Here is a 55213-nt window from a genome sequence, read left to right as displayed (position 1 = left end):
ATCTGTGTGGTCACGATCGAGACGAAGTGTTAGCGCATTTTTTTCAGAAAGCTCATTTACACCATCCCTTAACTTTTTCGATACCTGACAATCTTTTTGAATTAGAGTATCAAACAGAAACATTAAAACATAAGATTCAACACATACAAAAAAATGCTGAAAAAGCAATCCTAGCTCTTTTTAGTAGAGGAAAACCACGCATTTCTTATCTTATATTAGTGATTAATATTATTATTTTTATACTGTTGGAGTATAGGGGAGGATCGATAAACCCTGAAACGCTCATTCAATTTGGTGCCAAGTATAATATAGCTATGATGGAAGGCGAATGGTGGCGTATTATTACGTCGATGTTTTTACATATTGGAATATTTCATTTGGTCTTGAATATGCTTGCTTTATACTTTATCGGTACACTGGTAGAAAGAATTTATGGAAATGTTCGATTTGTTATTATTTATTTCCTTGCTGGGATTGCTGGTGGAATGGCAAGTTTTGCTCTAAATCCAAGTATTGCCGCCGGGGCCTCTGGGGCATTATTTGGTTTGTTTGGAGCACTGCTTTACTTTGGTTTAAAAAAACCAAAAGTTTTCTTCAAGACAATGGGAACAAATGTCATCTTTATTGTTATTATAAATATAATTTTTGGTTTTAGTGTGCCACAGGTCGATAATGGTGCCCACATCGGCGGGTTAATTGGAGGATTTATTGCTTCAGGTATCGTCATGTTGCCAAAAACAAAAGCGTTTATGCAACAGCTTATCGCCGTTGTAGTCTATGTTTTTTATGTGTTTGGTCTTTTGGCATTCGGATTAACGAATGAGGATGTACAGTATGACGAAACGTTACAAATTCAGCACATTCAGCAATTGTTAGAAGAGGAACAATATCAGGAAGTTACGGAGATAGTGAGCAGCACCTTGCCATATGCTGAAGAATTAGAGGCAGAGTTACACTTTTATCGTGCCTTTGCTAACATTTATTTAGAGTCATTTGATAAAGCAAAAAGCGACTTAGAAATCGCAGTGCAACATAGAACTGATTTTGAAGAAGCGTGGTACAATTTAGCTTTACTGTACCAACAGGAAAATGAATATGATAAAGCATTACAAGCTGCTGAGAAATTGTTAGATTTGAACAATGAAAAAAGTAGTTATCAAACATTATACCAAGAATTGAAAGAGGCTGAGACAAAAGAGTAATTGGATAGGAAAAATCCGAACAATAAAGTCTTAGTACACATACTGCTTTCGGCAAAACACTTCGCTTTCCGGTGGGCAGTCTTTAGCTAACTGTGTGAAGAAAAACACTTCACACAGTTAGCGGAGGTTCGCGTGAGTTCCCCAATAGTCTGCGTATTTTGCCTACGCTTAGTTTAGATTGTTTGGATTCTCGTTCTACTTATTTAATTATGTCTCAGTCTCTTAGTCCTGTACAGATAATTGTTGATATAGTGTTTCGAGTTGATTCGTTTCGTCAATAAAAAGTACAATTAAGTGATCATTGTTTTTATCGATTAAAACAAGAGGCATGATTTGTTGTTTGCTTTCGGATTGATTAGCAATAGGCAAAATATAATTTTTATATAATCCTTCCCAAAGCTGTCCAATAATTCGATCTGTTTGTTCTTGTGTTAACCCACTAATAGGTTGTTCTTGAAATTGAATAATACTTGTTAAGGGGTATAAATGATAATTATCTATTTTAATTTTGGCTGTATCTATCCATTCTTTCCAGGCAAAATGTAATTGTTGGGATGTAGTATTATCAATGGTTTCTTTCCACTCCTGTTGCATGTGTGAATCAGGTTCTTTAAATGATTCCAATGCTGTATGAGGCGAGTCGATTACATATAAATGATCATCAGACATTTGTTGAATACTTTTAATTTCATCATTTGGGTAATGTATTTCTCCATGATGGAAACTGATCGCTTGAAAATGACTGCTATCACTTTCTTCGAAAACTTCTTCTAACTCAATATCTTTCGCAGATTCCTTCCATAAACCTTTGATTCCTTTCAGGCGCCCATCCATATACAATATTGAAATATCTTGTCTAAGGTATATTTCTTTGTCTAAACTGCTATTCGCCGTCCACTTTACCATGTATTGGTCATTCCCTGTTTCTGTCAACAGTTTTAAATTTGTATTAATAGCTGAAAATGAAATAGAGGAATCAGGTGGAAAATACTTAATGGTTTCTTCGGTTGAACGTTGCGATAATAATAAAAGTATCATAGCCAACATCATTAGTAAGCACGTAATGATATGTACTTTTCTCGATTTTATCATAATATCCCTCTTTTATGGATTTCAGCTTGTCCAAAATCATCCCGCATTAAACCAATCATATAGAGAAGACTAAAGATAAAATGTGATTGATGGAGAAAGAGGGAATGACTATGGAACAAGAGAAACGTTTGTATCATAACTATGATGAAAATGTTCAATATATACATGATTATTTAGAGATAGACAAAAGCTTTGACCTCATTCATCTGGATGTGGAATACGCAGGGAAAAAGATGGCATTATTTTTAATTGATGGTTTAGTGAAAGATGAAATTTTACACCGCATAATGTGGTTTTTAGCAGATCTAGAAGAAGGGGATTTGGATGAGGATACACTGGACAAATTAATTAAACGGTATATTCCATATGTAGAAGTTGATATAGAGAAAGACTTAAATAAAGCAGCAGACATGGTGCTGGCTGGTCCAACTGCATTAGTAGTGGAAGGACTAGATCGGATCATATTGATTGATGCAAGAACATATCCAGTCAGAGGGCCTGAAGAACCTGACTTAGAAAGGGTGGTTAGAGGTTCCAGAGATGGTTACGTGGAAACAATTGTTTTCAACACAGCATTAACAAGAAGAAAAGTAAGAGATCGATCATTGAGAATGGAATATACGTCAATTGGCCGCAGATCAAAAACTGATATTTGTATTTGTTATTTAGAGGATATTGCTGATCCACGAAGGGTAGAAAAGTTAAAGCAACATCTTGATAGGATCGATACCGATGGTCTGCCAATGGCCGAGAAGACGATTGAAGAGTATTTGAGTGGTAAAAAGTGGAATCCATACCCGACCATCAGATATACGGAAAGACCAGATACTGCTTCTGAACATTTATATGAAGGACATATTTTAATTATCATCGATGGTTCGCCAAGTGTCATGATCACACCAGCGACTTTTTGGCATCATTTACAACATGCTGAAGAATATCGGCAGAAACCGTTTATTGGCGTGTATTTACGTATGGCACGTTTTATTGCAGTTTTCGCATCGATTTTTTTATTACCATTCTATTATTTGTTATCAACTGAAATGGGATTACTTCCTGAAGAATTAGCATTTGTTGGGCCTAAAGAAGTAGGTTTAATACCGTTAATTGTTCAATTTTTAGTGGCGGAAGTAGGGATAGATGTATTGCGTATGGCCGCTATACATACACCATCAGCTCTTGCTACAGCACTAGGCTTGGTGTCTGCTATTATAATTGGTCAGATAGCAGTCGAGGTAGGTTGGTTTTCAAATGAAGTAGTATTATATCTTGCAGCGGTCGTCATGGGTACTTTTGCAACACCTAGTTATGAATTAAGTTTGGCTAACCGTGTCACAAGGATTATTTTACTCATCATTACTGCGATTTTTGGTTTGAAAGGATTTGTTATTGGGGTAACATGCTATATATTATATCTGGCAAACTTGAAGACATTCTATATTGGTTATTTCTGGCCGTTTATGCCCTTTGATGCAAAAGCTTTTCTTCATGTATTGATTCGTCAGCCGGTACCAAATGATCACAAACGACCATCTTTCTTAAATCCGCAAGATCCGGATCGGCAATAATGGGATACGCTGATAAGTGGAGGTTTTGCCTCCACTTATCAAAGGGTTGTTAGCCTCTGTTAACTCCCGCTTAACTTCTTTTTGTTATTTAAAGCTTAGTTACCGACACTTAGCACCGTCATAGAAAGTTTTTTATTCCTTTTTAGATTTGTCTTTGTTATAATGTTTTAGGTGATATCAAATGGATAGTATCTATGATTTAAGAAAATTATTATTAAAATTTGGAACGATCATCTATATAGGTGATCGTTTAGCTGACTTAGAACTTATGGAAGAAGAAATGAATGAACTGTATCAAGTGAAGGTGATCACAAAAGAGCAGTTTCTGCAAGCAAAAATCATCATTACAAAAGAAAAAGAAAAAATAAAATAAAGGGTGGAAAAAATGGAGAAGGATTTACTCATTGGCATTGATATTGGAGGGACAACCGTAAAAAATGCGATTATTTCCAATCAGGGCGAAATGATTGCGAAATGGGAAATACCAACAGGCTTGGCTAACCAAGGAGAAAATGTCCCAACGGATATTTGGTTATCTATCGAAAATAAACTTTCCGAATTAAATTTAACAAAAGAACGTTGTGCGGGATTGGGGGTAGGTGCTCCTGGCTTCATTGAGCCAGAAACGGGTAAAGTAGCTATAGCAGTTAATATTGGCTGGAAAAATTTTTATTTAAAAGATATTCTGGAAGAATTATCTGGCTTAAACGTGTATGTCGACAATGATGCTAATATTGCGGCATTAGGTGAGAACTGGAAAGGTTCAGGTAACCAAGTAGAAAACATGTTAGCAGTGACATTAGGTACTGGCGTCGGGGGAGGTATCATTGCAAACGGACAGATTGTAAGTGGTGCAAATGGTACTGGTGGTGAAATTGGACATATAACTGTTGAAAAAGATGGTGCAGCATGTAATTGTGGGAGAAATGGCTGTCTGGAAACAGTAACTTCTGCAACAGGAATTGTCAGACAAGCCGAAGAGTTAATTGCTGAAGGTAAGGCTAACGCATTAAAAAGACGGAAAGATAATTGCGGAGAAATCACCACTAAAGATGTATTCGAGACAGCTGCTGAAGGTGATAAGGATAGTAAGGCATTATTAGCACATGTGCTCGATGTACTTGGATTTACACTAGCTACTGTCGCCATTACTGTAAATCCTGCGAAAATTGTTATTGGTGGTGGGGTTTCAAAGGCAGGAAACGCATTGTTGGAACCTCTAAAAGAATCTTTTGAAAAATACACCTTACCACGAACTAACGAAGCTTGTGAATTTGTTATCGCTCAATTAGGTAATGATGCAGGTGTTTATGGTGGTGCATACTTAGTGTTACAAAACAGTTAACAATTATAAAATTCTATGAATATTGTAAATTGATTGTAACTTTTTTTAAGATTTATGAAACTTCTATGTGATGTTTATCGTCTATAATAGAGAAAGAGAAAAATAGAATTTAGGGTTGAATCATTTTGAGGAGGATAATCAAATGTTTAATAAAAAGCTGCAAATGCCTTTATATATAATCGCAGCATTATTATTTGGATTGAAAACTTATATCGTTTATCGATTTGTATTTGCTATATCGTTAGAAAATATGATGCAAGAGCTAATTTTGTTTATTAATCCTTTTGTAATTGCTTTTTTTATCTTTGTATTAAGTATTTTATTTAATCAAAGAAGACAATTGAAATATATTAAATATAGTATACTTTTAGGATCTTTAATACTGTATTTTAATATTGTTTTTTACCGTAACTTTTCAGACTTTATAACCATACCTTTATTGTTCCAAGGAAGTAATGCAGCTGACCTTGGTAGTAGTGTACTTGGTTTATTAAAACTCTGGGATGTAGCCTTATTCTTTGATGTTATTTTCGTTTGGGTTCTGGCGAAGAGATACGGTTCAAAATTAACGACCTCGTTTACCAAGCGATATAAGAGGATTGCTTTTGCATTATCCATTCTATTCTTAATTGGTAACTATGCATTAGCTGAAGCTGAACGTCCCCAATTGTTACAAAGAACGTTTGACCGTGAATATTTAGTCAAAAATATCGGGATATTTCCTTATCATGTTTATGATGCTGTATTGCATTCCAAATCAAAAGCACAACGTGTATTTGCAGACGGTAATGAATTAACGGAAATTTCCGATTATATTAAGGAAGAAACAACTACAGACGGTAATGAAGAATTACATGGTATCGCTGAAGATAAAAATGTAATCTTTATTTCATTGGAGTCTTTGCAAAGTTTTGTCATAAATAACACGCTTCACGGTGAAGAAGTAACACCATTCTTGAATAGTTTGATCGATGAAAGTTACTATTTTGAAAATTTCTATCACCAAACTGAACAAGGAAAAACATCAGATTCTGAATTTATTATTGAAAACTCATTATACCCTTCGCCAAGAGGCGCTGTATACTTTACGCATGCTCAGAACGATTATCATTCATTACCTGAAATACTTGATGAAAATGGATATAATTCAGCTGTTTTTCATGCCAATAATAAAAGTTTCTGGAATCGTGATGTGATGTATGACAATATTGGTTATGATCATTTTTATGACGAAAATGCATATGAAGTCACAGATGAAAACTCTGTCGGGTGGGGTTTAAAAGATAAGGACTTCTTTAAACAATCGATAAAATATATGGAGCAGATGGAAGAACCATATTATTCTAAATTTATCACGTTAACGAACCACTATCCGTTCGATTTAGATGAAGAAGATGCAACGATCGACCCTTATGATTCTAATTCGAATACGCTAAATAAATACTTCCAGACAGTAAGATATATGGATGAAGCAGTAGAAGAGTATTTTGATTACTTGAAAGAAGCAGGGTTATATGAAGATTCTATTATTATTTTAATGGGTGATCATTACGGTATTAGTGATTTTCATAAGAAAGCCATGATTCAATATTTAGATAAAGATGAATATACAGATTATCTTCATGTTCAATTACAGCGAGTTCCATTCTATGTTCACATTCCTGGGCAAGATGGAGAAGTTATGTCTAAGATTGCCGGCCAAATTGATGTAAAACCTACTATAATGAATCTACTAGGTATTGATGATGGTAGTGATTTATCATTTGGTACAGATCTATTTGACGAAGAGCGAAAAGATTTTATTGCACTTCGTGACGGTAGTTTTATTACAGAAGAATATGTTTATACAAAAGACCAATGCTATGATCGAGAGTCTGGTGAATTGATTGACAGCACCAATCAATTAGCTGGTGAAGGTGAAGACTCTGTTTGCCAGCCATATGTAGAGCAGGTAGAAAATGAATTAAACTACTCAGATGAAATCATATTCGGAGACCTATTACGTTTCTACGAATTCGAAAATGAGAATGAGTAAGTAAAAAAAGGGATGAACTGATAACAGTTCATCCCTTTATATTTTAAGATCTGATTCATAATTGATACAAACTGCGAAGTAATGAAAGGAGGAAAAGTGAGCTTTCTCCCATTCTGCTTAATGATGAGTGCTCACATACGCTCCGGCAGAATACTGCGCTTTCCGCAGCGACGATTATGCACTCATCTAAATTCAGAACGGAGGAGAACAAATCCATGTCTAAGTTACTGCGCAGTATATGGATTACGTGCAGTTAGCCCCCTATTTAATACACAAAAAAACGCCTAAATATAGGCGTTTTTAGCTTTGGAATAATGGTCGAATTAATTCCCAGTATAGAGTGGCGATCGAGAAGAATCCGAAAACTAAGGCAGAAATAGCTGCAAAAGCTGCTCCGAACATATTTTGGGATTTTAATTCACGAAAAACTGCAATGACACATAAAATCGTTACCACAAGAATAATAAATGCTAATTCCATTTTCATCCCCCTTACTCACAGTCAATCCATTTTCATTATGAACTATTAACGTTATAATATGTATACAAATCTAATCCATACTTATTTTAAAACAAAAAGGATGATTTGTCTATTAAAACATAAAGGAAAAGGAGTGATACATAACATGAGAGTGGAACAGATGGCTTTAGGTCCATTATCAACTAATTGTTATATTGTCGCATATAGTAAACAAGCCATTATCATCGATCCAGCTGGCGATGGAGACAGGATTCTTGATAAAATTGCAGAAATGAAAGTGGAGCCATTAGCTGTTTTGTTAACCCATGCACATTTCGATCATATTGGTGCTTTAGAACAGGTAAGGACTCATTATCAAATACCTGTGTATATGCATGAATTAGAAAGTGATTGGCTAGAAGATCCAAACTTAAATGGTTCTGGACTCTTTGGTGTCGAGCAAGTAAAGGCAAATAAAGCTGATCATTTTCTAGAAATGAAGGTGTACCAATTTGGCAGTATATCCATAGAAGTTCGCCATACACCTGGTCATTCACCAGGAGGGGTATCGTTCGTTTTCCATGATGAACAATTCGTTATTGGGGGAGACAGTTTGTTTGCGGGAGCAATAGGACGTACAGATTTACCAGGTGGTAGTTTCGAACAATTAGAAGAGAGTATTAGACAGCAATTTTATACTTTACCAGGTGCATATATCGTATATCCTGGCCATGGACCTAAAACGCAAATTCAAAAAGAAAAAGATACGAATCCATTTGTGCAATCTTAGTCAAAACGCTCTGATCTACAAAGATCAGAGCGTTTATCGCTTTAATGGCCAAATCCAGGAACAAGAATGAAGTTGGTATAGAAAGTAAACCCGATAAAGAAAACAGTACAATAAGCAGCGAATAAGTACATATACATTCTTTCAGACAATTTAAGGTATCCGACACCAAGGAAAAAGATCGTTTGCGCAAGGAATAGATATGCCATTGTTTCCATATGACCAACATAAAACATAACTGTAAATATACCTGTCCAAAAAGCAAGCATACGGAAAACTCGATCCATTGTTCCCCCTCCTTTTTAAATCACTATGTATCAACCATATTATATACGAGTATAACAAAAATGTAAATTATTCTAAGCAGTTGAATCAAAATTATTTGTAATTGTTCATAATATGTTTGAAATTAGGAATTTTTATACATTTAATTAGGGATGGCAATATTTACATGTCTGTAACCACCGGTGTCCGTGGTCATTTTAAATTGATAAATAGTACTACTCTGACCATTTTGAGTTACTATAACGTCTATTGTACCGTCAGGAAATGTATAGGAATAAGGAGGAGTTTCTTTCTCTTGGAGCACAGATGCGTATGCTTTTTGATAGAGCCATTCTAATTTATACTGTTCGTCATTTAATTGGTGAATTCTTTTCTGACTTTGAAGTTGGTTTATCTGATGAAATGTGAGCAGTAATAATAATAAAATGACAAAGTTGGTTAAAGGAAAAATATATCCTTTCTCATTGTTGTGTTTTTTTAAGTAGTATCTTTTCAATTTGTTCACCACTATCTGTAGAAAGTTCTATAGTAATATCATCTTTTCTTTCAGTTAATCTAAAGTCTTTTATGTCACGTAATATTTCCTCATGTCCACGACTATTTACTTGTCTACGTATTTTCTGATGGTGAAAGGAGATAGTGACTATGTCACCATTGGTTTGCATAAAATAAAGCTGATTATTGTTTGTTATAATCTGATGGGCTGTTTGGGCCTCTACTTCGATTATATGGTGAAAATGGTAAACCATAGGCAATTGTTCTTTATCTTCTTGTTTCCACATCAGTAATAGTTGACTGTACCATGACATTAATATAAACAAAAATAATAGTGTCAATAAAGATTCGATCAATATATATCCTTTTTCATTGCGGTATTGCATATTGACATTTTTTTGTTTCCTGTTGTTTAACATTATTCCAGCTGACACATCCTTCTATCAGTGAATCTGAATAAGTAATGGTTAAGGTTAAAGGTGAACTAATAACATTCCTGAATATTTCAGTACCTTGGTTTGAATTTCCTAATATAGCTTCATGCATTTTGTTTGAGAGAAAATAGGTAGCTTTATCCTCTTCTCTGATCATTTTTTTCTCGATCATAAGCTGATGTTGAATGGGGATTAACGTAAGACATGCAGTGAAAAATATCATAATGGCAAGCAGACTTTCCAACATGTAGAAGCCGGCTTGTTTATTTTTAGGCTGCATCATAACATCTACCTTTGCCAAATGGACATGTAATAACATACGTTCGAAACCTTGTTTTAATTTTCATAGTGCCAGGCTTTTTCAAATTTCCTTTATATGAAAATTGAACCGGGAATTCGAGCGTATTCGGTTCTACAATCCATGCTTCAGGATAATCGCGGACGAACAATTTAGAACCGAATCCACCTTGCCGAATAAGATATCGATGGTTTTCTCGTTCAAAGTGAAGGTAAAAGTTATCATCCTGAGTAAGAGCGAGTTGTTGTAAATAAAGGATGTCCTGATGAAATTGTTTGATAAATTGCTTGTACTGAAGTGTATCATACGTTTTTAGAGCATAATTGCCACTTATAATCAGGATAATGGTACTTAAAGCTAAGGTAATCAACAGTTCTACTAACGTGAATCCTTTTTGATTAAGAAGCATTATTATCCTCTATTTCTAATCCATCTTTGGCCTCGTTGTAAACGATGATTTGATTGCCATTGTCACAAGTTAACGACTCTACATACTCTCCTTCTAGAGCACTAAGATTATCCGGTCTGCTTCCTTCATCAAGTTCATATGCGATCAGTTGATTTTCAACCATTTTTGTTGTTGCTATGATGATCAACCTCAATATAAATAAAAAGGAGGATTGTAGTGAGCATTGATAAATGGGTAATATTTACACATCCCCAAGATCACTTTTTATTTGATTTAAATCAAGTTAGTAAAATTGAGCAACAATTAAAGCAAGAAAACGTTCCTTATCGTACAATTTATTATCTCGCAAATAAGCCAACTAAATATGTCTCTGGGAAAGGCTTAGTGTCAATGACAAAGAAAGAAGAGCAGGAAATCATCAGCAGTATTAAGGAGGATAAAGATAGATGCTCAGCAAGCTAAAGTACTGGTTCGATTGCCGATTTAAAGGCAAACATCGTTATGATTTTTACAATAACAGATGTATTGTCTGCAATAAACATAGTGAGGAGGACAAGAAGAGTGCGAACTAAATTACATCCAATTTATCACGATCAAATGATTTTAAAAATGGTAAAAGCTACTCAAGAGATTGATGAAGCACGTAAACTGGGTATTGATGATGATTGCGAGTACATTGGGTATCGAGAGGGTGTTTATGATAGTTATCATCGTATTTTAACATTGCTAAATTATTCAGCATCAGACATTGACGCAATGGAGTAAGTTATGGAAGAGAGTCTATCAAAACTAAAATTAAAACAGTAATTATATATTAAAAGTAGAATATCATTAGTATAAAATAATAAAAATGGAGGAATTACAATGAAAAATTTTGAAGAGTACAAGAAGGATTTACTAGAATTATTGGAAGGGTACAATCAATTTCATCAAGATATGGCAGCATACTTATTAGACACAGAGGAAGATGTTGACTATTTCCAAAGAGAGTTTTTTGCAAATATTGAAGACAATCCTCTTGAAGCTATCTACAAATTGAGAATCAAAAAGAGGGAGGATAACAAAATGGAATTAAGCGAGTTTTTGACTAAGTGTAGAAAGGATAAAAAAATGGCTCTTGAGCACTTGTCTCAAGAACCATTGAATCATGTTGATGTAGAGAGACTTAAAGAATCAGATATAAGCCTCTCAGAACTATACAGCATGTCTATGCAACATAAAAAGTACACTTTGCTATCTTTAATAAGAGATTGGAATATTGTCAAGGACAGTCGTCTTATGAAGAAACCTATCACGATAGAGGAGAAGCTTATGATTTAACAAGTTGCAGGTCAAGCGATATTTGAGATTGGTAAAAGATTGAAACATGTAAAAGAGAACGATCTTGTTCACGGTGAGTTCGGTAAATGGTTGGAATCTATTGAAATGAATCATAGCACCGCAAATAAAATGATGAAACTTTATCCAGAATTAGGCTCAAAATCGGATTCGTATCCGAAATTAAGTTTTAATTCCCTCATTCAAATAGCAACCATGCCAGAACAAGAACGAGAACAGCAACATACCATTCCATCTACGGGTGAAACAAAAACAGTTGATGAAATGACAATAAAAATTCAACACCCCTTAACCATTGATACAACAGGGTTTTGGGGTGTTGATCTATAATTAATTAAAGAAATTTTCAAGTTTACTAGCAGAATTAGTCAAATAACATTATAATACATAGTGTAAGCTTGCTATTTTTGCGTCTATAAATTGAACTCTATTATATTTAACTGTCAATCTATATATAATAATACCACAAATCGTATAACTGTCAATAAAAAATTGAAAAAAGTTTTAAATTAACTTGCACGAAAGTGGGAAAGTGGGTTTAATCAATAAAAAGGAGGATGATTTTATTTTGCAACACACTTATAAAAATAAATGAAAGGATGATGGTTATTGGAAGTAAATGATCGAGAATTATGGATGTTAAAACGGAAAAGGAAGAAGATCACTCACCAAATGTTGGCTGAAGTATTGGACTGTACACAGGCACACATATCTCTATATGAAAACAGAAAAACAAACATGAGTGTAGAAAAAGAAAGATTATACCAAAACTACATATTAAATTATTAACAGACTTTGCTGTTCGTTTTGCTGTTCGTTATATGAGTTTTGTTGTGTGTTATTGAGTAAGGTTATTGAAATGCAGTTGACAATTAAAGGAGGTGACAAATAATAGAACGGTATTACATTAACTTAGATCCAACCAACTACAAAGGGATAGAGGTGTTAAATGGACAAAATAAGCGAATATTAAGCGTTTCCAGTGGTGATTTTAGTCTTGACTATGACTTAATCCTTCAAGCTACTAGAACACTTAGAAAACGTTTTAAAGCGTCTGTATTGATAATGGGCAACGTGTACGATTATTTAGCGAAAATTAATAATAAGGAGAATGATAAAAAGTGAATAATATTCAAGCAAAAGAAAATCTATTTATCTGTTATAGTCCGTATCTTAGAGAGCATCTCGAGTCAAATGGGATTGAGCCATTAATAGAGGGATTGCATCCGAAAACTAAAGGAATTTTCAAGGTGTATTGGCAAACACCAGAGTTAAGCAAAGCAATTAAACAATATAAACAAATGAGCAAAAAACTAAAAGAGGATGATGTGAATGGAAAGAGTAAGCAATTACGTGACAACAGATAAAGTTAACAGTTGGAAGAAAGGGGATTTAGTAGCAATCAAAGCACAAATGGGTGCTGGGAAATCGCATTTTATTAAAAATATTCTGTATGCCATTGCTAAAAGAGATAAAAAGAAAATTCTATTTTTAATACATAGGTCAAGATGTAAAGAACAATTTGAAATAGAATTAGAAAATGATAATAAAATCGATATCATAACGTTGAGGACATATCAATCAATTGAAAATATTGCAATGAAAGGCAATCAGTTTGATTTTAATAAGTATGACTATATTGTCTTAGACGAATTTCATTACTTTTTATCGGATGCAGCATTCAATAATACTACAGACATATCGTTAAATCAGATACTAAATTTAACTCGTCAAATAAAAATATGTATGAGTGCCACAGGTGATTATATGACTGAATACTTAGAACAGATAAAAGATTTATCACCTAAAAAATACGCAGTGCCATTCGATTTTAGTTACATAAATTTGCTCCACTTTTTTTATAAAGAACATACGATGGAAGAATATATAAAATTGGCAATCAAAAACAATAAGAAGTCAATATTTTTTATTAATAATACAGAAAGAGCCTATGACTTACATAGAAGATATAAAGATCATTCCTTGTTCGTTTGTTCTGAGTCAAATAAATATTACAAATACGTGATTAAGAAAAAAGTTGAAAGCTTGCTTGAGCATAATAGATTTGAAGATTTAATACTTATCACGACATCTGTTTTAGATTCAGGGGTAAATATAGAGGATGGAAATTTACATAATATTGTAATAAGTGAATTTGATGACGTAGGAACACTTATGCAATGTGTAGGAAGGAAAAGATTACAACACAAAGAGGATTATATCAATTTATTTATACACGCAATGAGCAACAAACAATTGGGTAATAAAAAGGGGAGATACCAATCTAAGTTGAAGATTCCAGAGGAACTTAAAAAACATAATGCTAATACATTTTCATCAAAGTATGGTCGTTCTAATTACCATTCTGATATGTTGTACGATGAGCCTATAGAGGACAAAGCAGACATTGTAAGAAAAAAGATAAACGATCTAATGTACTACAAAACAAAAATTAACATTACGGAAATCGATAAAATGTTAAAGCTGGGCGAGTTTGGTTATTGTGAATACATATCTAATATTTTCGAGAAAGAATATAATATTTTGGAAGTTGACAAATCAAAAGATAGATTATCAGCTTATTTGGATAGTGTCGTAGGTGAGAGATTATTTAAGGAAGGTCAAGAGTCGTTAAAGAAGGAATTTAAAAAGAATGATCTAAAATCTAGAACACTTGGAATTAATACTTTAAATGGATGGTTAGTTGATAAAGAAATACCTTACATAATTATTCCTAAACGAACTAATAAAAAAAGATATTGGGTTGTAGAAGAAATTGATAGATGAAAAAAGTGACAAATCATGCAATAAGTCCTATATGACTTCATGCTTTTTTTGTCACCGATTCTATAAATTTATCTATTAAGTGTAAGAGTAATTCAAATTAGGTCAAAAGCTACTCACGCAGGAAGAAAACCACTTCCTTTGTGGCTTATGGAATCAAAAAAACGATTCCAACGCTTAATTGTTTTATTACTCTATAAAAATGAAAAATAACTAATTTAGCCACTTTTGCTTCTTTGTGTGGCAATGGCAAAAACGGTTTTTGTTTTTGACACTTGTACAAAGAAGAAGTTTAATATTATCCATTTTTATCATAAATTACATATTTAAAGTCAAAAGTTATCAAATAAAAAGGGGAAATGTAAAAAGTGAACAAATCTATATACATATTAAATTTACAGGCAAGTGACATATTCAATCATCAATATAAAGGGAAATGGTTGAAAAAGGATTACAATGGGATGCTACAATATTCGCTTGAAACGATAAAATTGATAGAAGAGGGAATGAAAACTAAAACAATTGAGAAATACAAAAAAGATAATCAAATTATTTCGGATGATGTGATAAATGTTAAGTTTGATTTTGGTGTGAATGCGATAGAAGATGATATTAAAAAGATCCAAAAATCTATTAACGATCACAATAAAGATCTAGAAGATCTGTTGAACGAAGATAAGCCAAATCAACAAGAAATAAAAAACAAACAGAAGCGGATTAACAACTTAAAATCTTATCGTAAGAGTTTAAAGAAACAACAAAAAAATAATCCCAATAATCCACGCTTTCAAAAAATGACAAGGCAACAATTAAGAAGTTTTATGTATACTAATGAAATTAAGTTGTTTGGCAAAACGTATAAGGTCTATAAACGATCAGCGTCTAAATCAAGAAAAGGGAACGTATTGTTTATCAATAAAAAATTATACAAGAACATGAAAAAATGGTCACGATTAGGGTTAGATTTTTCAGAGGATAAAGAAATAGAGTTTGCTTCATTGTTAGCGTATGAATCATTGGTGTTGAGCAGTCTTTTGCCAAATAAGCCATTAATCGACATACCAACTAAATCAATATTACTCATTGATGATGTAAAAAGTGTATTTAAAGAGAAAGTAAATGCAGTAGAAAAAAATAAAGATGGATTGTTGGAAGTTAATGAGCGATTAGAAACGATTGAAAATGATTTGTTCGATGGTCAATCATTGATAAATGCTAGTTATATTGATGGATTAGATCAAGAAAAAGGTAGTTATTTGTTGCGGAATCATTTCTACAAAAGTAATGCAATTAATACGAATATTCAACAGTTTTTAAAAGACTATGCAAAAAAACATAAAATTGATTTTGATAATTGGTACATAGAAGATATGTTTGGGAATCCAATAAAGGCTAGTAACATATATTACATAACAACGCCTAACAGTCTGAAAATATTAAAGTTTAGTAATGTAATCGGAACTCCAAAGGAAATGTATAATTATTGGTTAGAACATATTGGCAGTTTTGGCATTTGTAAAGAGGAAAAGGGAAGTAAGCTGGGTACTAATGATGAAGGAGAAATATTACAACAAACAAGCTATCAATTTTTGAACACATTTGATCTGTCAACGCAAAAATTAAAAGAATTAGCTAAATACGAATTAGACTACTTAGATAAAATAAAAAATGATGATGAAACCTTTATTAATCATCTTGAGAAGAATGCCAATGAAGTTAATGCCAATCAAATGTATGTAGACTTGTATAGAAGAAATAAGAAGATAGTACATACTAAGATGTTTCGAGATATGCGAGCAGCGACAATAAGAAATTATAAGAAGCATGTAAAACATGGACATATTAGATTGATTGGTGATTACAATACGATGGTTGGGAATCCATTTGAAATGTTATTACATAGTGTGAAGGCATTACCTGTTAATGATAATGGTGTATTAGATGAAAATTACATGTCTGTTTTAAAAGATAATCAAGTACATACAACAATGTTCGAGGATGATATAGAGTTGGTGTCATGGCGCAATCCTCATACATCCCAATCAAATATTAATATTATACATAATAAGCGAGAATCATTGATTGATAGGTATTTTAATTTAACGGATAATATTGTTGTGGTTAATGCAATTAAATATCCAACATTATCAATATACTCAGGTGCAGATTTTGACTCTGATTCCATTTGTATTGTTAAATCAGATATCTTAAAAAATAATGCTAAAGAATTTAGAAAGAAATATCCTGTTCCGATTAATAAAGTTGAAAGTGATAAAAATACATATTACCCAACTAATGCGAACATGGCAGATATTGATAATAAACTAGCAAATGATTTGATTGGTGAAACCGTTAATTTTGGTCAAAAGATGCTATCTTATTATTGGCATAGAAAACATAATGGTGCTACCGATAAAGAGTTAAAACAGATACAAGATCAAGTATATATAGCTGGTGTATTAAGTGAAATATCGATTGATAAAGCCAAAAAATTATACAATATAAATGAAACGAAAGTATTGAATTCTGGTAGGAAGAAAGTTAAAACACCTAAACATTTTCCATTATTCTTTGAATATGTGAAGCAAGGTGGATCTCAAAAGTTTAAATATGCTTTTTATGACACCACAATGGATAGATTAATAGAGTTAATCAATGATGGCAAAAATGCAATAGCAAGACATAATATTGATGTCTCAGAGTTAGTTGAAGAATACGATAGAGAAAAAACCAATAGAGAGCAGAGAATTAAGATGGTTAGTGTGGCGGAAAAGAAAAAAGATGCAATTGCTAATGTATATGCAAAAGGGTTAGATAAGGAAGAACAGTTCTTAGCATTGAAAGATATTGATGAAAAATACGATAGAAAAATTAAGAATTTAAAAATAAAACCTGAAACGATGATAGGAACGATTGAAATAGTTTTTGGAAAATATAAGGGATTAGCAGGAATGATATTTAACATACTTTACAATAAAAATCAAGAGTTATTCCTAAATTCTTTTAAAGAAATTTAACGATATAGAAATTAAAGGTCGAAAAAGGTCAGTAACAACAAGTGTTTTCACCTTTGACCAATTCTGACCAAATGGAGAGAGTAGGAAAAAGTATTCTTTTCACCAATATATTCTGTTTTGGTAGGCATTTTGCCAGCCTTATTTTTTTTATTAATTAATGAATTTTGTTCATTTTTTATATTCTCTTTTTTTCCTAAATAATGCGGTTGGCTATCTGGCTGATCGCATTAAATTAAATTTATTTAAAAGTAATAGAAAGTGAGGAGGTTGTATGCACCTTGATAAAAAAGATAAGATATGGATTTTAATGAGACAAAAAGGCATAAAATCTAAAGATATTGCCAGTAACCTAAACATATCAACTGCTTTGGTGTCTCTTTGGTTAAATGATAAGGCCAATATTAAAAAAGAAAAAGCTGAAGCAATAATAAATTTTGTGGATAGTTATCCTAGTAAAATGGGTTAATTATATATATTTATTTCAATAGAGTACATTTAAAGTCGTATATTTGGCTAGTCATGGTCAATGGGTGCTTGAGAGCGACTATAAATAAATCAGTGCCACCTCCTATAGGTATCCTGAATACCAAATTGTAATTCGGCTAAACTAGTCTAATTTAACTAGTTGGGTCATTTTTAATTTCTTCCGGGCATGAGTCTTGATGATTCATGCCTCCTCCTAAATTTATTAAAAAGGTGATTAATATGAAGAAAAGAAAAAATAATTTTGAAAATATGTTGCAAGATGCATTAAAAGATGGGAATAGTCGAAATAAAACAGTGAAAAACAGAAATAAAACAAAACTCGAAGGGAGAATTCCTTTACATGAGCGAGAAAATAGAAGAAATAAAAGAGAAAATTGAGCAAAATACCATCAATTTTCTATCTGAAGATGATTTAAAGAATATTAATACGATTGTCAAAAGAGATAGCCAGCATCTATATAAGAGATTAGCTGGACATACACACAAGCTTGAAGATTTAATCTTGAAGCAGCAAGAAGATATTGATGATTTAAAAATATTCGTTAAACACATTATAAACAAGGATTAAAAGGAGATTGATAGAATGTATATTGAAATTGAAAATATTAAAATCGCAGACTCAATTGGTGTTTTAGAAAAACTTACACTAAAAGGATTAAAGTCAATTTACCGAACTCGTTTAGCAACAAAATTAAGTGAAAAATTAAAGCGAGTTGCTGAAGAGCAAGAAGAGTTGAGAAAACAGTATTGCCACTTAGACAAAGAAGGTAATCCTAAAGTTAAAGAAGATGGGAAGCTTGATGTTAAAGATAAGGAAGAATTTGATAAAGTGATGAACGAATTCTTTAAAGAGAAAATAGTTATTGACGATGGAGATTCACAAGTTATGTTGAAATCAGTCAAAAAATCATTAGAAGAGTCAGAAAACGAATGGTCGTCTAGGGAAGCCTATGCTTTTGCTTATTTATACGAAGCTTTTAAAGACGATGACAATGCAGCTGAAACAGAAAAGGATGATGAGTAATAAATGAAAAATCTTTTAACAATTGGTCTGTTTGGATGGTTATTAAAATTGGTGTTTGCAGAAGCAGTAGTATTAGGAATTGTTTGGTTGTTAAATGCAATCTTTGCTATTTCGATTAGCTATGCTCTTGTTGGTAGCGTGGTTGGAGTATTTTATATTATTGGTCTAATTTATTCATTGTTAGTGATTAATAGCGGTAAGAAAATGTTTAAAGACTTTGAAAAAGGAATCGATTCAATTAATGAACAATTTGATAAATGGTAGGGGGAGAGGATTGATAGATTGAAAATCTATAAATTTATTAATGGTGGTCTAGTTAAAGTTGTAAAAGCAGAATCGTTAGAAAAAGCAGTTAATCAATTTTTACATGAGATGAGCGAAGAAAAAGAGATTCAAGAGAAATATCTGAATATGTCTATTGATCGTGTTTTAGATATTATATCAAAATCGAACTTTCAAGATACGCTTTTTGAATTGATTAGGAAAAATGATAAAGATAATTTTGTTGAAATGATGTTCATGTTAGATGATTACCAAACAAATTGGATGATTAAAGAAAATGGAGAAATAATTAAAGGATAGTGAAGGAGAATGATTGAAGAATTTAAAAAAGTAATGGATAAATTATAAAAATAACCATCCATTAGTTGGATGGCTTAGGATGAATAAAATTAAATAGCACAAACTTGGTTATAAACACTGTAAACCAACTAAATAATGCAATGCTGACTAGGATGGATGAAGATATACTTTCTACAGAAAAATAAAGAAGAAACATCGCAATCATTGAAAAATCAAGCGTATTTAGTCTCATTGCTTTCACCGCCTTTTATTTTTATTATAAATTATTTTATGGACAAATCAAATATTATGAATGGAGAGATAAATATAGAAAATTTCAAAGACATATTAGAATGGATTGATAAAAATAAGAAATTTGAAAATGAATCAGCTAAAAAACAATACATACAAGCATTAATGCTGGATAAAGCCGAATAAGGCTTTTTTATTTTTGGATCTGTATGCAAATTGGTCAAGCAAACACACAAACAGTGTTGATATATTACAGGTTCGAGTCCTGTCAGATCCACTATAATTTAAAATAGTGTTGCTTCCTAAAATGATATGGTATAATTTTACTATATTTATTTTGGGGAGATTTATATGAAGATGTTAAAAAAGGTATTGAAAGAAGCTCATGAAGCCGCTCCGAAAGTAGTAGAAAAAGCATTACAGAATAGAATAGATATTCCAGAGGCGGTAACATTAGCTTTTTTTGAGGATATGCTTAAAAAAATAGAATCATTTGTTTTTTTGATTGAAAACGATCAAGACACCTCTATTGATATAGTTACAAGAAGTGTGTTCGAGAATTATATTTATTTAAGGTTGTTATTGTCCAAAGATAACAAAATTCTTTCTAGGTCTTATATGCTTCGAAAAAAATATAAAGAAATTAAGCTTTACGAAAATATCATTTCATCTAATAAAACAGGAAGAAAAATAAGAGCATTCTTACCAAAGCTAGATGTAGAAAAAATGAAACAAATTGCTAAATATGGAACACCTGAACATGAAATTGAAAAGTTAAAAAAAGAATTTTCGGATGTTTTAGAAAAAAGACAATTAAAGCATAATTGGTATGATATTTACGGTAATACTAAGAATATTGAACAACTTTGCTTTAAATTAGAGATGCATGCTGAATATGAATTAATATATACGTCTTTATCAAAGGAAGTTCATTCAATGGATATTATGAAAAGATGGAGAATAGAAGGACAAAATGCTTACCTTTTAAACACTACTGAGAGTGATCAGTTTAATTCTCAAGTTGTGAGTATGTTTCTATTAGAGACAATTAGAAATCTTTATGAATTCTACAATTTGAGAGATGATCTTAAGAAATTCAATACATTAATCAAAATAAATTATCAAATATCTAATAAAAACTTTTTTTAAACAGCCTAAACAAGGGCTGTTTTTTATTATGGTTTAAATTTAATAGAAAACTGCTTTTTGGTAGTGATAGAATGTCACGATCAAATATTTAAAAGATAGTTAGGTGATAGTTTTGAAGTACATAACTGAAGATTTAAAAGATAGTTTCTTTTGCGAATCTTATGTTACGAGTGATGGAGAGAGTGTCTATTCAGGTATTCTACACATAGGCAAAGATGAGAACGGTAAATTTTGGACAGGAATTGATATGTCAGATCCCGAATACGATTATTTTATGGATACAAGTGGATCGGTTAGCGAAGAAGCAATTATAAGGAAATTAAACGAAAGAGATTGGATAATCATTCCCGATGTCGAAGGCTTTATTTCATCTAATGATTTGTATCATGATGATGATGATTGATATTAAAATGCTTAAAAAGGAGAATAAAAATGGGAATTAAAATTAAAATTTTCATGGACAATGGTAAAGAATATATAATTGAGTCAAAAACTTTAAGTAAATTCGAGGCAAGAATATACAACGAAATGGCTCTAGGCGCAAGAGTATTAGCAAACGGAATGAGGCATTTTGAGTTAATAGATGGAAAAGAAGCTTGGATTAATCCTTCTCACATTTCATCTTTTGAGATTGTAGAAGAAACAGTTAGAAAGAATGCTGATTTAGAAAACATTAGAAATTCTCCATACTACAACCCTGATATGGAATTGCTAAAATTTTAGAGAATTTATTTTCTCTTTATTTTTTGAAATGGCTAGTAGCTTTAATTGGTGTGCAATTCATCAACTTTTCACTGAAAATAATTGAAGGAATTTAACCCTTTTTGTAGAATTAGTAAAGATGAACTACTTTAAAAGGGTGATTAGAGTTGAAGCGAATCAATGAAATTGTAATATTTGATGGTAGTTTAATTGACATTCAAAGAATTAATGAGACATTTAATGGACTTGCAACGCTGCTAAAGAATGATGATTTGATGTTCTTCTTTTTAGTAGCACATATTGGCGACAGTAAGGATAATCCAGTTAACCAATCACAATATTTTAGAAGGTTGAAGAAGTATTTTCCATATATTAAAGGTGAAATAAAGTTGAAGCCAAATGACATTAATTTTATTGATGATGATAGAGCACAAGTATTTGTTAGAAGTACAGACGGCAAAAATAAGTTGATTCGTTTTGAATTGAAGAAATATACATACAGATTTAATGTTAGTGAGTGGTTTATTATTTTGGATAAGACTATTTATGATTATAGATAGGAATATTTATCCTTAAATGGTAGAATTGTAGTAATTATAAAGTTTGGGAGTGTTAAAAAATGAGTAAGAATTTGCTTAATTATCTAACTGACTTTATTCAGTCTAATAGATTAAAGATAAAAATTGAATTAGATTCAAATTTTAAAGGACTAGCAAAATATGACACGACAGATAATAAAATTGTAGTTAATAAAGATTATGCTACAACAGAAAAAGCAAAAGTTTATAAATTACCGGTTAATTTATATGCATTGTTAATTGTATGTCATGAGATAGGGCATTTTTTAGATGAAGAAAGACAGTCAATTCAAAAAGAGATAGGTACTTTATTAGAAAAGATTAATCATGGAAAATATTCGGTTGATGTTGAAAATAAGATACTAGATTTGAATAACACTTTAGAAAATAATGCATGGAAATATGGAAAGCCTTATGTTCCAGATGATTTAATTGCTACCTATGATTTGATTAATGTTAAAAATAAAGAAGTCACTAATATTAATATGTTGAGAAAAGTTTTACGTTTTAAATACAATGACAAAGAAATAGAATTAACTAAAAAAATAAAAGAGTTAAGCGATGACAATAAAAAGCTAAGAAATAAAAACATAGAATTAATGACAGAAAATTATAATTTAAAATTTGGTAAAGAATTGGATATATAATTTTGGCATTTAGTAAATAGTGAATTTTATTTATCTATTTTTTACTACATAGCGTGTTATGATGTTACTAGAACATTGTAATTGAGGTGGTATAGATGGAGCAAATTTGGCAGTATTTAACTGAAAAAGAATTAAGGGCAATAGATGTAATAGTTATTTCTGTCATAAGCACAGTGCTTGCTACGATTGTAATCGGATCATCAAAAGTTATTTTTAATCATGCTAAAAACTTATTTTGTAAGATACGTAGTGCATATGAAAATTATTACAGAAAACATATAAAGCATGAGATGAGCCTTAACGAATTAATTTTAGCACTGGAAAAAGAAGTTAATGGTGAGAAATTGACCAAGTATGAAAGAAAAGGTCTAGATAAATATAACTCCAAGGATTCTACATTTGATGATGTAAGTTCCCAAGATAGACTAAATTTCCTTAAAAAAAAGAAAAAATATTTAGGGAAGAAATCAGAGAAAAGTTACAATGTCAGAAAATGATTAATTTATATACATTAACACTACTTAATTGTAGTGTTTTTATTTATATATTTTAAGATATTGAACAAAGTAAGAATATTTTAGAGGTGGTTAGATGAAATTGATGTTTCCCAAGCTAAAAGTCAATTGGATAAGTAACAAATTTAATTTGAAGATGATGCAGAAATTATTGGTTAGGATATGATAGGGTATCCAGTTAATATATAAATTTGAGAATGCTTTAGTCTCAATTTTTTATGGTTAATTGCTTTTATTAGTGTGCAATTCATTAACTTTTCACCTTAATAGCGCTAAAACTTAATATTGTTATTATGAAAAGCTTCAATAACTTTCCGAAAATAGGCATTGATTAAGTTTAAATAGCTTTCATTGAATTCTTTTTCTATTGATTTAATATAGAAATCTTCAGTTTGTGAAATATTGTCAAGAAAGATGCCATCGAGAGAATTAAGTTTAGAATTCTTTATACCAGATCCCTCATTATGAACAAAATAATTTCTTAAATTATTATACAGAAGAAATACATCAAAAGTCTTTTTAGAAACGGAAAGATTAATGTTGCATACTTTGGTAATATAAAAATGATACTTGTAAATCCCTTTATGTCGAATATCATCTAATTTAATTAATGATGCTTCCTTGTTTTCTAAAGCTTTAGCCAAATGTGATAATTCAGATTCCATAAAAGAATACAAGGTAATAAACAATGACTTTCTTAAGATAAATGGAAAAGTTTCGATCAAATCATGATAGTCATCGAAGAATTTATACTCAAATAATTCCTGTCGCATTTGTGGATCATCTAAATCTTTAGCTTGTTCCTTATATATAGTTTGGATTGTGTTCTTTCTTGATTTTATAGACTCTTCCATTACTTCAATGTAATTAGAATAATTGGACATTTCTATATCGAAATGGAATTCGTAAGCACTTTTAAAAAATTTCATATCTAATCACCCTTACTAAGTCGTTGACTGATTATAATTCATTTATATGCTTTATAGGCATTGATTCAGTTGTTCTCATGTCATAAGCCACTACTGATATAAGACCGCAATCTATAGGTAGAATCTGGCTAAAATCATGAAATAGGTAGCTATTGTAGTCATCAATTGTTTTACAATTAGGTTTAGCTGCCATTTTCATGATGAATTTGATTGTAACTTTATTACCTTGTTTTGATTGATTATGAGTTAATATAGAATGACGAACCAATCTTGTATCTAATCGTTCATTAATATCTTTCAATGTTAACTTATTGTTAGTGAATGCAATTTCAGCTACTCCAGTTACTTGAATCATAATTTATCACCCCTGTACTAAGAGAAAAGTTAGTATTATAATAAGACTATTATATCATAATTTTCCAGTAGGAGTGTGATTAGATTTGAGTGACAAAAAAATAATTAAGATACCAATCTCTTATGATCAGAGAAAAATCAATGAGTATGGAGACGGCTACGTTCCTTGCTTGGTTTCCGAAAGGTGGTTACAATTTCCTGAGACTGCAAACAATGAAAATAACATAATTGTTGATGTAATGACCCAAACTGAAGGAAACAAGCCTAGAAAGTTATGTGAATTGATATTGAGTAGAAATGATCTGTTGAGAGCAATCGATTCAGTTGAAATTGAGTAATGATCACATTCGGTATATGTTGATACCTTATAGATTATGGAGGTTTTTGCAAATGTTTTTAGAATTGACAATAGACAACGTGAAATTTGAACCAATTCTTATTAAAATTGACCAAATCATTAGCATAGAAAGGGATTATGATGGTGAAGAGCAGATTAGGGTTATTGAAACTACTAAAGGGACATACAGAGTTAAAGAGTCTTATGCAAAAATAAAAGAATTATTAATGGAGCAAGGTATCGATACTCCTGTTAATTTATGATAATTATATTATTGTTAAGGAAAATTTTACATGGTACTATTGTAGTAATCATTTGTGAAGGTGGTTGCTAGAGTGAACCCAAACAAAGAAGTTTTAAAATTAATAGAGCAACAGAGACGAATTCTAAAACAATATTCAGATATGTTAAAACCAACTATACAAGCTCTAGAATTGTTAAACATTCCAAAGATAGAAGTTCCTGAAGTCGAAATTCCTAAAATAAACATACCTAAAATAGATTTTCCTACTTTTCCTAAGATAGAATTTCCTGAAATTATAATTGATTATGAAAATATAGAAAAATTAGCAAATAACAACTCTTTAAGAGGATGGACTTTATCAGGCGAAATAGATACAAGTTTTTACTTGAATGAAGAATTGTTAGATAGAGATCAAGATTATATTGATGAATATTTTTTAAATTATTTTGAGTCAGATTCTCAAAAAAACCTACTTATAATGAAAAACTCGATAACAAATAGCATAGATGATAAATGGAAAAGTGTAGTCGAAGATTGTTTTTTATTATATAAAACTGATAAGTATAAGATAACTATACCAATGTTAATTACAATAATAGAAGGTGAAATTTCTAAAATCGCTGAAAGCAACAAGGTCGGGTACTATCTATTGAAAGATTGGGAAGAAATAATAAATCCAGAGGATAAGCTGATGTTCATTGTAACTTATACGCTTCACCAGTTTTTAGCAGGTGAAATCTTTGCCAGTAAAAATTTTAATGACGAGAGAGGAACTAATATTAATAGAAATTGGGTGTTGCATGGTCGAGATAATCCTTCACTTTGGACAAGAACAGATGTTTTGAAACTGATGAATATAATATCTACATTGCAATTTGTTCAGGATAAATGAAAGTTTGCGAATAGAATTGAGGTGTATAGTAATGGATATACGAATATGGAGTGTAATAATATCAGCAGGTGTTGCACTATTTATTGCAGTGTTGAACCATTTTATTGTTACACCTTGGAAAGAGAGAAGAAGAAGGTTGAGAGAACAGTATTCAAACTTGTATGCTCCAGCTTATGCTTTAATATGTGCAAGTATAAAAATTGCTAAAAGAAAGTCTCTACTTCATAAGAGTTTGTCTTTAGGTAGCAAATCATTAAATGGATATCAGTCACTATCAAACATGGAACAATTCATACATGAAAGATCAGGTTATGCTAATGATAATTTAATTAATGCTTGGGTGAACTATTCATCACAATTAGAAGAACCCAAAAAAGAATACACAGAAGATTTAGTTATTTCGATTGTTAAAGGGTACAATCAATTAAAAAAGCAATTAGGTATGAAGCATGATAAAGAAGAACTCAAGACAGGAATACCAGACTGTATAAAAGAATATCGTGAGTTTATGGATAACGATTAAGCACTACTTAATAGTAGTGTTTTTATTTATATATTTTATAATACTGTACAGGGGTATAGTATATTGAATTTCAAAAGGGGTGGGGGGTGTTCAAGATTGACACAAGAAAGATTACGAATATTAAAGTATATATACGATTTAGCGAGTGCTAATGATGATATTCAATATAGTGTTGATGAGTCAGAATTAAATACAACTCAGTTTGATTTAAAATATTTACATAATAAAGGGTTTGTTGTTAGATCAGGTGATGGTTGGATGATTACGGCTGAGGGTATAGATGTTGTGGAAAATGGTAGGGTGTTTTGAGTTAAATACTATATAGTAAATAATCCGTACATATTTAAACTTTGCTCATAATTTTGGAGGTGAGATTTATGTTAACTGAAAAGCAATTAAAGTTGATAGAAAAAGTAGTAGAAGGAAATTCAACGATTAAGGAATGTTACGAATCAGTTCAAGTACCTAAAACTACATATTATTACTGGATGAATCATAATAAAGAGTTTCAAAAAGCAATGGATCAAGCTTTAGAAGATAAGGTTAAAGAATCTAAACATAATATTAGAAAGAACGTTAACACATACATCGATGCTTTAACTGATATTGTTAGAAGTGGCAAGAACGAGAATGCCAAAGTAAATGCAGTTTCTAAAATATTAAATTATGCGGAATTAGATCCACAATTCAAACAAGAGTTAACTATCAAGAATAATGATGAAGATAAGAACACTCTGCTAAAAAAATGGAAAGAAAAGCAACAAGAGAATAAAGAAGAGGAATAATATATTTTTTGGTCTATCGGTGTCATAACTTAAAAGTATTGACCATGTGACTCATATGTGATAATATCGGTATATGCAACGGTGTCATAAATTAGTGTCATAAGTATATGCTGATATTATATGAGGTGTAAAAATGAAATATGGATACGCTAGGGTATCAACTAAAGGGCAAGATTTAAATGGTCAAATTGAGCAATTAGAGAATGAAGGTTGCGAAGTGATATATAAAGAAAAAATTACTGGCACTAATAAAAAAAGACCTGAATTTAATAAATTGCTTGATGAGTTAACGAAGGGTGACACTCTTGTCATTACTAAATTAGATCGTTTTGCACGTTCAGCAAATGATGCAACTACCATTATTGAAGAATTATTTAACAGGGGTATCCGTATTCATGTTTTAAACATGGGTATAGTAGAAGACACCCCCACAGGGAGACTAATTTTTAATATAATGGTATCATTTGCCCAATTTGAGAGGGATATGATAGTGGAACGAACACAAGAAGGAAAGGCGATAGCTAAACAACGTGATGATTACCGAGAGGGCAGACCACCTAAGTATAGTAAGAAACGAATTAAAGAAGCTTTAAAGATGTTAGATGAAGGCGTGTCATACACTGATGTAGTGAGTATTACTAGTATCAGTAAGAGTACTTTGATTAGAGCAAAAAGAAAACAAAAAGCAAAAAAATTAAATTGAAATAAAATTAAAACAATTAGAAAGATAATCAATTATTGATTGTCTTTTTTTATTGGAATGAATACGAAACGTTTGTTCTGTTTTGTATGATAGAAATATGATGATACCCCCCATTTATATGGTAGGGGCTATAGGGGTGGGCAAAGCGGTTCAACAATTATTATACTGTGTCAATAATTCCGAAATGTAAGGAGGTGGAATATGACAGGAAATGAATTTGATTTAATGCTTGAATATCTTCAAAAACATTTTAATGATGACGAAATTGAAGAAATATTACAAACATATGAGCCAACTGGTGAAAATGGAATTAGGAAAATGTTAGCTGAAATAGATATTACATACTTTGGATTAACTTACTTGTCTGATCACTTTGATAAAAACTTTTGTCGCTTCCACATAGATTTGATAAGAAATGTTAAAGAATTAACACTAGAATATTCAGCATCTAATCCAGAAGAAATAAGAAGGCTAAGAAGTGCTAAAGAAGGTCAAAAACTTCTCACAATAGCACCTAGAGGGCATGGGAAGAGTCGAATCATCAACTTGTTGTTAAATACTTGGAATTTAGTTTACAAAAAGTCGCCATTTATTGTATGTATTAGTGCAAATGATGCTTTGGCACAAACATTTCTTGAATTGGTTAAAGATGCTTTAGATAATGAAAAAATTAAAGAGGATTTTGGCAATTTAAAAGGTAAGACTTGGAATGCCTCACAAATCATCTTAAACAATAATACAACTTTGGTTGCAAAAGGTATCAAGTCTAAGTTAAGAGGTTTAGCTTTTGAAAGTTGGAGACCGACAACGGTAATTATGGATGACATTGAAGATGATCGTCAATCTAAATCAGAATTAAGCACAGAAGAAATTAAAGGCATATTTAGAAGCACCATTATGTCAATGGGTGATACTTATACCGATTATATATTCTTAGGAACTATTATTGGTGAAGATACGCTTATCAATGAATTATATAAATATGGTACAGGGTGGAAGAAACTTTTTTATAAATCAGTCTATTCTTTTTCTGATTCTCCACTTTGGAAAGAATGGGAAGATATCTACAATGATTTATCAAATCCTAATAGCGTAGAAGATGCAAGAGAATTTTTTGAAAAGAATAAAAAGGAAATGTTGAAAGGTACAGAAGTATTGTGGGAAGAAAAGAATGATTATTATTTCTTGATGCGAAAGAAAATTGATGATGGTAATAGTTCTTTTTACAGTGAGCAACAAAATGATCCCAGAAGTTCTTCAGATTATGCTTTTCAAAATATTACATATTGGGATAGTTTACCTGAAACAAATGAAATGGATTTATTTATGTTTATTGATCCATCAATGGGTAAAAGTAAAGACTTCTCAGCAATCACAATATTAGGTCAGCATAAGAAAACTAATTATAAATATGTGGTTGATGGACAATTGCATAAAGTGAAACCTAATCAATTAATAGATATTATTATAGATTTGTGTAAAGAATATCCAATCCATACTTTGGGCTTTGAGAGTACATTATTCCAAGAATACATTGCCGATGATTTAATAAAGCAATTGAAAGAAGAAGAGTTATATCATGTGTTACCTAAAAAAGTGAAACCTCGTACCAATAAACATAATAGAATCATGAATTTAGAACCGTTTGTGACTAGGAGTGAAATATTATTTAATCCTAGTTGTGTTCAATATAACAATCAAGTGACTGATTACAATATCAATGCAAAAAATGATGATGCAATTGATTCGCTTCAAGCTGCATTTGAATTAGTACATAAAAAGAAGCATAAAAGAAGAGTGGCAAACAAGCCTATAGGATTGTAGAAAGGGGGTCAATAATGCATATTGATTTTAAATCAGAAAGACACACAAAATATAGAGAATATGAAGATATGTTTCAAAACTATGAAGATGATTGGCAGAAAATTAGGAAGCTTAGCAATAGTTTTGAGCATCCTTATTTGCCAATTGCATTACCAAGGGAAGTTTCTACTTTATACAGTGATTTGGCATTTGGGAATCCAATCAATACAACAGTTAAAGATAATGATGAAGCAAGCAATGCAATAGATGAAATTATAGAAGATAATGAATTAGATTTACAATTGTCGGAAGCGTCTTTATCACAATCATATAAAGGTGGTATTGTAGCAAAAAACTATTTGGATAAGGGTAAATCACGTATTACTTTTATTGAACCTGATTATTATTTTCCGGTAGTTAGTCCTACAGACAAAAGAAAAATATTGTATGAAGTTGTCGCCATTCCATTTGATCAAAGTGGTAAGCCATATATTTATACTGAGAAATATGAAGATAGAAATGGTGTTTATTGGTGTGTAAGTCAAACGTTTCATTATAAAAATGGCAAGATAGGTAAGGAAATTAACGAAGCTGAAGAAGTTAATACCAAACTAACTCAATCACCATTAACATACATTCCATTTACACGTACCAATGGTAGTTTTTGGGGTGAAAGTATTTATACAGGTTTGACACCAAACTTTGACGAATTGAATCATAGAGTTACTCAAATTTCAAACGTTCTTGATATCCATTCAGATCCTGCAATGTGGGCTGTAAGTGGATTATTTGATGAGGATGGGAATATAAAAAGAAAAGGTAATAAAGTGTATGAGGTAGACGAAGATTCAAACGGTGTAAAAGAGCCGATGGGTTATATTACATGGAATGCACAACTAGAAGCAAATTTTCAATTTATAGAAGATATTGTTTTTAAATCATTATCGTATGTATCACCCTTAGCACCTGCCTTGTATGGCATGGATTCAACTTCACAAGCAAGTGGTAGAGCAATTCTATTAAAGTCATGGAGAAGTCAATGTAAAATCACTCGAAGTTATCAATATTGGCGACCAGCGTTAAAAAAGATTCTTCATGTTGCTCAACAATTACAGGTAATTAGTGGAGAGAAAAATTACACTCCTGCCATTCCAAAGATTGAATTAGTGCTAAATTTACCGATTGATTTTTATGAAACAACTCAAAATGAAGCTGCTAAAGTTGATGCAGGATTATCTTCTAAAAAGTCAGCAATTGCCAGATTAAACCCTTCTATGAACAATAAACAAGTAGAAGAAGAGTTTCAAGAAATCATTGAAGAACAAAATCAAGCTAATCAACAAACTTTCATGACTGATATGTTAGGAATGAATACTAATACTAACAAAGCTGAGGATGTAACAGAAGATGAGTCTTAACGAGTTAGATCAATCAGCAGGAAAACTAGTAGAAAATTATCAAAAAGCATATCGATACATATTGAGAAGATTAGAATATCAAATCAATAATGGTTTATCTGAGAGTCAATCACGTTCTATTCTAAGAGAAATCCAATTAGAGTTGAGTAAGCTAGATGAACAAGCCTATAAATGGTCATATGAAGTATTACCTGAATACTATTATTTAGCTTTAGATAATATGGATAAAGAAGTTGCTTTGTTGAATGGTGTCAATGTTATTGGTGGTAGTGTGGCAGTAATGCACAAAAGAGCACTCGAGGTTGCATCTAATTCGTTGTATGATGATTTAGCTAAGAATACTACTTATATGAGTGAACAGGCTAAACAGATTATAAGAGAAAATGGAAAAGAAATCATTGATAGGCAAGTTATTATAGGTGAAAGTCAACGTACTACAAAACGAGATTTAAAGAAAGCATTAGTCAATAATGGGGTAACTTCTTTTGTGGATGCTGGTAAAAAAGAATGGAATATAAGCAACTATTCTTCTATGGCAGTTCGTACAAAATCAAGACTAATACATAATCAAGGTACGATGAACCGTTTATCTGAATATAGTGAGAATTATTCTAACAACCCTAACTTTGATTTGGTGCAAGTTTCAAGTCATGGTTCTACTTGTTGGTGTGGCTATTATGAAGGTATGGTATTTAGTGTTAGTGGTAATCATCCCGATTATCCACCATTAAGTAGCTTGCCTAATTTTAGTGAAGGCTATCAAAGTTTCCATCCAAATTGTAAGCATGTTCTCTTACCGTATATGGTTGAATTAAGAGGTAAAGGAAAAACTGTTTCCAATCAATATTTAAATAAATCAATTAAAGAAATGAATAGTTTACATTATCACGCTACTAAGTAGGGTGTTTTTTTATTGTCCAACTCTTGTCATGACGACATTATAAAAGCTTTGACATGTAAATTAATTAACGTGACAAAACACGTAGAAAATGAGAAATGGAGTGAATAAATAATGGAATTTTTAAAAGATATGTTCAAGTTTGAAGCAGATACAGGTAATAATGGTGGTTCTAATCCCAGTGAAGGCGATACTTTTAATAAAGAAGGGGAATCGGGTGCAGACTCGTCAAATACTGAGAAAACTATCCCTTATGATCGGTTTAAGGAAGTAAATGACAATTACAAAGATGTTAAAAAACAATTAGATGATTTACTTAAACAACGAGATCAAGAAAAAGAAGAAGCTAAAAAGAAACAAGGTGAATTTGAATCATTGTATAACGACATCAAAGGAAAATATGATCCATTATCTGAGCAATTTGAACAATATAAAGAAACATTCCAAACGATTTTAGAAAATGAATTAAGTGACGTACCTCAAGATTATAAGGATCTTATTCCACAAGGAAATGAGGTTGAACAACTGAAATGGGTACAGAATGCAAAGCAAAAAGGGTTATTTAAGAAAGATAATCCTGAATCATTTGGTAATAATGGCAACAATCCAGATACCAATGAAGGAAAACCAAAACGAGGATTCTTAAAAGATTTATCACGTTTTTAAGCGTTAGTTCAAGCAACTAGCGTTTATTATATTACAAAAATTATTAGAAAAGGATGATTTATATTATGAGTATTTTACGTACAAACGCAGAAGGGTTAGTGCCTGTTGAGTTGTCAGCAGATGTAATTCAAGGAGTTATTAAAGGTTCAAGTGTGGCGGCTACTTCAACAGTTAAGGAAATGACTACTAATGAAATGAAGCTTAGTGCTTTAGAAAATGTAGAAGCATTTAAAGTAGGAGAAAGTAAAGCAATTGGAACGGCAGAAGATGCTGAATTTCGTCCAATTACACTGAAAGCAGACAAATATGCAGTGATTGTTCCAGTATCTAACGAGTTATTAAATGAGTCAATTGCAGATGTATTTGCAGAAATTCAAACACAAGCAGTTGAGAAAATTCAACGTAAATTTGATACAGATGCAGTTGCAAACATTAATAATGTTATCACTTCAACTGGTCAGTCTATCAATGTTGGTGATACGGCTGGTCAATCGTTATGGGCAGATATTTCAGATACGATGGCTCTAATTGAAGCACATGGCTACGATGCAAATACTTTTTTAGCGAATAACTCTTATAAAAATACTGTGCGTAAATTAAAAGACGACAATGGAAATGCACTGTATTCGCCAAAAGATAGTGGTACAGCGGATGAATTAAACGGTTCACCAATTGCTTACAATTTTGGTGTGCAAAATGATACTTTAATTACTGGTGACTTCCGTTATTCTGTGGTTGGTGTTCAAGGTCAATTAGAATATAAAGTGTTGACAGAAGCAACAGTAGGTGGAATTAATTTAGCCGAACAAGATATGAGTGCTATTCGTTTAATTCTTCCAATGGGTCACGTTCTTACAAAAGATGATGCATTTGCTTCTTTAAAACCACAAGAATAATAATACATAATTAATTAAGGGTGGAGGATCATTCTTCCACTCTTTTAAACCTAATTTTATTGGAGGTGACAAGATGAAAGTTAAAAATAATGCAGGAAAAGTTATAGAAGTTACTAAAACGGCATTCGATTTATTATATAAAAAACGTGGATTTACACCATATGCACCATCTAAGAAAACAACTTCTTCAAAGAAAACTTCTAATTCATCTACAAAGAAGGTGAATGGTAATGACGATAAGTCTGACGGAAGCAAATAGCTATTTAGATAATCATTTGTTTAATGATAAATGGGTTGAAGCTGATGAAACCAAAAAGCAAAATGCTTTAAATACGGCTGAAAGTATCATTAATAGTCAATTTAATTTAAAAGATGGTGCAGAAGAATCCTCTTCTTATTTACATGCTACATGTGAACAGGCTTTACATTTATTAAATTATGCAAAAGAAAGATATCAGCTACAACAAGAAGGTGTTACCTATTATGCTGTTGATGGTTTAACATTTCAAATGGGAAATGCTCTTCTTTCACCAATTGCACATTCCTTTTTAAAATCTATTACTAAAAGAAGAATAGGTAATGCGATATGATTAACCACTTACTACAACAGGATTGTACTTTAGTGAGGGTGGAAAGAAATGCATATGGTGATATTGTTGAATCAGATCCTATTGATTTAAAATGTAGAGCAAACGAAGAATTTAAAATAATAAAGAATAATGCAGGTGAAGAAGTAGTATCATCCATACAACTTTGGCTACCTTTTGAAGCTGACATAAACTATAAAAATATCACAAAAAGACGTATTACATATGAAGGTAAGGAACTTATTCCGATTAGTGTAAAAAATAGACGTGATACACTTGGGGAAACCGTATTTAAGGTGGTGAACCTTTAAAATGGAATTAGATTTTTCAGATTTGGCAAAAGAGTTTGAAAATGCTTCAGATAGCATTGAGGATGTATTGGAAGAAAATGTTAATGTTATAAGTGAAGATTTACTTTCTCAAAGTGTTGAACTTGCACCATTAGATGAAGGTGGATTAAGAGAAAATGGAAGTGTAGAGCCCGCTAAAAAGAATGGAAATGTTATAGAATCTCAGGTTGGTTACAGTAAAGAATACGCTTTACGAATGCACGAAGATGTATATACCCCACAAACTCCAGGCACAGGAAGAAAATATTTAGAGAAACCAACAAATGAAAATGCTGAAAGATATTCCGAATTTCTTTCACAAAAGATGGGGGATGCGTTTAAATGAAGCTACCCTATGGTTTATGTGATGTCACATACAATGGTATTACCTATAAAAATTTAGCAAGTGAGTCCACTTTTAATGCTGAACCTACCTACGAAATATTAAAGGGTGGTATCGGGAAAAAATTTTACTTTTTAACCGATTATCAAGTTTCTTTGGATATAGAATTAAATGAAGAAAATTATGATACTTTAAAATTATCAAACCCTGCATTAAAAGATTATAATAATGGTTTATATGATAAGCCTACCAACGTGAATCCAGTAGGAAAGTTACTAACTATTCATCCAGTCGATGCTGGTCATAATAAAAAATATGATATAACCATTTTTAAGGCTATTATTGATCCAGAAAAAGGATTTGATAGAACTTTCGGAAAAGAATTAGATACGATAAAAGTTAGGTTTATCGGAAAGCCTGCTAAAAATATTAATAGAGAGATATTTAAATCATACTTTTTTATCGGTGACTTAGATCAGGCAGGTGTTAGCCTATGATGTTAATTGAAGTAGTGGCAGATAAGATTGCTACAGAGATATCAGGATTAGTTGTAGGTGACAATTTATATTTGAATTTTTACCCTGATGATCCAGACAATATCGTATCAATTATAGATCTTGGTGGGAATCCACCGAATAAATATACACCAATTAGAGAAAAAGCCATTGAAATTAAATGGAGAAATCAAAATTATAGCTATGGTTTTGAGCAAGGAAATCAAATATTTAAGTTATTTCACGCATTTGAAAATTATCAATTGGGTGATTTTTTCATTTTATCCAGTTACGCAAATACAGAAGTATCTTATTTGTATCAAGATTCAACAAATAGAAAAGAGTTTACATTTACATTAGTTTTTATGTATCGAGATTGATTTAAAATTTAAAAAATGGAGTGTTTAATATGAGTGATGTGACAATTGGTTTAGCGAATATTACAGTTGATGGAGAAGAAGTTCCACGACAGGCAGATGCTGCGACATTATCAATTGAACCACAATTTATTGATGTTGATTTATATACGGCATACAATTTTGACAAAAGAATTGATGGATATAACGTAACCGTCACTATTGTTTGTGATGAAGATTCGATTGAGGGATATAAACTAGCAATTCCAGGTGTAGAAGATACTAGTACAGGTGGTTTTCAAGATGGTGCAACTCACAAAAGTTTAAGGGGTTCGGCAAAAGAAATTGTTATTCATCCAGAGGAAAGAGAAGCGTCTGATCAATCAATGGATGTGACTATTTTTAAAGCCATTCCAACTGGTTCATGGGAAAGATCGTACGGTAAAGAAAAGACGCAATATGAAATTACGTTAACAGCATTACATAATACAGGTGATCGAACTCAAGTAGGAAATTATTTCCGAATCGGTGAGCCTGAATCAGCAGTTTAAAGAAGGAGCGATAATTACATATGAAAACAAGTAAAACAATCAATGTTATTCAACTACTCACAGATGATAAAGGTGATGAGAAAGAACAAGAAGTAGAATTTACTATTAGAAAAATCCCGATTGGTAGATTTGCTGATTTAATGTTAGGTGTCGACAAACTTCCATCTATTGTTAAAGATAATGTAACAGCAGAAGAATTATCTAATATTAATGAAGAAGTTATCTTTACCAAATTGCCAAAATTAGTAGCAAGTTCTCAAGATGAAATCCTTCAACTAGTTTCTATTGCTAGTGGTATTGACAAATCAAACATTGAGAAATTAGACTTTGAAGGATTTTTTGATGTTATCACAGCAGTTATTGAGTTAAATAATGTGAATGCGATTGTAGAGAAGGTAAAAAACTTGGGAAAGGTTTTTCAGAAGAAAAAGTAGTAAATTCAACTGAAAAACCTAAATCTAAGCTTGATATTTACATGGATTTTGAATTGGAAATGTTAGATCTATTTGCCTCCGAATACAAGTGGGAACGTGATAGAATCATGAATGATGTTTTTTTAGATGAATATTTCATGCTAAAAGATAAAATTGAAAAACGAAACAAACAAGAATACATCAAACAAATTAATATTCAAATGTTACCACATATGGATGAAAAAGATCGTAAAAAGTTTTTGGATGATCTGCAAAAAGATTTAAATAAGCCTACTCAGAAGACAGATTTTTTAAGTGTAGAACAAGCTAAAACGAAATACGGCTTCAAATAAATAACAATAGGGGTGTTCCATTATTTTTGGAGCATCCCTTTTTTTGATTAAATCAAAAGGTGAGTTGAATGGCAAAAGAATATTCTGTTGTTACAAAAATAAAGGCTAATATTACAGATTTTAAAAGTAAAATGAAAACAGCTAGTGACGAATCAAATAAGCTAAAAGATAAAATTCAATCCAACATGAAAAAAGCTGGAAATGGAATGAAAAATATTGGAAAGAATACATCAAAATATGTAACCGCACCTTTAGCAGCCATTGGTACTGTGGCATTTGCGGCAGCTAATGATATTGATAAAGCATATTCTAATATTATTACTGGTACGGGTGCAACAGGTGATGCACTAGATGGATTAAAAAATGATTTTGACGAAGTGTTTAAATTTGTACCCAATTCAGCAGATGAGGTATCAAATGCTTTAGCTACGATTAATACATTAACAGGTGCGACTGGTGAATCCCTTCAAGCATTAACTCAAAATGTGTTGGAAGCTAGTAATAGTTTGGGAGAAGATGGCGTTGCTAATTCTGAAGCTTTTGGTCAAGCATTAAAACAATGGCAAATACCAGCAGAAGAAGGCACTGATCAATTAGATCATTTGTTTAAATTAACTCAAGATTATGGTGTAGGACTAGGCGAAATTAGTGGGCATTTAAATACATATGGTTCTGTATTACAGAATGCAGGATTTAATATGGCAGAATCGGCTGATTTAATGGCTAATCTAGAATCAAGTGGTATTAGTGTTAGTCGAGTAATGCCCGGTTTAAATAAATCCTTTAGAGATTGGGCAAAAGAAGGTAAAAACTCAAAAGAAGAATTGCAAAGTGTTATAACAGAAATGCAAAATGCAGAGAGTAACACTGAAGCTTTAGCGATTGCACAAGATGTGTTTGGAGCAGAAGGCGCACAAAGAATGACTACCGCCATACGAAATGGATCTATAGAGTTGGATAATTCAGGTGCTTCAATGGATGAATCCAAAGGGGCAATTAGTGAGAATACTGAACAGACTCAAACTTTTGGTGACAAATTAGCTATACTAAAAAATAAAGCACAAGAAGGATTACAACCGTTAGGCGATACACTTTTAACCCTAGCTGAAGAATGGCTGCCTAAAGTAGTAGGAGCGGTAGAAAAAGTGTCCAATTGGTTCAATAATCTTAGTCCAACCATGCAAAAAGTTATACCAATTATAGGTATGGTTGTTGCCGCTATCCCACCTTTATTAGTTGTTATAGGATCTGTTGTTAGCGCAATCAGCACATTAGCCCCTTTATTTACGGCAGTTGGTGCAGCCATAGGAGCAATTTCAGCGCCTGTTTTAATTGTAGTAGGGGTAATTGCAGGTTTGGTTGCTGCTGGTGTAGCACTTTGGAAAAATTGGGATACGGTCAAGGCTAAAACAATAGAAATTTGGGAAAGCATTAAGGAATTTTTTGTTAGCATATTTGAAGGTATTAAAACAATATTCCTAACCGCATTAGATTGGATTGACCAGAAAACAAATGGAAAATTTAAAGCTATTACAGATGCTATTAGGCAGTACATTAATATGGCTTGGGAGAACCTCGAACAAGTTTGGAGTTTTATCAAAGATACTTTTAAAAATTCACTTGACTTTGTAAAAGCATTAGTAAAAGGCGATTTTCAAGGCATGAAAGATGCTATAAGAAATCAAATGAATAATATATCTTCCACTGTATCTAATATATGGAACAATATATCAAATTTCTTTGGTTCTGTTCTTGGGAATATCGTTTCCACAGTAAAAAATAAATTTAACTCTATAAAATCAAGCGCAACCACAATTTTTAATGCAGTTAAAACTGCTATTATGAAACCAATAGACACAGCAAAAGAAAAGGTAAAAACAGCAATAGACGAGATTAAAGGTTTTTTCTCGGGAATGAAATTGAAATTCCCTAAAATATCGATGCCAAAATTACCGAAATTCAGCTTAGACGGTAAATTTAGCTTTAATCCTCCTAGTGTTCCAAAAATAAAAGTTAACTGGAATGCAGCAGGTGGTATATTTAACAAGCCTACTATATTTAATACAGCTAATGCTGGTTTACAAGGTGTGGGCGAGGCAGGAAGTGAAGCAATAATTCCTCTCAAAGATTCTGTGTTAGGTAAGATCGGTAAAATGATTGCTAAGACAATGGATATGGATATTATAGGATCTTTACAGTCGTTATCTAATACTTTTAATCCTTCTACAATGTTGAAATCAATGGAAAATGGAATTTCTGATGCTATACAAAATAGTTCAAATGATACTACTACACAAAATAATAATACAACCAACGAATTAACAGTAAATTTAAATATTGACAATATGAATGGGACTCAAAAAGATGTTGATTCCGTTATCAATGGAGCAATAAAAGGTTTTGAAAAAATGGGATATAAAATGAAATAACTTTAACCCTGTCCATTAATTTGGATAGGGTTTTTTTGGCTCTCCACTTTGTAGCAATGAATGATTTTTTAACTCATAAATATCATGCATAACTTTTTCAGCTATCTCTATTATGTCATTGATGGTATAGATGTCAGGTGTTACTATATCATGAATTGCGTTGTTACCTAAGTCTTTTACCTTTTGAAGTATTAATGCTTGTTGGAATAAAATATAACCCTCTTCATATAATCCAAAAATTCGCCCACCTAAATTTTCTTGTTTGCGGACAACTCCATCTTTGGGATCAGGTAATTTATTTTTGTCATCATCATAAAGATATCCCTTTTTAATGTTTTGTTGAGAACATATTCCTTCAATTAATGTCCTTAGTCCGGATGTACATAAAACAAGATGTAGATTACTAAAAGATTCAACTATTTGGTTGTATAAATCTAGTATATTAGAGGGCACTGACTTGAATTGGATAGGTTTGCGATCTATTGTTAGATCTATTTCTTCATTGTCTCTAGGTTCTTCAGGGTAGACAGTAAATTCATCTACCCATATTCTTTCACCCTTATAATCATAATCCCATATATCTTCATCTCCATACTGTCTTACAAACGCTACATTGTCGCATCCTAAACACTGCACAATATGGTGTTCCTCATGCCACTGAAAATCATCGTATGTATTAGATTTTCTTTCATGAGTGAAAATTATACCGTGATTTGTTTTATTTTCACAAAAAGCACAATAAACTTTTTCTCCTAATCTCTCCATTTTCTAGTGACCTCCTTACATGTTTATAATGGTCTATTTAAATAACTTTCTTATTGTTTTCCCTGCAATTTTCCCCGAAACACGTCTTCCAACACGCTTTCCAACTCTTCCTTTTCTTACAGCGTCCACATCATTCCATATTCTCAATATTTTATAAATCTTTGATTTAAGACTCATATAATTTTCTCCTATTCCAATTCAACATTAACAATATCATCCAATGTAAAATAAATTATACCATCATTCATTATCATTTTCATTTTACCATTGTTTGACATATAGATTTTACCTATCACATGATGTATTTGCTTATTTTGATAATATTTTAGGATAACTTTTAACTCATATTCTAACGCTTCATTTAATACCCTTTGTATTTCCTCTAATTGATCCTCAGATAAAATAGGCTTATCGATTTGCTTTTCTTCCTCTTTAAAGAAATCTTGTAACCGTTCAACGTGTTCAGGCAACATAAGAGAAGTCCATTTTTTATTTCCTCTATCGCCAATCATTATTATCACCTCATACCTATATTATTTTATATCTATAAATTATACAAGAACATTTGTTTGCGTTATAAATTGTTAAAACTACCTCATATTTATTAGTTTATGATATACTTGATTTAGTAATCATTAACTTATTGAAAAGGAGTGCAACTAATTGGGTGAAAAGGAACGTGCTGTAGTTTATGCCAGAGTAAGCACTAATCAAGAACACCAGAAATCAAGTATTAAATCCCAAAAAGAGTATTATTCTCAATATGCCAAAGAGAAAGGATTTGAATTAGTTAACATATACTTTGATGAGGGTTTGACAGGTACAAGTTCTAAACGAAAATATTTTTTGAAAATGTTACATGATGCTGGATTAGATATGTCAGAAAAAAAGAATTCAAGGCTATTGGAATTTGACACATCAGATAGAGAACCTTTATTTGATTGGATTATTTTAAAGGATGTCTCAAGGTTTGCACGAAATACTGATGCCGGCATAATTGCCAAGTTATTAAGAGAAAACGGTGTATATATAATTTTCGAGAATATGGGATTCACTACTAAAGACAGCGATTGGGAGTTCAGATTTAATTTATTATTGACCTTTGCACAACAAGAATCAATTGACAGAAGCATAAAAGGAAAGAAAGCATACCAAATTAAATACAGTAAAGGTGGATTTCACATGTCCAAACCTTTATTAGGGTATAAAAAGAATCATGATACAGAAGAGTATGAAATAGATGAGAAAGAAGCTGAGATCGTTAGATATATTTTTGACCTTTATGTAAATCATAAATTAGGCACTACTGCTATAGCTGATATTTGTAATCAAAAAAACTTTAAAACTAAAACAAACAAAAATTTCACACCTAACACAGTAATAAGGATTATAAAAAATGAAAAATACAAAGGTTTAGTAATTACTAACAGGGAGACATACACAGATATTACAGGAACTCACAAAAGGGTTACATTGCCAGAGAGTGAATGGAATTATAATCATAATGCTATTCCTGCTATTGTATCACCTGAGTTATTTGATAGTGCACAAAAAATTAGATTGGACAGGGTGAAGAATATTAAGAATAACTTCCCAAAAGGGAAAAAAGAGCCAAAAAGTGAATTTTACATGAAGTTATTCTGCGGTAAATGTCACGCTGATCTGGTTAGAACAAGCAATAAAAAGGTAAGAGACGGTGAGACTGTAACCGAGTATTTCTATATATGCAGAAACAGAAGATATAAAACAATAGCTGATGGTAAGTGTGACAATAAAGGGGTTTCACATAAAGTATTAGTAAGAGAGTTAACTAAAATTGGTGAAAATCTACATCGAAAATTTAATACGATCAGAATTCATGAAGAAGAGCAAGCTTTGAAAAATATATTGAATAAGTTGGACGGTAAAATACTCAATAGCGATGAAGAAAAAGCGGAAATTAGATCGAAAATTGATCAATTAGATGAGCAAATAAATAATATTACCAATAGTATTGCTGGTGGTGTATCAGAGTCAGTACATAAGGTGATGTTTGAAAAAATTGACCAAATTGAAGCAGAAAAGGTAGCTTTAGAAACATCAATGTTGGAATATAACACATTAGAAATTGAAAATAAAAAGAGATACTATATAGAAAAATTCAAAGAAATAGAAAAATTTAGTAAGAAACAAACGTTTTCTTATGATGATGTTATAAGTTTGATTCATAAAATACACATACTTCCACATAGGGAGGCTTTAGTTGAGTTAAAAACTCCGACCTTACTATTGGATGATGAAATACACAAAGATAAAACGGATTATGCTTTGTTACCATTTACATTTGACTTAGCTGGAAAATAGTGATAACTTAGTATTAAAGGTTGATCGTCATTGTTCATACATTTAACAATGCCTCACAACCTTGTTCACTAATATTTTCACTTTTACTTGCTAGGTTAGGAATAAACAAAATTAACAGGATACTTATCACTGCTAAGACAATTAGCATTTCAATCAAGGTAAATCCTTTATTATTTTTCATTTATTTCTTCTCCTTTTTTACATAGAATTCATATAATCAAACATCGGTAGCATTAAAGCTAAGTAAACAAAGATAATAAATATAGCTAAAATGCTAAGTAAAAATGGTTGCAAAAAGCTTATCCACTTTTTTAAGTAACTTTCAATTGATAAAATGAGATGTTCTGCGTATAGATGGAGTTCTTTTTGAAGTTGGTCTTGATTTCGATCTTTCGACATGATTTGAGAAAGTTGACCTTGTAACAATTGACATTGGGGTAATATCGTAGAATAGTCATATCCTTTTGCTAAATGATCATTAATCAATGAAGCATAATAATAAATGAAATCGGCTTTTTGTTCTGATTTAATCACTTCTAAGCTATCTTTAATGGTGAGTCCACTAGTTAACATGCTGGAAAGGTGGGTAGCAAACAGATAAGTAATTTGCATTCGCTTATATTTGTTGTAAATCGGGACTCGGATAATAAGTTGGACCTTTGATTCGATCGTTAGTATTTGTTTCATCGTGATGCTGCAAACGGTTAGAAAAATGACTAATAATAAAGTCGTGATCGTACTATAATATATCATGTTGATAGCTATCTCAGCATTTTGAAAAACACTGTTCATGTTCGTATTGGCGCCGAGTAATTGTGAAAAGGATGGAAAGATCGAATGCTTCATAAAGTAAAGAATCAATAGAAAGAAAAGGAAGAGAAAAAGTGGATAACGTGAAAGTTTGTTCAGTTTCGATAGAAATTCTTTTCGTTGTTTAAGCATTTGACAACAGTTCTGTAATCCTTCTGAAAGATTACCGTGTTGGATGGAAATGTTTAAGAAACTAATTATCACTGGGTTAAATCTTACTTGTTCTAACGTTTCAATAAAAGTTTCTCCGCGTTGTAAAGCTAATTTGATCGTAGTCACAATCGTTGTGTATTGTTTGTCCCACATTAATACATCCAAAGCATCATTAAGACTGTACCCATGGTGAAATAATTGCTCGAAACGATGCAGTATCTGGTATTGATCGTTTGTGGAAAGGTTTTGTTTCCACTTAAAGATCTTTGATAAAACCATAAGCATAGGCTTTTCTCCTTAAATAATCAAAATCAAATAGATCAACATACGGTTTTTTATGAAGAATTTGACGAATTTGCTGTTCATCCAAAATCTCTAATATTGCTGCTCGTTGATTTGGTCGTTTGATTAAATCAAGAGATACTAACTGCATGGAAGCAACTGCAACTAGACTATGTTCCATATCTATTGGTTTAATCCCCATTTCAAGCAGTCGATGAATAGTACCCTGTGCACTTTTGGCATGTAATGTTGATAAAACTAAATGCCCTGTATTCGAAGCGCGGAAAGCAAATTTAGCAGTTTTTTGATCTCTAATTTCCCCAACCATAATAATATCTGGATCATGTCGTAATGCCGCTTTTAAACCCGTATCGTAAGTCATGCCAGCTTTTTCATTGATTTGCACTTGCAAGACGTTCTCTAATGGTTTTTCAATTGGATCTTCTAATGTTATCGTCTGATAGTGGTTTGCCTCCATGAATGCTTTGATTATTGCATATAAGGTTGTTGTCTTTCCTGAACCGGTAGCGCCAGTTAGTAAAATCAGTCCAGATTGAAAATGTAACCAACTTTGAATGATCTGAAGTTGTTGCGGAAACAAAAACAATTGATCTAAGGAATAGATATTTTGTTGGGGTAAGATGCGGATAGCTAGGCTTTCTAAGTTATTAGCAGGTAATGTAGATAGACGCAATGAGTATGCTTGACCTTGGTATTGATAGTGAATCGCTCCTTGCTGCGGAGTTCTATTTTCACCAATATCCATTTTTCCTGTGAACTTATAATAAGCAATGATCATCATATATTGCTTCTTTGCTAAAGAAGTATGAAAGGTTCGTTTACCATTACAACGAAAAAAGATATGGATATCATCAGGTTGGGGAATAAAGTGGATATCTGAAGCTTGAGCCTCGATTGCAGCCTGGAGAATTCGATTGGAAATGGCTGAAGCTTTATTCAAATAATTATTCACCTCCATTTTTTATCATGGTACAATACTTATATTCGACAGCAATTGGTTAATTCCTGCATAATATAAAAAATTTTAGAAAAAATTTGGAGGACGTGAAGATGAAAAGTATTTATTTAGTCGGTTTTATGGGGAGTGGGAAAACAAGCATTGCAACTTATCTGCAATCTGCATTAAAGTGGTCAGTACAAGATACTGATCAAATGATCGAGGAACATTATCAAATGAATATACCAACCATTTTTAAAGAAAAGGGAGAAGAAACGTTTAGGGAATATGAAACCAATATTTTACATATGACTAATGATGAAAATACGATTGTCGCTACAGGTGGGGGAATTATTGAAAAAGATGTGAATCGTAAATGGTTACAATTAAATGGGACAGTTGTTTTTTTGCAAACGTCCTGGGAGGAGATAGAACGACGATTAAGGGATGATGTTTCACGTCCAATCTGGAATAATCAGTCACGTGATAAACAAGATCTACTAGAAAAACGATTACCTAAGTATCTTGAAGTAGCAGATTACGTCATTTATACAGATGGAAAAAATGTAGAAGAGATTGCTGCTGAGATCATTTCAAAAATAAACGTATAAAATAATCGTTGTTGGAAAAAATGACAGTAAAATGATAAAGGTGTGATTCTGTTGTCCAACAATGATTATGTCAAATACATGACGCAAAGAATTGTGAAGTATATGGATACACCGAAAGATGAACGGAAAAAACTCAAAGAAGCAAGAAAACAACAGGAAATAGCGTACTCCAATAAGTGGTTCGGTGTACTTCCATTTGCATTCCGGTTACTGATTCAGAAAAGAAAAGACTAAAACACCAGTAGTGCTACTGGTGTTTTAGTCTTTTATAATGGCCTGATTAGACTTCTCTGTAAGATAAAAGAGGCCAGCATTAATAATCTCAATTTCTATACGAGGCTCTAGACGTTCTGTCAGCCTTTCTTTTTCTTTTTCAAGTATTTCTTTATTTTCCTCCTGTTGATCAAAGAAGTAGTCCAGTAACTGAATCTCCTCACGCAAAGCTTTTTTAGATTCCTCGACCCATTGCATATCTTCTTCTAATAAAGAATTTTCCAAATAATGAAAAATCCTTTTGAACCCGCTTGCTGGTTTAATAATTGGTGAGATCGTAAAACTGTAATCACTCATCCTAAGATCCATTGTAAATGCATCTAGGTGTTTCATCATATTTGCTTTCATCATCCCGTTAATTAATTGGAGGCCTATTGAATGAATCGATTCTTTCTTTTGTTTGCCACGATAATGCACCATAATATTAGTAACTAACCAAGGATGTAATGGTGTTTTAATATCCCCACTTGTTTCTTCATATAGGATCGTAAAGCGGGCATTTTGCTTAATATGATGAAATATTTGCTGAAGACGAGGACTACCAAAATGGATCCACTCTTTTTTATTATCTTTTTTTTTCGTGCTAGTATCCAAATACAAGGACATCGGTTCACCGACTCGTCCGATTTTGTCCATATAGTGCCAATAAAAGGGTCGGTTCATTAATACCTGATCCAGTTCACGTGTTAGTCTTATCGTCATTTCTGTATTACTTTCTGTAATAACGTCACAATCATGAATGGTAAAGTACTGATGTAAGAAATCATGTAAATTAGTAATCATAGTGAATGCTCCTTGGCTTCATTGTCTTGTTGGTAGGATTGAATAACAGATGTTAAATTATCTAATTTGATTTTAGATTCACCAACAGATTTAGATTCTTCAAAAATCTGTTCCACTTCACGCTCCATATTTGGAAGGTTTAAATCACTTAGAATTTGTTCTAGGTGACCAATCACATTCTCGAACAGTTGAATTTTATTGTATAACAAATTCATTACATGTTCTTCTACCGTATTTTTTAAAGCGAAATTATATATTTTTACATCATTTTCCTGACCGAAGCGGTGAATTCGTCCGATTCTTTGCTCAAGACGCATCGGATTCCAAGGCAGGTCATAGTTAATTAAACGATGACAGAATTGAAGGTTAATACCTTCACCGGCTGCTTCTGTTGCAATCATTACTTGTGCGTGATTTTGAAATAACTGGCGCATCCAATCCTTTTTCCCTTTTTTGAAACCACCTCGATAAATGACAGCTGGAATTTTTTCTTGTTGTAAAAGCCACTGTAAATAGATTTGTGTAGCTCGATATTCTGTAAATACAATAAATTTCTCATCAGATGATTTGATTAACTCTACTAATTTTAATGCTTTAGCATGATGTGGCAGTTGCTCAATGGCTGCTAATAAATCTTTTACTACTGGCAAGTCAATGTTTTCCTGTTGCTGTATCCATTTTTTTATCGAAAGGTAACATGCTTCGCGAGAACTACAGAATTCTCTTACATACGTAATGGAAGATATAGCAGTGTTATGTTTAAAAAATTGCTCAACCTGATGATAAGTATCCAGTTCCTGGTCTGTAAAAGGCACCCAAATGGTTTCGATTTCTCGTTTTGTCCAATGAACACCTGTATCTGATCTACGGTTACGAACCATTACTTTACTAATTAATTGTTTCAAATATGGATCTTCATCCACTTTTCGTTTTTGCTCCCGATATTGTTGGATAAAATCTTCATAAGTTCCAAGGTAACCTGGTTTTAATAGACTGATTAAATTAAAGATATCAGTTAATTTATTTTGAACAGGTGTAGCGGTTAATAACAAGCAATATTTTTTCGATAATTGTTGGACAAACTGAAAATTTTTTGTTTTATGGTTTTTTAATTTGTGTGCCTCATCGACAATAACAAAGTCATAATCCTGATCAAGAATGGCTTGGCGATGTCTAGGGGATTTAGCAGTATCTAATGTACTAATAAGGATATTAGTATTTTGCCAATCAACTCTTTTTCCTGATGTCACTGCAGGGATTAGAAATTTCTGATTCAATTCCAATGCCCATTGATTAACTAGGGAAGCAGGTACTAAGATAAGCACTTTTTGAACTAAGCCTCTTAACATATACTCTTTTAAAATCAAACCAGCTTCAATCGTTTTCCCTAAACCTACCTCATCAGCTAACAAGGCTCTGCCGTTCATATGTTGAATTACTTTTTCGGCACATTCTATTTGATGAGGTAAAAATTCTAAATGAGGTAAAAACTTAGGTGCGACAAGATCTTTGAAACTAGGGATTTTCATGGTTTCTGCAATTTGATAAGATTGCTTAAATAATTGCCAATCTGCTAACTGAGACGGGGTTTTGATTGCTTCTTCGTACTCCTCCATAAATGTTTCATCTCTTGAAATTGATATACTCATAACACCCATCCTATCATTGATACATTTGTACTGTTATTGTGGTCAGATTATCGAGAGTTATACATTTCTAATCGAATGAATTATTACTTATATAGTAAAAATGTTTAGAAGTGACCATTTCTTAATCGAAAAATAATATAATAGTTGTTTTGAAATGAATCAAGTAATACTTATCACCAGATACATACTGCGAAGTAATGAAAATACCCTTTGTTCGAAACTAAATGCACAGTCACCTATGAAGACATTTTGACATATATCGTGATTATAACCGCCACTCCGGTTGCCCACTTCCCTTTCCGTGGGGTTTGCCCTTCAGCTAACTTTTTCGAGCAAAAAACGCTCGAAAAAGTGGATCTTCAGGTCAAACCATTCCCACAGGAGTGAAATTGGGCGGCCTTCGTTAGGCTATGCTCCACAACACTTATTCGAAATCAGCCAGTCGACTTCTCCACCATATGTAGCATAGGGTGCGACTATGCTAAAGGGGCATTTACCGCCGATTAACACTGTGACAAAAGAAAAGTCTAGTTCCATGAGTTCATTTCTTTCTATAATCACAGAACAAAAATAGCGTAGGCAGAATACGGAGACTCCTGTGGGACAGCGAGAGCTGAAGATCCACTTTGTAAAGTGGTTTTCTTTGCAAAGTTAGCTGAAGCCGAGCCCACGGAAAGCGCAGTATTCTGCCGGAGCGGTATACGGTGTACTCTCTACGGAAGGATGAACAGAGCAGAACCTCAAGAAAGTTACTTCGCAGTTTATGGATACTGTTTGGTATGGAGAGGGTTTTAATATGAATATTAAAAAGCCGAGTGTGGGAACTCGACTTTTGCTTAATAATCTAATTTTTTTGTTTTCTTAATTTTACCTGTCCATTTTTTATATCCGCCTTGTAACTGATAGAGGTCTTTATATCCTTGTTTATCAAGAATTAATGCTGCTCTCATGGAGCGTGAACCATTCTGGCAGTATAAGTAAACAGGTTTATCTTTTCTCAGCTCTGTTAAACGCTGTTTTAATTGAGTTAATGGTATGTTTCTAGCACCAAGAATGTGCCCACCATCATATTCCTTCGGTTCTCTCACATCAATAAGCTGGGCTTTACGATAACCTTCACGAAATTCATTTTCCGTTAGGGCTTTTAGTATCTTTTTTTGTTTAAAATAGCGGTATACGGTAAATAAAATAAAGGCAATTAGTATACCGATAAGAATGTATAATTCTGTCATTTTTTGAATCCCCCAATGTTCTTCTATTAAATCCTCTAAAAAGGATTATACCATTTAATAGTGTGAAATAAAGAAAAAAATTTTGAACTTAAGGATTTTTAGAAAGATGTCTTGTCTCACCTGTCATTCTATTGTATGCTTTTATTTACATAATATATATAGTAATGGAGGATGTATATGCCTACACCGACAATGGAAGATTACATAGAACAGATTTATATACTAATGGAAACAAAAGGATATGCAAGAGTATCTGCGATAGCTGAAGCTTTACAAGTACAGCCGTCATCTGTGACGAAAATGGTGCAAAAGCTAGACCGGGATGACTATTTAAATTATGAAAAATACCAAGGGCTGATCTTAACCTCAAAGGGTAAAAAAGTAGGAGAAAGATTAGTATATCGACATGAATTGTTGGAAAAATTTCTTAGAATTATTGGTGTTGATGAAGAAAATATTTATACCGACGTTGAAGGAATTGAGCATCACTTGAGCTGGAATTCAATTGATCGCATTGGTAATGTAGTACAATTTTTAGAAAATCCTAAACGAGCAAAAGAATTAAGGGAATTTCAGTCAAAAAAGGACTAGATTATCAAGTTCTATCTACTGGTACAGATGTATATATATAATGTGATACCGGTTAGATAGGGTGATGTCATGAAAATTGATGGTGTTTTCTCAGGTGGGGGTGTTAAAGCCTTTGCATTTTTAGGGGCGATCCAAGCATTCGATGAAAAAAACATACAATTTGAAAGAGTAGCTGGTACATCTGCTGGAGCCCTATTTGCTACGTTTATTGCGGCTGGTTTTACAGCAAAAGAAATGAAAGAAATTTTTTTGCATTTGCCACTTGAAAATTTCCTTGATCAATCGAAATGGAGTAGCAGGTTTCCTTTTTTAAAATGGCTAACATTATATAACACCATGGGGTTATATCGAGGAAATTATTTTGAAGATTGGTTAAATGTAAAACTGATGGAAAAAGGTTTGACATCTTTCTCAGATCTTCCTTCAGATAAATTGAAGATTGTTGCAGCAGATTTAACATTAAATCGTGTTGTAGTCTTTCCGGATGATCTGAAAAAAAATTACCATATTGATGCTGGTTATTTTCCCATCGCCAAAGCTGTTCGTAGCAGTATCTCCATACCATATTTTTTTCGACCTTCTAAAATTATCAATCCCCTCACAAGACAGAAAAGTATTGTTGTCGATGGCATGATTTCAAGTAATTTCCCCTTATGGTTATTCGAACGAGATAATGGAAAACGTGATCGCCCAATTCTAGGTTTACAATTAACAGATCCTGCGCAATATTATTACAATAACAAAATTAATAATGCTGTGGATATGTTAAAGGCGGTAATAGGTACGATGAGAAAAGCATATGACACGAGATACATTTCAGAAAATGTAGCGAAAGATATTTTGTTTTTTCCAATTGATGATGTAAGTGCTACTGAATTTAATATATCATTAGAAAAAAAACAGGAATTAATGGAATTAGGGTACCAGAGGACAATCAAGTTTTTATCTAAGTGGTCCCTATAGAAAAGAACAGAGCGCATTATAACGACGCTCTGTTCTTTTTCTTTTGCTTATTTCCTTCAATCACTCTCAAGTGAGTGTGATTTTTTCTAGTTTTTAATGGTCGATTTGGTTTCTTCACTGAGATATTTTGTTTGATTGGACTAGGTTGCGTGTGCTTATTTTGATGCTGATATTTATATTTTTGTTTCGATTGTTTCACAGCTTTTCGGTATTTTCTCAGTTCATTAGGTGTTCGTCTTCTTAGAAAGAAGAAGTACACTAAACCAAAAATGGCTGCACCGATTAACAAGGATATAAATAGGAATTTAAGTAAACCGAGTGTGTCAGTAATTAAGAAAGAGATAAAACCGAACACAGCTAATCCGATTAATGCATAAACAACGATAGAACCTATGTTTCGATTCATTTAAGCTTCCTCCTTTACATAAAAGTATACACGATTTAAAGTCCTTTCTATAGTTATACCCGTTATTTGTTGGATTTTATACAAAATTTTTTTAAATACTTGAAACAATGATATTAAAGCGCTTTATTTTTATTGTATTAGAAAAATAGCAAAATAACTAGATCTTAAGTACATTTAGCATGAAAAAGTTGATTTTGGTTAGCCTATTTTTTGAGGTGATTATATTGAGACGTGTCTATCTTAAAGAAAATAAACAAGAAAAAACTTCATTAATTCCCAAAACTATTAGTATCGGTTTTTTTGGGGGGCTTATCTGGGGAACAATTGCTGCCATTGCAGGTTACTTTAACTTTACAGAAGTAACTCCGAAGAGTTTAATATTACGACCTTGGTTACAGTCAGCATGGTCAGATCAATGGTTAGGCCAATTTATTTCCATATTGATTATCAGTCTAATATCCATAGGATTAGCATTATTATATTATGTTTTACTGAAAAAATTTCCAGGTGTGTTACCAGGCATATTAGCTGGAATTGTTTTATGGTTTATTGTTTTTTGGTTGTTGGAACCGATTTTTACAAATATACCACCGTTTTTTGAGTTAGATAGTGATACTGTGGTGACTACTGTTTGTTTATTCATTTTATATAGTGTATTTATTGTATATTCTATTTCTTTTGCTTATCAGCAACATATAGGTGAAAATAATTAACCAACTATGTTAAGATGGTGAAGAAAGCTTGTGGAGATGGAGTGAAGGAAATGGGGAAGTTACTTTTATTAAATGGACCGAACTTAAATCGTTTAGGAAAACGAGAACCTGATCTGTATGGTAATGAAACATTACAGGATATCGAGAATAAAGTACGAGGCGTAATGGAACCTTATCAAGTTCATTTAGATGCCAAGCAATCCAATCATGAAGGTGAATTAATTGACTGGATACATGAGGCAGAAGGAAAATATCATGGCATTATATTTAATCCCGGGGCGTATACACATACTAGCATTGCGCTAAGAGATGCTATTAGTTCCATTACTATTCCAGTTATTGAGGTACACATATCAAATGTACATAAGCGAGAGTCATTCCGTCAAACTTCCATGTTAGCTCCTGTCTGTAGCGGTCAAATTGTTGGCTTAGGTACAAAAGGATATCAATTAGCAGCAATGTATTTCTTAGAAAATATTCGATAGAAAGGGAGTTAGGGATGAAGAGACTTGAGAAATTAAAAAATGTAATAAAGCAAGCAAATATCGATGGATTATTAATAACCAGTCCGATTAATAGACGATATATTACGGGTTTTACAGGTACTGCAGGTGTAGCACTTGTAACTAGTAGTGATGCAATCTTTGTTACTGATTTCCGTTACATGGAGCAAGCCAGTGATCAGGTTAAAGGATTTGATATTAAAGAACATAAAGGACCAATTCAAGACACCATAGCGGAATTAGTAGAGTCATTACAAATCAAAACGGTTGGATTTGAAAAAGATGACCTGACATATGGTTTATATGAAAAATATAATGAATCAATCAAAGCAAACTTGATTCCTTCAAATGGGTTAATTGAGAAATTACGCTTGATTAAAGATCAAGATGAGCTTAATATAATAAAAGATGCTTGTAAAATTGCCGATGATGCGTTTGACCATATTTTAAAATACATAAAACCGGGAGTAAAAGAGATCGATATCTCTAATGAATTAGAGTTCTTTATGAGAAAGCAAGGTGCAACATCATCTAGCTTTGATATTATCGTTGCCTCCGGTTACCGATCTGCATTGCCGCATGGTGTAGCATCGGCAAAAGAAATTCAGTCTGGTGAATTGGTAACATTGGACTTTGGTGCCATGTATAAAGGATACGCTTCCGATATTACTAGAACACTAGCCGTTGGGAATATATCAGAAGAATTAGAGATGATCTACCAAACAGTTCTTGAAGCACAGTTAAAAGGTGTAGAAGGAATAAAAGCGGGAATAACTGCTAAACAAGCTGATGCCTTAACTAGAGATCATATTGATCAAAAAGGCTATGGTAAATACTTTGGTCACTCAACAGGTCATGGACTTGGGTTAGATGTACATGAAATGCCAGGTTTGTCGTTCCGTTCAGATGCAGTGCTTGAACAAGGCATGGTGGTAACAGTTGAACCGGGAATCTATGTACCTAATGTTGGGGGATGCCGTATAGAAGATGACATTGTAATTACGGAAGATGGCAATGAACGGCTAACTCATTCACCGAAAGACTTAATTCGCTTATCAGTATCGTAAACATTTTTGAGGAGGAATTTGATGATTTCAGTTAATGATTTTAGAACAGGACTCACCATTGAGGTAGATGGAGGTATTTGGCAAGTAATGGAATTCCAGCATGTAAAACCTGGTAAAGGTGCTGCTTTTGTGCGTTCCAAATTACGTAACCTCCGAAATGGTAGTATTCAGGAAAAGACATTCCGAGGTGGAGAGAAAGTAAATAGAGCTCATATCGAAAATAGAAAGATGCAATACTTATATGGTTCTGGTGATACTCATACCTTTATGGATACCAACTCATTTGAACAAACAGAATTACAAGCAAATCAGATTGAACGCGAATTGCAATTTATTAAAGAAAACATGGAAGTTAACATTTTAACATACGAAGGAGAAACTATCGGGGTAGACTTACCTAATAACGTTGAGCTTACTGTAACAGAAACAGAGCCTGGAATAAAAGGTGATACAGCAAGCGGCGGAACCAAGCCAGCAACCTTAGAAACGGGTTTAACCGTTCAGGTACCTTTCTTCGTTAATGAAGGAGATGTACTAGTAATCTCCACCGCAGACGGCAAATACGTCTCCCGTGCATAATATTAGAATAGAAAGAGGAAAAACTACTAAGTGAGCTTCACTTAGTAGTTTTTTCTTTTATAAATAGTCAAGCACAAAATACATAAACTGCGAAGTAACTAAGACATGGATTCACTCTCTTCCCGTACTGCATTTTGATGAGTGCTGCTATACGCTCCGGCAGAATACTGCGCTTTCCGTGGGCTCGGCTTCAGCTAACTTTGCAAAGAAAACCACTTTGCAAAGTGGATCTTCAGCTCTCGCTGTCCCACAGGAGTGTCCGTATTCTGCCTACGCTATTTTTGTTATCTGATTATAGAAAGGAATGAACTCATGGAACTAAAATTTTCTGTTTTATTACAGTACTAATTGGGTGTGAATGCCCCTTTAGCATAGTCGTACCCTACGCTACATATGGTGGAGAAATGGACTGGTTGATTTCTGATTAGTGTTGTGGAGCATATTTTAACGAAGGCCGTCCACTTCCACTCCTGTGGGAATTGTTTGACCTGAAGATCCACTTTTTCGAGCGGTTTTGGCTCGAAAAAGTAAACCCCACGGAAAGGGAAGTGGGCAGCCGGAGTGGTAGTTATCATCACGTCATCACGATATATTTCAAAATTATTTCTTAGATGACCGCACATCTAATTACCACGCTACTTCAGCCAGAACTTTCATTACTTCGCAGTTTGTATCTACTAATACGTCAGCCATATGAAAGAATTGGAGTCGCGGCATGTTGTCCGACTCTTTTTATATATATAAGGAAAGTATAAAATTTGCGCAGA

The 55213-nt window shown here is 32.4% G+C and carries 78 protein-coding genes and 1 tRNA gene (1 of these 79 cut by a window edge); 59 read left to right on the top strand and 20 right to left on the bottom strand.

Annotation, left to right across the window (positions count from 1 at the left end):
- Nucleotides 1-1202 carry the 3' portion of a rhomboid family intramembrane serine protease gene (locus GHT08_RS09350; RefSeq protein WP_163581160.1) on the top strand. Its footprint begins 355 nt before the window's first position, so the window shows 1202 of its 1557 coding nt (coding positions 356-1557); its start codon lies off the left edge, out of view; its stop codon occupies nucleotides 1200-1202.
- Nucleotides 1203-1424: 222 nt separating this feature from the next.
- Here GHT08_RS09350 and GHT08_RS09345 read toward each other — a convergent pair whose 3' ends face one another.
- Nucleotides 1425-2294, bottom strand: a complete 870-nt coding sequence (locus GHT08_RS09345) for a hypothetical protein (protein WP_163581159.1) — start codon at nucleotides 2292-2294, stop codon at nucleotides 1425-1427.
- Nucleotides 2295-2404: 110 nt separating this feature from the next.
- Here GHT08_RS09345 and GHT08_RS09340 point away from each other — a divergent pair, with 110 nt between their 5' ends.
- From GHT08_RS09340 to GHT08_RS09325, 4 genes are all read left to right on the top strand, one after another.
- Nucleotides 2405-3862 carry a spore germination protein gene (locus GHT08_RS09340; RefSeq protein ID WP_163581246.1) on the top strand — a complete coding sequence of 486 codons (1458 nt, stop codon included), beginning with the start codon at nucleotides 2405-2407 and terminating at the stop codon, nucleotides 3860-3862.
- 181 nt (nucleotides 3863-4043) lie between these two features.
- Complete coding sequence (locus GHT08_RS09335) at nucleotides 4044-4235, top strand: YqgQ family protein (protein ID WP_163581158.1); 192 nt, start codon at nucleotides 4044-4046, stop codon at nucleotides 4233-4235.
- 12 nt (nucleotides 4236-4247) lie between these two features.
- On the top strand, nucleotides 4248-5207 hold the full coding sequence (locus GHT08_RS09330) for an ROK family glucokinase (RefSeq protein ID WP_163581157.1): 960 nt from the start codon (nucleotides 4248-4250) through the stop codon (nucleotides 5205-5207).
- A gap of 142 nt (nucleotides 5208-5349) precedes the next feature.
- A complete protein-coding gene (locus GHT08_RS09325; protein ID WP_163581156.1) occupies nucleotides 5350-7242 on the top strand; it encodes an LTA synthase family protein in 1893 nt (630 codons plus the stop codon).
- A gap of 300 nt (nucleotides 7243-7542) precedes the next feature.
- On the opposite strand, the gene GHT08_RS09320 is transcribed toward GHT08_RS09325, so the two are convergent.
- On the bottom strand, nucleotides 7543-7722 hold the full coding sequence (locus GHT08_RS09320; protein ID WP_018933846.1) for a DUF2759 family protein: 180 nt from the start codon (nucleotides 7720-7722) through the stop codon (nucleotides 7543-7545).
- A gap of 145 nt (nucleotides 7723-7867) precedes the next feature.
- Here GHT08_RS09320 and GHT08_RS09315 point away from each other — a divergent pair, with 145 nt between their 5' ends.
- The gene (locus GHT08_RS09315) at nucleotides 7868-8491 is read left to right on the top strand and encodes an MBL fold metallo-hydrolase (RefSeq protein WP_163581155.1); all 624 of its coding nucleotides are present in this window, start codon (nucleotides 7868-7870) and stop codon (nucleotides 8489-8491) included.
- A gap of 41 nt (nucleotides 8492-8532) precedes the next feature.
- Here GHT08_RS09315 and GHT08_RS09310 read toward each other — a convergent pair whose 3' ends face one another.
- From GHT08_RS09310 to GHT08_RS22000, 6 genes are all read right to left on the bottom strand, one after another.
- Entirely contained in the window at nucleotides 8533-8775 is a 243-nt protein-coding gene (locus GHT08_RS09310; RefSeq protein ID WP_018933844.1) for a DUF2626 domain-containing protein, read from the bottom strand.
- Nucleotides 8776-8915: 140 nt separating this feature from the next.
- Nucleotides 8916-9269, bottom strand: a complete 354-nt coding sequence (locus tag GHT08_RS09305; protein WP_163581154.1) for a hypothetical protein — start codon at nucleotides 9267-9269, stop codon at nucleotides 8916-8918.
- Entirely contained in the window at nucleotides 9235-9687 is a 453-nt protein-coding gene (locus tag GHT08_RS09300; protein ID WP_163581153.1) for a ComGF family competence protein, read from the bottom strand. The genes GHT08_RS09305 and GHT08_RS09300 overlap by 35 nt, the downstream gene beginning before the upstream one ends.
- Nucleotides 9638-9982 (bottom strand): type II secretion system protein, encoded by a 345-nt coding sequence (locus tag GHT08_RS09295; protein WP_238343537.1) that lies wholly within the window; start codon nucleotides 9980-9982, stop codon nucleotides 9638-9640. Before GHT08_RS09295 ends, GHT08_RS09300 begins: the two co-directional genes overlap by 50 nt.
- Nucleotides 9972-10409 (bottom strand): competence type IV pilus minor pilin ComGD, encoded by a 438-nt coding sequence (gene comGD / locus GHT08_RS09290; RefSeq protein ID WP_163581151.1) that lies wholly within the window; start codon nucleotides 10407-10409, stop codon nucleotides 9972-9974. Before comGD ends, GHT08_RS09295 begins: the two co-directional genes overlap by 11 nt.
- Entirely contained in the window at nucleotides 10399-10572 is a 174-nt protein-coding gene (locus GHT08_RS22000; RefSeq protein WP_193568286.1) for a hypothetical protein, read from the bottom strand. Before GHT08_RS22000 ends, comGD begins: the two co-directional genes overlap by 11 nt.
- A 53-nt stretch (nucleotides 10573-10625) precedes the next feature.
- Here GHT08_RS22000 and GHT08_RS09280 point away from each other — a divergent pair, with 53 nt between their 5' ends.
- From GHT08_RS09280 to GHT08_RS09175, 22 genes are all read left to right on the top strand, one after another.
- Nucleotides 10626-10871 (top strand): hypothetical protein, encoded by a 246-nt coding sequence (locus GHT08_RS09280; protein ID WP_163581150.1) that lies wholly within the window; start codon nucleotides 10626-10628, stop codon nucleotides 10869-10871.
- A 99-nt stretch (nucleotides 10872-10970) separates the two neighbouring features.
- On the top strand, nucleotides 10971-11174 hold the full coding sequence (locus GHT08_RS09275) for a hypothetical protein (RefSeq protein WP_163581149.1): 204 nt from the start codon (nucleotides 10971-10973) through the stop codon (nucleotides 11172-11174).
- 99 nt (nucleotides 11175-11273) lie between these two features.
- On the top strand, nucleotides 11274-11729 hold the full coding sequence (locus GHT08_RS09270; protein ID WP_163581148.1) for a hypothetical protein: 456 nt from the start codon (nucleotides 11274-11276) through the stop codon (nucleotides 11727-11729).
- A gap of 39 nt (nucleotides 11730-11768) precedes the next feature.
- Nucleotides 11769-12077, top strand: coding sequence for a DUF3102 domain-containing protein (locus GHT08_RS09265; RefSeq protein WP_238343536.1), 309 nt, complete (start codon nucleotides 11769-11771; stop codon nucleotides 12075-12077).
- Nucleotides 12078-12383: 306 nt separating this feature from the next.
- Nucleotides 12384-12536 (top strand): helix-turn-helix domain-containing protein, encoded by a 153-nt coding sequence (locus GHT08_RS22590; protein WP_420370962.1) that lies wholly within the window; start codon nucleotides 12384-12386, stop codon nucleotides 12534-12536.
- A gap of 332 nt (nucleotides 12537-12868) precedes the next feature.
- On the top strand, nucleotides 12869-13114 hold the full coding sequence (locus tag GHT08_RS09255) for a hypothetical protein (RefSeq protein WP_163581146.1): 246 nt from the start codon (nucleotides 12869-12871) through the stop codon (nucleotides 13112-13114).
- On the top strand, nucleotides 13080-14534 hold the full coding sequence (locus tag GHT08_RS09250; protein ID WP_163581145.1) for a DEAD/DEAH box helicase family protein: 1455 nt from the start codon (nucleotides 13080-13082) through the stop codon (nucleotides 14532-14534). Before GHT08_RS09255 ends, GHT08_RS09250 begins: the two co-directional genes overlap by 35 nt.
- Nucleotides 14535-14899: 365 nt before the next feature.
- Entirely contained in the window at nucleotides 14900-17548 is a 2649-nt protein-coding gene (locus GHT08_RS09245; RefSeq protein ID WP_163581144.1) for a hypothetical protein, read from the top strand.
- A gap of 271 nt (nucleotides 17549-17819) precedes the next feature.
- A complete protein-coding gene (locus tag GHT08_RS09240) occupies nucleotides 17820-18014 on the top strand; it encodes a helix-turn-helix domain-containing protein (RefSeq protein WP_163581143.1) in 195 nt (64 codons plus the stop codon).
- A 239-nt stretch (nucleotides 18015-18253) separates the two neighbouring features.
- Entirely contained in the window at nucleotides 18254-18412 is a 159-nt protein-coding gene (locus GHT08_RS09235) for a hypothetical protein (RefSeq protein ID WP_163581142.1), read from the top strand.
- A complete protein-coding gene (locus GHT08_RS09230) occupies nucleotides 18375-18602 on the top strand; it encodes a hypothetical protein (RefSeq protein ID WP_163581141.1) in 228 nt (75 codons plus the stop codon). Before GHT08_RS09235 ends, GHT08_RS09230 begins: the two co-directional genes overlap by 38 nt.
- A 15-nt stretch (nucleotides 18603-18617) precedes the next feature.
- Nucleotides 18618-19058 carry a DUF1617 family protein gene (locus GHT08_RS09225; protein ID WP_163581140.1) on the top strand — a complete coding sequence of 147 codons (441 nt, stop codon included), beginning with the start codon at nucleotides 18618-18620 and terminating at the stop codon, nucleotides 19056-19058.
- A 3-nt stretch (nucleotides 19059-19061) separates the two neighbouring features.
- On the top strand, nucleotides 19062-19322 hold the full coding sequence (locus GHT08_RS09220; protein WP_238343535.1) for a hypothetical protein: 261 nt from the start codon (nucleotides 19062-19064) through the stop codon (nucleotides 19320-19322).
- A gap of 18 nt (nucleotides 19323-19340) precedes the next feature.
- Nucleotides 19341-19640, top strand: a complete 300-nt coding sequence (locus tag GHT08_RS09215; protein WP_163581138.1) for a hypothetical protein — start codon at nucleotides 19341-19343, stop codon at nucleotides 19638-19640.
- Nucleotides 19641-19796: 156 nt separating this feature from the next.
- Nucleotides 19797-20057: a hypothetical protein gene (locus tag GHT08_RS09210; protein WP_163581137.1), complete on the top strand. Its 261-nt coding sequence runs from the start codon at nucleotides 19797-19799 to the stop codon at nucleotides 20055-20057.
- Between the two features lie 15 nt (nucleotides 20058-20072).
- A tRNA-OTHER gene (locus tag GHT08_RS09205) sits at nucleotides 20073-20148 on the top strand.
- Nucleotides 20149-20222: 74 nt separating this feature from the next.
- Nucleotides 20223-21020 (top strand): DUF5677 domain-containing protein, encoded by a 798-nt coding sequence (locus tag GHT08_RS09200; RefSeq protein ID WP_163581136.1) that lies wholly within the window; start codon nucleotides 20223-20225, stop codon nucleotides 21018-21020.
- A 112-nt stretch (nucleotides 21021-21132) separates the two neighbouring features.
- On the top strand, nucleotides 21133-21423 hold the full coding sequence (locus GHT08_RS09195; RefSeq protein WP_163581135.1) for a hypothetical protein: 291 nt from the start codon (nucleotides 21133-21135) through the stop codon (nucleotides 21421-21423).
- A 29-nt stretch (nucleotides 21424-21452) separates the two neighbouring features.
- A complete protein-coding gene (locus GHT08_RS09190) occupies nucleotides 21453-21743 on the top strand; it encodes a hypothetical protein (protein WP_163581134.1) in 291 nt (96 codons plus the stop codon).
- A 146-nt stretch (nucleotides 21744-21889) separates the two neighbouring features.
- Nucleotides 21890-22282: a hypothetical protein gene (locus GHT08_RS09185; protein ID WP_163581133.1), complete on the top strand. Its 393-nt coding sequence runs from the start codon at nucleotides 21890-21892 to the stop codon at nucleotides 22280-22282.
- Nucleotides 22283-22341: 59 nt separating this feature from the next.
- The gene (locus GHT08_RS09180) at nucleotides 22342-22947 is read left to right on the top strand and encodes a hypothetical protein (protein WP_163581132.1); all 606 of its coding nucleotides are present in this window, start codon (nucleotides 22342-22344) and stop codon (nucleotides 22945-22947) included.
- Between the two features lie 95 nt (nucleotides 22948-23042).
- Nucleotides 23043-23444 (top strand): hypothetical protein, encoded by a 402-nt coding sequence (locus GHT08_RS09175; protein WP_163581131.1) that lies wholly within the window; start codon nucleotides 23043-23045, stop codon nucleotides 23442-23444.
- A 290-nt stretch (nucleotides 23445-23734) separates the two neighbouring features.
- Here the strand turns inward: GHT08_RS09175 and GHT08_RS09170 are convergent, their stop codons facing one another.
- Nucleotides 23735-24391 (bottom strand): hypothetical protein, encoded by a 657-nt coding sequence (locus GHT08_RS09170; RefSeq protein WP_163581130.1) that lies wholly within the window; start codon nucleotides 24389-24391, stop codon nucleotides 23735-23737.
- 31 nt (nucleotides 24392-24422) lie between these two features.
- Complete coding sequence (locus tag GHT08_RS09165) at nucleotides 24423-24746, bottom strand: hypothetical protein (protein WP_163581129.1); 324 nt, start codon at nucleotides 24744-24746, stop codon at nucleotides 24423-24425.
- An 85-nt stretch (nucleotides 24747-24831) separates the two neighbouring features.
- Between GHT08_RS09165 and GHT08_RS09160 the strand changes: the two genes are divergently transcribed.
- From GHT08_RS09160 to GHT08_RS09055, 22 genes are all read left to right on the top strand, one after another.
- The gene (locus GHT08_RS09160) at nucleotides 24832-25083 is read left to right on the top strand and encodes a hypothetical protein (RefSeq protein ID WP_163581128.1); all 252 of its coding nucleotides are present in this window, start codon (nucleotides 24832-24834) and stop codon (nucleotides 25081-25083) included.
- 52 nt (nucleotides 25084-25135) lie between these two features.
- Nucleotides 25136-25345 (top strand): hypothetical protein, encoded by a 210-nt coding sequence (locus GHT08_RS09155; protein ID WP_163581127.1) that lies wholly within the window; start codon nucleotides 25136-25138, stop codon nucleotides 25343-25345.
- Between the two features lie 72 nt (nucleotides 25346-25417).
- Entirely contained in the window at nucleotides 25418-26218 is an 801-nt protein-coding gene (locus tag GHT08_RS09150; RefSeq protein WP_163581126.1) for a hypothetical protein, read from the top strand.
- Between the two features lie 31 nt (nucleotides 26219-26249).
- Nucleotides 26250-26741 (top strand): hypothetical protein, encoded by a 492-nt coding sequence (locus tag GHT08_RS09145; RefSeq protein WP_163581125.1) that lies wholly within the window; start codon nucleotides 26250-26252, stop codon nucleotides 26739-26741.
- Between the two features lie 96 nt (nucleotides 26742-26837).
- The gene (locus tag GHT08_RS09140) at nucleotides 26838-27050 is read left to right on the top strand and encodes a hypothetical protein (RefSeq protein WP_163581124.1); all 213 of its coding nucleotides are present in this window, start codon (nucleotides 26838-26840) and stop codon (nucleotides 27048-27050) included.
- Nucleotides 27051-27118: 68 nt separating this feature from the next.
- Nucleotides 27119-27526 carry a phBC6A51 family helix-turn-helix protein gene (locus GHT08_RS09135; RefSeq protein ID WP_163581123.1) on the top strand — a complete coding sequence of 136 codons (408 nt, stop codon included), beginning with the start codon at nucleotides 27119-27121 and terminating at the stop codon, nucleotides 27524-27526.
- Nucleotides 27527-27659: 133 nt separating this feature from the next.
- Nucleotides 27660-28229, top strand: a complete 570-nt coding sequence (locus tag GHT08_RS09130) for a recombinase family protein (RefSeq protein WP_163581122.1) — start codon at nucleotides 27660-27662, stop codon at nucleotides 28227-28229.
- A gap of 201 nt (nucleotides 28230-28430) precedes the next feature.
- Nucleotides 28431-30053: a phage terminase large subunit gene (gene terL, locus GHT08_RS09125; protein ID WP_163581121.1), complete on the top strand. Its 1623-nt coding sequence runs from the start codon at nucleotides 28431-28433 to the stop codon at nucleotides 30051-30053.
- Between the two features lie 14 nt (nucleotides 30054-30067).
- Nucleotides 30068-31450: a phage portal protein gene (locus GHT08_RS09120; RefSeq protein ID WP_163581120.1), complete on the top strand. Its 1383-nt coding sequence runs from the start codon at nucleotides 30068-30070 to the stop codon at nucleotides 31448-31450.
- Nucleotides 31440-32351, top strand: a complete 912-nt coding sequence (locus GHT08_RS09115) for a phage minor capsid protein (protein WP_163581119.1) — start codon at nucleotides 31440-31442, stop codon at nucleotides 32349-32351. Before GHT08_RS09120 ends, GHT08_RS09115 begins: the two co-directional genes overlap by 11 nt.
- Nucleotides 32352-32462: 111 nt before the next feature.
- Nucleotides 32463-33014 (top strand): hypothetical protein, encoded by a 552-nt coding sequence (locus GHT08_RS09110; RefSeq protein WP_163581118.1) that lies wholly within the window; start codon nucleotides 32463-32465, stop codon nucleotides 33012-33014.
- A 65-nt stretch (nucleotides 33015-33079) separates the two neighbouring features.
- Complete coding sequence (locus tag GHT08_RS09105) at nucleotides 33080-33910, top strand: phage major capsid protein (protein WP_163581117.1); 831 nt, start codon at nucleotides 33080-33082, stop codon at nucleotides 33908-33910.
- 73 nt (nucleotides 33911-33983) lie between these two features.
- The gene (locus tag GHT08_RS09100; RefSeq protein ID WP_163581116.1) at nucleotides 33984-34169 is read left to right on the top strand and encodes a hypothetical protein; all 186 of its coding nucleotides are present in this window, start codon (nucleotides 33984-33986) and stop codon (nucleotides 34167-34169) included.
- The gene (locus GHT08_RS09095; RefSeq protein WP_163581115.1) at nucleotides 34141-34500 is read left to right on the top strand and encodes a hypothetical protein; all 360 of its coding nucleotides are present in this window, start codon (nucleotides 34141-34143) and stop codon (nucleotides 34498-34500) included. The genes GHT08_RS09100 and GHT08_RS09095 overlap by 29 nt, the downstream gene beginning before the upstream one ends.
- Before the next feature lie 32 nt (nucleotides 34501-34532).
- A complete protein-coding gene (locus GHT08_RS09090; protein WP_163581114.1) occupies nucleotides 34533-34808 on the top strand; it encodes a hypothetical protein in 276 nt (91 codons plus the stop codon).
- A 1-nt stretch (nucleotide 34809) separates the two neighbouring features.
- The gene (locus GHT08_RS09085; RefSeq protein ID WP_163581113.1) at nucleotides 34810-35172 is read left to right on the top strand and encodes an HK97 gp10 family phage protein; all 363 of its coding nucleotides are present in this window, start codon (nucleotides 34810-34812) and stop codon (nucleotides 35170-35172) included.
- Nucleotides 35169-35666, top strand: a complete 498-nt coding sequence (locus GHT08_RS09080; RefSeq protein ID WP_163581112.1) for a hypothetical protein — start codon at nucleotides 35169-35171, stop codon at nucleotides 35664-35666. The genes GHT08_RS09085 and GHT08_RS09080 overlap by 4 nt, the downstream gene beginning before the upstream one ends.
- Complete coding sequence (locus GHT08_RS09075; protein WP_163581111.1) at nucleotides 35666-36043, top strand: minor capsid protein; 378 nt, start codon at nucleotides 35666-35668, stop codon at nucleotides 36041-36043. Before GHT08_RS09080 ends, GHT08_RS09075 begins: the two co-directional genes overlap by 1 nt.
- A 29-nt stretch (nucleotides 36044-36072) precedes the next feature.
- Nucleotides 36073-36570, top strand: a complete 498-nt coding sequence (locus GHT08_RS09070; RefSeq protein ID WP_163581110.1) for a hypothetical protein — start codon at nucleotides 36073-36075, stop codon at nucleotides 36568-36570.
- A 20-nt stretch (nucleotides 36571-36590) separates the two neighbouring features.
- Nucleotides 36591-37004 carry a hypothetical protein gene (locus GHT08_RS09065; RefSeq protein ID WP_163581109.1) on the top strand — a complete coding sequence of 138 codons (414 nt, stop codon included), beginning with the start codon at nucleotides 36591-36593 and terminating at the stop codon, nucleotides 37002-37004.
- A gap of 41 nt (nucleotides 37005-37045) precedes the next feature.
- Entirely contained in the window at nucleotides 37046-37336 is a 291-nt protein-coding gene (locus tag GHT08_RS09060; protein ID WP_238343534.1) for a hypothetical protein, read from the top strand.
- Nucleotides 37337-37404: 68 nt separating this feature from the next.
- A complete protein-coding gene (locus GHT08_RS09055; RefSeq protein WP_163581107.1) occupies nucleotides 37405-39765 on the top strand; it encodes a phage tail tape measure protein in 2361 nt (786 codons plus the stop codon).
- A gap of 15 nt (nucleotides 39766-39780) precedes the next feature.
- Here the strand turns inward: GHT08_RS09055 and GHT08_RS09050 are convergent, their stop codons facing one another.
- Genes GHT08_RS09050 through GHT08_RS09045 form a run of 3 tightly spaced genes read right to left on the bottom strand, consistent with a single transcriptional unit; the run spans nucleotide 39781 to nucleotide 41042 of the window.
- Nucleotides 39781-40530, bottom strand: coding sequence for a DUF4145 domain-containing protein (locus GHT08_RS09050; protein ID WP_163581106.1), 750 nt, complete (start codon nucleotides 40528-40530; stop codon nucleotides 39781-39783).
- A 33-nt stretch (nucleotides 40531-40563) separates the two neighbouring features.
- The gene (locus GHT08_RS22165; RefSeq protein ID WP_238343533.1) at nucleotides 40564-40707 is read right to left on the bottom strand and encodes a hypothetical protein; all 144 of its coding nucleotides are present in this window, start codon (nucleotides 40705-40707) and stop codon (nucleotides 40564-40566) included.
- Between the two features lie 11 nt (nucleotides 40708-40718).
- Nucleotides 40719-41042 carry a YolD-like family protein gene (locus tag GHT08_RS09045; protein ID WP_163581105.1) on the bottom strand — a complete coding sequence of 108 codons (324 nt, stop codon included), beginning with the start codon at nucleotides 41040-41042 and terminating at the stop codon, nucleotides 40719-40721.
- Between the two features lie 151 nt (nucleotides 41043-41193).
- Between GHT08_RS09045 and GHT08_RS09040 the strand changes: the two genes are divergently transcribed.
- Nucleotides 41194-42873 (top strand): recombinase family protein, encoded by a 1680-nt coding sequence (locus GHT08_RS09040; protein ID WP_163581104.1) that lies wholly within the window; start codon nucleotides 41194-41196, stop codon nucleotides 42871-42873.
- A gap of 34 nt (nucleotides 42874-42907) precedes the next feature.
- Here the strand turns inward: GHT08_RS09040 and GHT08_RS09035 are convergent, their stop codons facing one another.
- From GHT08_RS09035 to comGA, 3 genes are read right to left on the bottom strand one after another with little or no spacing between them, the layout of a single operon-like run.
- On the bottom strand, nucleotides 42908-43054 hold the full coding sequence (locus tag GHT08_RS09035) for a prepilin-type N-terminal cleavage/methylation domain-containing protein (RefSeq protein ID WP_337747329.1): 147 nt from the start codon (nucleotides 43052-43054) through the stop codon (nucleotides 42908-42910).
- 17 nt (nucleotides 43055-43071) lie between these two features.
- Nucleotides 43072-44121, bottom strand: coding sequence for a competence type IV pilus assembly protein ComGB (comGB, locus tag GHT08_RS09030; RefSeq protein ID WP_163581103.1), 1050 nt, complete (start codon nucleotides 44119-44121; stop codon nucleotides 43072-43074).
- Complete coding sequence (gene comGA / locus GHT08_RS09025) at nucleotides 44093-45079, bottom strand: competence type IV pilus ATPase ComGA (RefSeq protein WP_163581102.1); 987 nt, start codon at nucleotides 45077-45079, stop codon at nucleotides 44093-44095. Before comGA ends, comGB begins: the two co-directional genes overlap by 29 nt.
- A gap of 110 nt (nucleotides 45080-45189) precedes the next feature.
- Between comGA and GHT08_RS09020 the strand changes: the two genes are divergently transcribed.
- Both GHT08_RS09020 and GHT08_RS09015 read left to right on the top strand, forming a co-directional pair.
- The gene (locus GHT08_RS09020; protein ID WP_163581101.1) at nucleotides 45190-45687 is read left to right on the top strand and encodes a shikimate kinase; all 498 of its coding nucleotides are present in this window, start codon (nucleotides 45190-45192) and stop codon (nucleotides 45685-45687) included.
- A gap of 51 nt (nucleotides 45688-45738) precedes the next feature.
- Nucleotides 45739-45921, top strand: coding sequence for a YqzE family protein (locus GHT08_RS09015; protein WP_163581100.1), 183 nt, complete (start codon nucleotides 45739-45741; stop codon nucleotides 45919-45921).
- Nucleotides 45922-45945: 24 nt separating this feature from the next.
- On the opposite strand, the gene GHT08_RS09010 is transcribed toward GHT08_RS09015, so the two are convergent.
- From GHT08_RS09010 to GHT08_RS09000, 3 genes are all read right to left on the bottom strand, one after another.
- A complete protein-coding gene (locus GHT08_RS09010; protein ID WP_163581099.1) occupies nucleotides 45946-46743 on the bottom strand; it encodes a YqhG family protein in 798 nt (265 codons plus the stop codon).
- Nucleotides 46740-48392 (bottom strand): DEAD/DEAH box helicase, encoded by a 1653-nt coding sequence (locus tag GHT08_RS09005; protein ID WP_163581098.1) that lies wholly within the window; start codon nucleotides 48390-48392, stop codon nucleotides 46740-46742. Before GHT08_RS09005 ends, GHT08_RS09010 begins: the two co-directional genes overlap by 4 nt.
- A gap of 836 nt (nucleotides 48393-49228) precedes the next feature.
- On the bottom strand, nucleotides 49229-49624 hold the full coding sequence (locus tag GHT08_RS09000) for a rhodanese-like domain-containing protein (protein WP_018934518.1): 396 nt from the start codon (nucleotides 49622-49624) through the stop codon (nucleotides 49229-49231).
- A 177-nt stretch (nucleotides 49625-49801) separates the two neighbouring features.
- Between GHT08_RS09000 and mntR the strand changes: the two genes are divergently transcribed.
- Both mntR and GHT08_RS08990 read left to right on the top strand, forming a co-directional pair.
- Nucleotides 49802-50215 carry a transcriptional regulator MntR gene (mntR, locus tag GHT08_RS08995; RefSeq protein ID WP_018934519.1) on the top strand — a complete coding sequence of 138 codons (414 nt, stop codon included), beginning with the start codon at nucleotides 49802-49804 and terminating at the stop codon, nucleotides 50213-50215.
- Nucleotides 50216-50284: 69 nt separating this feature from the next.
- Entirely contained in the window at nucleotides 50285-51178 is an 894-nt protein-coding gene (locus GHT08_RS08990; protein ID WP_163581097.1) for a patatin-like phospholipase family protein, read from the top strand.
- Between the two features lie 16 nt (nucleotides 51179-51194).
- On the opposite strand, the gene GHT08_RS08985 is transcribed toward GHT08_RS08990, so the two are convergent.
- Nucleotides 51195-51584, bottom strand: a complete 390-nt coding sequence (locus GHT08_RS08985) for an MFS transporter (protein ID WP_163581096.1) — start codon at nucleotides 51582-51584, stop codon at nucleotides 51195-51197.
- A gap of 224 nt (nucleotides 51585-51808) precedes the next feature.
- Between GHT08_RS08985 and GHT08_RS08980 the strand changes: the two genes are divergently transcribed.
- From GHT08_RS08980 to efp, 4 genes are read left to right on the top strand one after another with little or no spacing between them, the layout of a single operon-like run.
- The gene (locus GHT08_RS08980; RefSeq protein ID WP_163581095.1) at nucleotides 51809-52297 is read left to right on the top strand and encodes a YqhR family membrane protein; all 489 of its coding nucleotides are present in this window, start codon (nucleotides 51809-51811) and stop codon (nucleotides 52295-52297) included.
- A gap of 50 nt (nucleotides 52298-52347) precedes the next feature.
- The gene (gene aroQ / locus GHT08_RS08975; protein WP_163581094.1) at nucleotides 52348-52782 is read left to right on the top strand and encodes a type II 3-dehydroquinate dehydratase; all 435 of its coding nucleotides are present in this window, start codon (nucleotides 52348-52350) and stop codon (nucleotides 52780-52782) included.
- Between the two features lie 14 nt (nucleotides 52783-52796).
- Nucleotides 52797-53867, top strand: a complete 1071-nt coding sequence (locus GHT08_RS08970; protein WP_163581093.1) for a M24 family metallopeptidase — start codon at nucleotides 52797-52799, stop codon at nucleotides 53865-53867.
- Between the two features lie 21 nt (nucleotides 53868-53888).
- Nucleotides 53889-54446 (top strand): elongation factor P, encoded by a 558-nt coding sequence (efp, locus tag GHT08_RS08965; RefSeq protein WP_163581092.1) that lies wholly within the window; start codon nucleotides 53889-53891, stop codon nucleotides 54444-54446.
- Nucleotides 54447-55213: the final 767 nt, after the last annotated feature.

The organism is Gracilibacillus saliphilus (assembly GCF_010994085.1).
Classification (GTDB): domain Bacteria; phylum Bacillota; class Bacilli; order Bacillales; family Amphibacillaceae; genus Gracilibacillus; species Gracilibacillus lacisalsi.
The sequence above is the reverse complement of the archived record's forward strand: the minus strand, read 5'-3'. Positions and strand labels throughout refer to the sequence as shown.

Bases quoted from the DNA above. Each gene is read 5' to 3' on its own strand.
- GHT08_RS09095 (WP_163581115.1), top strand. From the start codon at position 34,141: ATGACGATAAGTCTGACGGAAGCAAATAGCTATTTAGATAATCATTTG.
- GHT08_RS09230 (WP_163581141.1), top strand. From the start codon at position 18,375: ATGAGCGAGAAAATAGAAGAAATAAAAGAGAAAATTGAGCAAAATACC.
- comGD (WP_163581151.1), bottom strand. From the start codon at position 10,409: ATGCTTCTTAATCAAAAAGGATTCACGTTAGTAGAACTGTTGATTACC.
- GHT08_RS08990 (WP_163581097.1), top strand. From the start codon at position 50,285: ATGAAAATTGATGGTGTTTTCTCAGGTGGGGGTGTTAAAGCCTTTGCA.
- GHT08_RS22000 (WP_193568286.1), bottom strand. From the start codon at position 10,572: ATGGTTGAAAATCAACTGATCGCATATGAACTTGATGAAGGAAGCAGA.
- GHT08_RS09170 (WP_163581130.1), bottom strand. From the start codon at position 24,391: ATGAAATTTTTTAAAAGTGCTTACGAATTCCATTTCGATATAGAAATG.
- GHT08_RS09050 (WP_163581106.1), bottom strand. From the start codon at position 40,530: ATGGAGAGATTAGGAGAAAAAGTTTATTGTGCTTTTTGTGAAAATAAA.
- GHT08_RS08970 (WP_163581093.1), top strand. From the start codon at position 52,797: ATGAAGAGACTTGAGAAATTAAAAAATGTAATAAAGCAAGCAAATATC.
- GHT08_RS09180 (WP_163581132.1), top strand. From the start codon at position 22,342: ATGAGTAAGAATTTGCTTAATTATCTAACTGACTTTATTCAGTCTAAT.
- GHT08_RS09340 (WP_163581246.1), top strand. From the start codon at position 2,405: ATGGAACAAGAGAAACGTTTGTATCATAACTATGATGAAAATGTTCAA.
- GHT08_RS09135 (WP_163581123.1), top strand. From the start codon at position 27,119: ATGTTAACTGAAAAGCAATTAAAGTTGATAGAAAAAGTAGTAGAAGGA.
- GHT08_RS22590 (WP_420370962.1), top strand. From the start codon at position 12,384: ATGTTAAAACGGAAAAGGAAGAAGATCACTCACCAAATGTTGGCTGAA.
- GHT08_RS09045 (WP_163581105.1), bottom strand. From the start codon at position 41,042: ATGATTGGCGATAGAGGAAATAAAAAATGGACTTCTCTTATGTTGCCT.
- GHT08_RS09100 (WP_163581116.1), top strand. From the start codon at position 33,984: ATGAAAGTTAAAAATAATGCAGGAAAAGTTATAGAAGTTACTAAAACG.
- GHT08_RS09225 (WP_163581140.1), top strand. From the start codon at position 18,618: ATGTATATTGAAATTGAAAATATTAAAATCGCAGACTCAATTGGTGTT.
- efp (WP_163581092.1), top strand. From the start codon at position 53,889: ATGATTTCAGTTAATGATTTTAGAACAGGACTCACCATTGAGGTAGAT.
- GHT08_RS09020 (WP_163581101.1), top strand. From the start codon at position 45,190: ATGAAAAGTATTTATTTAGTCGGTTTTATGGGGAGTGGGAAAACAAGC.
- terL (WP_163581121.1), top strand. From the start codon at position 28,431: ATGACAGGAAATGAATTTGATTTAATGCTTGAATATCTTCAAAAACAT.
- GHT08_RS09175 (WP_163581131.1), top strand. From the start codon at position 23,043: ATGGAGCAAATTTGGCAGTATTTAACTGAAAAAGAATTAAGGGCAATA.
- GHT08_RS09165 (WP_163581129.1), bottom strand. From the start codon at position 24,746: ATGATTCAAGTAACTGGAGTAGCTGAAATTGCATTCACTAACAATAAG.
- aroQ (WP_163581094.1), top strand. From the start codon at position 52,348: ATGGGGAAGTTACTTTTATTAAATGGACCGAACTTAAATCGTTTAGGA.
- GHT08_RS09250 (WP_163581145.1), top strand. From the start codon at position 13,080: ATGGAAAGAGTAAGCAATTACGTGACAACAGATAAAGTTAACAGTTGG.
- GHT08_RS09075 (WP_163581111.1), top strand. From the start codon at position 35,666: ATGTTAATTGAAGTAGTGGCAGATAAGATTGCTACAGAGATATCAGGA.
- GHT08_RS09055 (WP_163581107.1), top strand. From the start codon at position 37,405: ATGGCAAAAGAATATTCTGTTGTTACAAAAATAAAGGCTAATATTACA.
- GHT08_RS09345 (WP_163581159.1), bottom strand. From the start codon at position 2,294: ATGATAAAATCGAGAAAAGTACATATCATTACGTGCTTACTAATGATG.
- GHT08_RS09010 (WP_163581099.1), bottom strand. From the start codon at position 46,743: ATGATTACTAATTTACATGATTTCTTACATCAGTACTTTACCATTCAT.
- GHT08_RS09310 (WP_018933844.1), bottom strand. From the start codon at position 8,775: ATGGATCGAGTTTTCCGTATGCTTGCTTTTTGGACAGGTATATTTACA.
- GHT08_RS09200 (WP_163581136.1), top strand. From the start codon at position 20,223: ATGAAGATGTTAAAAAAGGTATTGAAAGAAGCTCATGAAGCCGCTCCG.
- GHT08_RS09295 (WP_238343537.1), bottom strand. From the start codon at position 9,982: ATGCAGCCTAAAAATAAACAAGCCGGCTTCTACATGTTGGAAAGTCTG.
- GHT08_RS09120 (WP_163581120.1), top strand. From the start codon at position 30,068: ATGCATATTGATTTTAAATCAGAAAGACACACAAAATATAGAGAATAT.
- GHT08_RS09060 (WP_238343534.1), top strand. From the start codon at position 37,046: ATGGATTTTGAATTGGAAATGTTAGATCTATTTGCCTCCGAATACAAG.
- GHT08_RS09330 (WP_163581157.1), top strand. From the start codon at position 4,248: ATGGAGAAGGATTTACTCATTGGCATTGATATTGGAGGGACAACCGTA.
- GHT08_RS09000 (WP_018934518.1), bottom strand. From the start codon at position 49,624: ATGACAGAATTATACATTCTTATCGGTATACTAATTGCCTTTATTTTA.
- GHT08_RS09300 (WP_163581153.1), bottom strand. From the start codon at position 9,687: ATGTTAAACAACAGGAAACAAAAAAATGTCAATATGCAATACCGCAAT.
- GHT08_RS09325 (WP_163581156.1), top strand. From the start codon at position 5,350: ATGTTTAATAAAAAGCTGCAAATGCCTTTATATATAATCGCAGCATTA.
- GHT08_RS09105 (WP_163581117.1), top strand. From the start codon at position 33,080: ATGAGTATTTTACGTACAAACGCAGAAGGGTTAGTGCCTGTTGAGTTG.
- GHT08_RS09065 (WP_163581109.1), top strand. From the start codon at position 36,591: ATGAAAACAAGTAAAACAATCAATGTTATTCAACTACTCACAGATGAT.
- mntR (WP_018934519.1), top strand. From the start codon at position 49,802: ATGCCTACACCGACAATGGAAGATTACATAGAACAGATTTATATACTA.
- GHT08_RS09315 (WP_163581155.1), top strand. From the start codon at position 7,868: ATGAGAGTGGAACAGATGGCTTTAGGTCCATTATCAACTAATTGTTAT.
- GHT08_RS09110 (WP_163581118.1), top strand. From the start codon at position 32,463: ATGGAATTTTTAAAAGATATGTTCAAGTTTGAAGCAGATACAGGTAAT.
- GHT08_RS09080 (WP_163581112.1), top strand. From the start codon at position 35,169: ATGAAGCTACCCTATGGTTTATGTGATGTCACATACAATGGTATTACC.
- GHT08_RS09235 (WP_163581142.1), top strand. From the start codon at position 18,254: ATGAAGAAAAGAAAAAATAATTTTGAAAATATGTTGCAAGATGCATTA.
- GHT08_RS09035 (WP_337747329.1), bottom strand. From the start codon at position 43,054: ATGAAAAATAATAAAGGATTTACCTTGATTGAAATGCTAATTGTCTTA.
- GHT08_RS09085 (WP_163581113.1), top strand. From the start codon at position 34,810: ATGGAATTAGATTTTTCAGATTTGGCAAAAGAGTTTGAAAATGCTTCA.
- GHT08_RS09155 (WP_163581127.1), top strand. From the start codon at position 25,136: ATGTTTTTAGAATTGACAATAGACAACGTGAAATTTGAACCAATTCTT.
- GHT08_RS09005 (WP_163581098.1), bottom strand. From the start codon at position 48,392: ATGAGTATATCAATTTCAAGAGATGAAACATTTATGGAGGAGTACGAA.
- GHT08_RS09070 (WP_163581110.1), top strand. From the start codon at position 36,073: ATGAGTGATGTGACAATTGGTTTAGCGAATATTACAGTTGATGGAGAA.
- comGB (WP_163581103.1), bottom strand. From the start codon at position 44,121: ATGCTTATGGTTTTATCAAAGATCTTTAAGTGGAAACAAAACCTTTCC.
- GHT08_RS09320 (WP_018933846.1), bottom strand. From the start codon at position 7,722: ATGGAATTAGCATTTATTATTCTTGTGGTAACGATTTTATGTGTCATT.
- GHT08_RS09130 (WP_163581122.1), top strand. From the start codon at position 27,660: ATGAAATATGGATACGCTAGGGTATCAACTAAAGGGCAAGATTTAAAT.
- GHT08_RS09335 (WP_163581158.1), top strand. From the start codon at position 4,044: ATGGATAGTATCTATGATTTAAGAAAATTATTATTAAAATTTGGAACG.
- GHT08_RS22165 (WP_238343533.1), bottom strand. From the start codon at position 40,707: ATGAGTCTTAAATCAAAGATTTATAAAATATTGAGAATATGGAATGAT.
- GHT08_RS09270 (WP_163581148.1), top strand. From the start codon at position 11,274: ATGAAAAATTTTGAAGAGTACAAGAAGGATTTACTAGAATTATTGGAA.
- GHT08_RS09115 (WP_163581119.1), top strand. From the start codon at position 31,440: ATGAGTCTTAACGAGTTAGATCAATCAGCAGGAAAACTAGTAGAAAAT.
- GHT08_RS09240 (WP_163581143.1), top strand. From the start codon at position 17,820: ATGCACCTTGATAAAAAAGATAAGATATGGATTTTAATGAGACAAAAA.
- GHT08_RS09190 (WP_163581134.1), top strand. From the start codon at position 21,453: ATGGGAATTAAAATTAAAATTTTCATGGACAATGGTAAAGAATATATA.
- GHT08_RS09220 (WP_238343535.1), top strand. From the start codon at position 19,062: ATGAAAAATCTTTTAACAATTGGTCTGTTTGGATGGTTATTAAAATTG.
- GHT08_RS08985 (WP_163581096.1), bottom strand. From the start codon at position 51,584: ATGAATCGAAACATAGGTTCTATCGTTGTTTATGCATTAATCGGATTA.
- GHT08_RS09145 (WP_163581125.1), top strand. From the start codon at position 26,250: ATGGATATACGAATATGGAGTGTAATAATATCAGCAGGTGTTGCACTA.
- GHT08_RS09210 (WP_163581137.1), top strand. From the start codon at position 19,797: ATGAAGATATACTTTCTACAGAAAAATAAAGAAGAAACATCGCAATCA.